Origin of the sequence: Streptomyces sp. NPDC005863 (assembly GCF_042871345.1) — a bacterium.
Taxonomy (GTDB): Bacteria; Actinomycetota; Actinomycetes; order Streptomycetales; family Streptomycetaceae; genus Streptomyces.
In genome coordinates this window covers 1-55641 of record NZ_JBIAII010000013.1, presented here as the reverse complement: position 1 = coordinate 55641, position 55641 = coordinate 1, and the positions used below count along the sequence as shown (strand labels likewise).

Here is a 55641-nt window from a genome sequence, read left to right as displayed (position 1 = left end):
TTGAGCTTGCCGATCGCGCCGTTGAGGAGGTCGTACCGCTCCTCGTGGAACTGCCCCGGCGTGCAGTTGTCGACCATGTGGAGCACCGCGTCGGGCTCCAGGATCACCGTGGCGTGCCGGTCGCCGATGCCCTTGGCCACCTGGTCGACGAAGGCGCGGTAGGCGTTGCCGTCGGCCGCGCCGCCGCCCGAGTACTGGCCGCAGTCGCGGTGCGGGATGTTGTAGAGGACCAACAGGGCGTCCCGGTCGGCCTGTTCGGCGGCCTCGGTGAAGCCGCGCGCCTGGTCCTCGGCGTTCTCCGGGAGCAGCCACTCGGCGACGGGCTGTTCGGCGATCTTCCGGACCTGGGCGGCCTCGTCCTTCTTGCCGTCCCCGGCGTACGAGTCGGCCTGCTTGGCCGCCTTGCCGTCCGGGTTCACCCAGAACGGGTCCTTGTCCTTGGGCTGTTGCTTCACCGGAGGGCTCGACGCGCCGTCGTCCCCGTCACCGGAGGAACAGCCGGCCAGCAGCAGCGCCGCCCCGGCGAGTGCCGCTCCCGCCCGCACCCCCCTGGCCGCGAAACCCTGTCCGCGGCCGGTGTCCTTGCGGTACATCCACTCCCCCTCGGGTGCACAGTCCGATCTCAATCCTGACATACGTATCCCCTGCCCACGAGGGCCGTCGGCGCCGCACGAAGACCTGTAGGGGAGCTGTTACAGCGGCGCCGACGGGGTGCGTCACCCGGTGCCGCAAAGGTGGTCGCGGCGCTTCCCGGTGACTCGATCGCCCCCTAGGCCCGGACGCCCGTTCGTTCTACAGTCGGTCGTAGGCCCGAGCCCCCGGCCTGCCGACGCCGTTCCGCATGCCCGGAATGGCCCCGGACCTCCCGCGCCGACGCCGGGCTACTCCCGCAGCCCGTGCGCGCGCGGTCGAGGACCGGTCCGGTCGACGGCTCCGGGGGGAGCGGGCCGCCGGCCGGACCAGGTGCCGCAAAAGAGGCTCGTGCTCGCGGCTCACTGCCGTACGCCCGTGAGGTACGCCGAGACGATCACGTTCGCCGTGTAGGTGTGGGCGGCCTTGTCGAAGGTGCCGCCGCAGGTGATCAGGCGCAGCTCCGCGCGGCCCGCCTCGTGGTGCCCGTACGCCTTCTTCGCGTCGAAGCGGGCGCGGGTGACGACCCGGACGTCGTCCACCGTGAACTCCGCGACGGTGCCGTCGTCGCGAGTCACCTCGACCTTCTCGCCGGGGCGCAGCGCGCTGAGGTCGTAGAAGACGGCGGGCTCGGTCTCGGTGTCGACGTGGCCGACGACCAGGGCCACGCCCGGGGCGCCGGGGCGGGTGCCGCCGCCGTACCAGCCGACCGAGTCGGCCTCGGAGAAGGGGGGCGGGTCGATCGCTCCCTCGCCGTCCAGGCCGCGGGCCGACACCGGGGCCCGCACCTTCAGCGACGGCACGTCGACGCGCAGCGGACGCGCGGGCGGCAACGGCCGGTGCGCGGAGGGGAGTTCGACGTCGAGCGGGCGGCCGACCGCGGCCACGTCGCCGGTGGCGGGTCCGGAGAGCCCGCCGGGCAGATCGGTGATGCCGCTCCCCCAGAGCGACAACCCGACCAGAAGGACGGCCCACGCCACACCGGTCAGCAGCCGTCCCGAGCCGACCGTGCGTTCACCGCTGGACACCTCGGCACCCGGCCCGTCACTCGGAGCGGCGCTTGCGGACGCTGCGGAGCGCGACGGCCACGGCCGCGACCCCGGCGAGGACCAGGCCGACCACGGCATGCCGGGTGCCCGGCCCCGCCTCCTGGGCGTCGGCGGACGTGGCGGTGTGGACCCGCTCCGCGGCGCCGCCGCCCCCGGCGCGCACCGGCGAGACCGGCTCCTGGTGGTGCCCGCCGTTCTCGTGGCCGCCGCTCTGGTGGCCCCCGCTCTCGTGGCCGCCGTTCTCGTGGCCCCCGGTCACCCGGACCGTGCCGACGCCCTGGTGCGGGTGGCCGTCGCAGGTGACAGTGACGTCGTACGTGCCGGAGACGCCGTGCCGGAGGGTGGCGGTGCCGCTCAGCGCGTACCTGCCGCCGTCGCGGCCGGTGAGTCCGGCGTCCCCCTCGAAGGCCCCCGACCCGGCCGACCCCGTCGTGCCGCCACAGCCCGTGACGCTCACCTCCACGGTGGCGCCGGGCGCGCTGCTCGACGGTATGACGGTGGCCCGTACGGCGCCGTCGTCGTGGGCCAGGGCCGCTCCGGCGGGCAGGGCGGCCGCCAGAGCGAGGGACACCCCGGCCCCACGGACAGCAAGGGAACATATACGCATCGTGAACCTCCTGATACGAGGTTCACGCGCGAGGGACGCCTTCGCATCTCGAAACCGGCCGCCGGGGGCGGCCCCGAGGGCTCAGCCGCAGGTCAGATGCGGTCCACGAGGTCCGCGATGGAGTTCACGACGGTGGACGGGCGGAAGGGGTACTTGTCGATGTCGGCCCGGGTGGTGAGCCCGGTGAGCACCAGGAACGTCTCCATCCCGGCCTCCAGACCGGCCAGGACGTCGGTGTCCATGCGGTCGCCGATCATCGCGCTGGTCTCCGAGTGCGCCCCGATGGCGTTCAGCCCGGTCCGCATCATCAGCGGGTTGGGCTTGCCGGCGAAGTACGGGGTCTTGCCGGTCGCCTTGGTGATCAGCGCGGCGACGGCGCCGGTGGCGGGCAGCGGGCCCTCGGTGGAGGGGCCGGTCTCGTCGGGGTTGGTGCAGATGAAGCGGGCGCCCGCGTTGATGAGCCGGACGGCCTTGGTCATGGCCTCGAAGGAGTACGTGCGGGTCTCGCCGAGCACCACGTAGTCCGGGGCGTGGTCGGTGAGGACGTACCCGATGTCGTGCAGGGCGGTGGTGAGGCCGGCCTCGCCGATGACGTACGCGGTGCCGCCGGGGCGCTGGTCGTCGAGGAACTTGGCGGTGGCGAGCGCGGAGGTCCAGATGTTCTCCACGGGCACGTCGAGGCCCATGCGGGCGAGGCGGGCCTGGAGGTCGCGCGCGGTGTAGATGGAGTTGTTCGTCAGGACGAGGAAGGGCTTGCCGGACTCGCGGAGCTTCTTGACGAAGGCGTCGGCGCCGGGGATCGGCACCCCCTCGTGGATGAGCACGCCGTCCATGTCGGTGAGCCACGATTCGATGGGCTTGCGCTCTGCCATGGGGTGCTCCTGCGTTCTGCGTCGATACGGGGTAACCAAGGGGCGCCGGGACAGCGCTGTGCCGACGCCCCTCACCCTAATCAGGAAGCCGCGTTCCCGGCCCGGGTCAGGAGGGCGTGATCTGTACGCCGTCGACGGTCCAGTACCAGTTGTTGCCGCCGGTGTAGCGGAAGCGGACCCGCGCCGTGCGGGCGCCGGCCGGGACGCGCAGGGTCAGGCGCTCGACGACGGAGGGGGTGTCGGCCGTGTAGGTCCTGACCGCGACGGGGGCGCCACCGTCGTAGGAGACGAGCACCTCGCCCTTCTGCGGGGCCTCCTGGCGGTAGTACGTGGTGTACGTGAGCGTCGCGGCGGCGCCGCCCGTGACGTCGTACGGCGGGCTGACGAGGGTCGAGTCGAAGGTGCCGGTGAAGGCCTTGTCAGCCCATTCGTCGCCGTCGGCGACCGCGAAGACGCCGCGGGCGCGGACGTTGTTCTCGCGCTGCTGGTCGCGTGCGGCCTTCGTCCAGAACTCGTCCGTCGTGAAGGACCAGCCGCGCCACTCGGTGATGCCGCCGGTGCCCATCCTGCTGTTGTCGACGCTCCAGCCGTCCGGCGGGGTGTGCGTGAAGCCGAGGACGCCGGAGCCGACGCCGCTCTCGTCGACCGGTCCGGTCAGCCGGGCACGCAGGGCGTCGAAGGCGTCGGGGCGCGGCTGCTGGAGCGGGCGGCCGTCCAGCTCCCATGCCGGGTCGAGGGCGATGCCGAGGTGGGCGAGGGCGGAGGCGGCGACGTCGGGCATCCGGACGTCGTGGCGGACCGAGCCCGGGGTGATCGTGGGGCCGGTGGCGATCAGGAAGGTCTGCCGTTCGGGCCAGCTGGAGCCGCCGTGGCCGCCCGCGTCGGTGTGCCCGTGGTCGGCGGTGACCATGATGAGCCAGTCCTCGGTCCCGTACGTGGGGCGGGACTTCACGGCCGAGAGGATCCGGCCGACCTGGGTGTCGACGCCGTGCAGCGCGTCGAGGTAGGCCTGGCTCGCGGCGCCGCTGCTGTGGCCCGCGTGGTCGACGTTGTCGAGCTGGACGAAGACCGCTGCGGGGTCGCCGTCCCCGACCTCGGCGACGGCGCGGGCGGTGGTGCCGGTGTCGTACTCGGCGGCCGGTGTGGAGATGCGCGCGTCGACCTTCGCGGAGAAGACGATGTCGGTGATGGGGGTCCAGGAGGCGACGGCGTACGTCCGCAGGCCGGGCCGCGCCGCCTCGATCCGGGTCATGAAGTCCGGGTACCTCGCCAGCTGGTGGCCGGTGAAGTCGTTGTTCACGACGCGGTGCTTGTCGGGCCAGACGCCGGTGATGAGCGTCGACCAGCCGGGGCCCGACGAGGTGGGCGCGAGAGGGGCGCAGTAGAGGGCGCTGGGGGCGGTGAGGCCCGCGCTCATCAGGCCCTTCAGGGTGGGGGTCTCAGCGTCCTTGATTCTGTTGAGCAGGGCTCCGTCGAGGCCTATGACCAGGACCTTCGGGGTCCTGGCCGCGGCGTGGGCGATGGTGGCGAGGGGGCTCGCCGAGGCCGCGAGGGCGGCGGCGGAGACGAGCAGGGAGCGGCGGGAGATGCCTGACGACACGTGATCCTCCGGAGTCGGGGTGGGGAGGGCGGCGCGCACCAACGCCCCTGGAGAACCAGGGGATTTGGGTCCATACCCGTTATCTTTTCGCCACCTGACCTCTGGGGCCAGGGGTTCGGCGGTGAACTCTCAGCTGCCGGTCGCCGACTTCCAGTCCGCCACGTACGACGGCAGGTTCTCGGCGACGTCCCGCCAGTCCGGCTGGAAAATCTCCACACCGTCGACGATCTTGTCCAGGGCGACGGCGTCGGCGTCGGTCGGCTTGACGTCCCGGCGGGCCGGGAAGCCGCCGCCGATCTCGCTGACCTGGCGCTGCGCCTGCCGTCCGAGCAGGAAGTCGAGGAACTTCTTGGCGTTGGCGTCGTGCGGGGCCTTGGAGAGGAGTCCGGCCGCGTAGGGCAGCGCGAAGGTCGTGGGCTTGTCGGGGTGCTTCGCGGTGGCGGGGAACCAGATGCCGAGGTTCGGCATGTCCTTGGACTGCGCGTAGTTCATCTGGACGTCGCCGTTGGCGGCGAGGAGCTCGCCCTTGTCGACCTTGGGCGCGAGCTTGCCGGTGGACGCGGACGGGCCGACGTTGTTGGTCTGCAGCTTCTCCAGGTACTCCATCGCCGGCTTCTTGCCGCCGAAGTCGTGCATGGCCTTGATGAGCACGGCGGTGCCGTCGCCCGCGACGCCGGGCGTGGAGTACTGCACCTTGTTCTCGTACGTGCCGTCGGTGAGGTCCTCCCAGGTCCTGGGCGCCTTGCCGCCGGGGAGCTCCTTCTTGTTGTAGATGAAGCCGAAGTAGTTTTTCACCACGGAGGTCCAGGTGCCGTCGGCGGCCTTGTCGGCGGCCCCGACCTCCTCCGACCCCTTGGGCTCGTACTTCTTCAACAGGCCCTTCTCACCTGCCTGTTGGATGAACGGCGGCAGCGTGATCAGGACGTCGGCCTGGGTGTTGGACCTCTCGCGGACGGCACGCTGCACCATCTCGCCGGAGCCGCCCTCGACGTAGTTGACCTTGATGCCGGTCTTCTTCTCGAAGTCCGCGAAGACGCGGTCGTACCAACCGTCGCCGTTCTCGCCCTTGAGGCCGTCGGCGCTGTAGACGGTGACGGCCTTGTCGTCGGAGGCGGCGGAGTTGCCGCCGCACGCGGTGAGGGATCCTGCGAGGACGAGGGCGCCGGTGACGGCGGCGGCCGTGCGGGCGGGGTGGACGCGGGTGGGGCGGAACATGACGCCTTGTACTCCTTGGTGACGTGAAGGGCCGTGCGGGGGCGGGCGGTTCAGCGGTAGGAGGCGCGGGTGCGGATACGGGAGACGGCGAGGAGCACGAGCAGGGTGGCGGCCATGAGGACCACCGCGACGGCGGCGCCGGTGAAGGTGGAGCCGCGGTCGGTGGCCGCGTAGATCTGAACGGGCAGCGGCATCCAGTCGGGCGGGTAGAGCATCATCGTGGCGCTCAACTCGCCCATGGAGAGCGCGAAGCAGAGCCCGGCGGCCGCGGTCAGGGACGGCAGGAGCAGCGGCAGCTTCACCTTCCACAGGACGTACGAGGGACGGGCGCCCAGCGACGCCGCGGCCTGCTCGTACGCCGGGTCGAGCCGCACGAGGGCGGCGGCGACGGACTGGTGGGCGAAGGCCGTGACGAGCAGAGCGTGCGCGAGGACGACGATCCACCGGGTGCCGTTGAGGAGCATCGGCGGCTCGGAGAACGCGACGAGGACCGCGAGGCCGACGACCACCGACGGCACCGCGACGGGCAGCATGAACAGCGCGTCGATGAACCGCTTGCCGCCCTTCTTCAGCGAGGCGGCGGCGAGCGCGGCCCACGCGCCGACGGCCAGCGCGAGCAGGCTGGCGCTCACCGCGGTGACCAGGCTGGTGGTGAGGGCCCGGAGGGACTCCCCGCGGGTGGCCGAGGCGTAGTGCTCCCCGGTGAGGCCGGACGGGAACGCCCCCGACCAGTGCTCCGCGAGCGACGCCGTGACGATCACGAGCAGCGGCAGCGCGAAGAGCGGCAGGAAGAGGACGGCGAAGAGCGCCCAGGTGGCCCACCTCGCCTTGCGGCTATGCACCAGCACGACGGCTCACCACCCGGTAGAGGCCGTAAAGGCCCACGGAAATCGCGATGTTGACGACGGCGACGACACACGCCGCCGGATAGTCGGACTCGAGGATGGCCTTGCCGTAGACGAGCATCGGCAGGGTCGTGACCCCTTTCGCCCCCGTGAAGAGCACGATCCCGAACTCGTTCAGGCACATGACGAGGACGAGGCTGCCGCCGGCGGCGAGCGCGGGCAGCGCCTCGGGCAGGATCACCCGGCGCACGATCCGCGCGGGCCGCGCCCCGAGACTGGACGCCACCTCCAGCTGGGCCGTGTCGAGCTGCGAGAACGCGGCGAGCAGGGGCCGCATCACGAACGGCGTGAAGTACGTGATCTCGGCGAGCAGCACGCCCCACGGGGTGGTCAGGAACTGGAAGGGCCCCTCGGCGGCACCGGTCGCGTCCGTCCACACCCCGTTCGCCATGCCCTTCGTCCCGTAGACGAACAGCAGGGCGAGGGTGATCAGGAAGGACGGGAAGGAGAGGAAGACGTCGATGAACCGGGAGACGGCCTTACCGCCGGGGAACGGCACGAAGGCGATGACCAGCGCGAGGGCGAACCCGAGCACGAGACATCCCACGGTCGCCCCGACGGCCAGCCACACGGTGGTCCCGAGCGCCTCCCGGAACGCCTCCGAGGCGAAGACGTCCGCGTACGGCTGAAGGGAGGTCCCCCCGGCATCGGGCCGCACGGACTGCCGGCCGACGAGGAAGAGGGGGTAGAGGAAGAAGACGCCGAGGAGGGCGACGGGGGGCAGGGCCCAGAGAAAGGCGGGCACCTTGCGGGCCCGTATCCCGGCAGGTAGGGCCTCCACCGCTGTGGGCATGCGTTCCGCCGGGGCGGAACGGGTGGGCACAGCCCCCGTCGCCGGTCCACTCGATGCAAGACGCTCAGCAGGACTACCCATCGGTCACCCCTGCGGAGAGCAGCACCGCGTCCTCGGGCGCGAAGTGCAGGGTCACCGTCTCACCGAGGGCCGGCGGGGTCCGCAGTTCCCGGACGTCCGCCTTCACCCGCTCCCCCGCGACATCGACGTACAACCGGTGGGTGGCGCCCCGCCACTGCACCTCGACCACCTCGCCCCGCAGGGGATTCGGTCCTTCGCCGAGCCCCACGAGATGCGGCCGCACGCACAGCGTGGCCGTCACCCCGGCGGCCACCCCGCCCGTGTCGACCTTGAGCTCGGCCCCGCCGAAGGAGACACCCCCCGACCCCACCGTCACCGCGAGGAGATTCGCGTTGCCCACGAAGGACGCCGTGAACTCCGTCCGAGGCGCCCGGTACAACTCCTGCGGCGTCCCGCAGTCCCGCAGCCGCGCCCGGTCCATGACGGCGATCCGGTCGGCCAGGGTGAGCGCCTCCACCTGGTCGTGGGTGACGTACAGGATGGAGACGTGTGGCAACTCCCGGTGCAGCCGGGCCAGTTCAGCCAGCATGCCCGAGCGCAGCTGTGCGTCGAGCGCGGACAGCGGCTCGTCGAGGAGCAGCACGCCGGGCCGGACGGCGAGCGCCCGCGCGATGGCGACCCGCTGCTGCTGCCCGCCGGACAGCTCGCGCGGATACCGCTTCGCGTACGCCGCCATCCCGGTCATCTCCAGCGCCTCGGCGACCCGCCCGGCGATCTCGGACCTGTCGACCTTCCGCGCCTTCATGCCGAAGGCGACATTGTCCGCGACCCGCATGTGCGGGAAGAGCGCGTAACTCTGGACGACCATGCCGATGCCGCGTCGGTGCGGCGGCAGCGCGGTGACGTCGCGGTCCCCGAGGAACACCCGCCCCGACGCGGGTCGCACGAACCCGGCGACGGTGCGCAGCGCGGTGGTCTTGCCGGACCCGGAGGGCCCGAGCAGGGCCATGACCTCGCCGGGCTCCACGGTCAGGTCGAGCGAGTCGAGGACGGTGGCGGCGCCGTAGGCGACACTGACCCGGTCGAAGCGGATGCCGCCGCCCATCAGGCGACTCCGCGCAGGACGGCGGGGAGTTCGGCGACGGAGCCGAGCACGTGGGTGGCGCCTGCCTCGCGGAGCACGGCGTCGCCGTGCGCTCCGGTCAGCACCCCGGCGACGACCGAGGCACCCGCCCGTACGCCGCTGCGCATGTCGTACGCCGTGTCGCCCGCGACCGCCACGTCCTGGACGCCGTCCGCGGCGCCGGTGCGCAGGAACGCGCTGAGCACCATGTCCGGGTAGGGACGGCCGCGGCCGCCCGCGTCGGCGGGGCACAGGGTCAGTCCGACCAGGTCCCGCCAGCCCAGCGCGTCGAGGATGGCGTCCTGGGTGACGCGGGCGAATCCGGTGGTCAGGACGACGGTCCGGCCGTCCTGCGTGAGCTCCTCCATGGCCTCGCGCGCCCCGGGCAGGGGAGCTATGCGGCCGCCGGCGACGAGCGTCCCGTACGCCTTCTCGAAGGCCCGGTTGGCCTGTTGGGCCAGCGCCTCCTCGCCGAACAGGTGCCGGAAGACGGAGATCTTGGACTCGCCCATGGTGGCGCGCACGTACTCCAGCTTCGCGGCGTGGTCCGCGGAGTCCGGCTCGACGCCGAGCTCGCGTGCGGCCGCGGCGAAGGCCTGCTCGACGAGGCCTCCGTCGGCGACGGTGGTCCCGGCCATGTCGAGGACGACAAGGCGGATGCGGCCGTTGCGGTTCGTGGTCAACTCGTTCACCATCCCAGCTCGTTCGCGGTCTTCTCGGCGATGGCGGGCGAGCAGGTCATGCCGCGCCCGCCGGGCCCGGTCACCAGCCACACGCCCTCGCGCACCTGCTGCCGGTGCACGACCCGGCTCGTGTCGACGCACTGCGCGTACACCCCGGCCCAGCGGCGCCGGATTTTCGGCAGCGGGCGCCCGAGGAAGCCCTCGACGACCTCGGTGAGGTGGTCGTACGGGGCCTCGTCGGTGTCGAAGGCGAAGGGGTGCTCGTACTCGTGGGTGTCGCCGACGGTCAGGCCGCCGTCCGCGCGCTGCACCATGAGCAGCTGCATCTTGTGCGCCGCGGCGGTGGGGGTCTGCGGCTGGTGCGCGGTGAGCTCGTCGAGCGCCGGTGAGCGGTACGCGGGGTAGTAGCGGAAGCTGTCGGCGTCGGCGACGGAGGTGGTGAGCGGCTCGCCGAGCGGTTCGGTCTGCATCATCTGCAGCCGGACGCGGCGCACCGGCAGGCCGGGCCCGGCCAGTTCGCGGACGAGGCCGCCGAGCCAGGCGCCGGTGGCGAGGACGACGGCGTCGCCGGTGTGCACGTCGCCGTGGTCGTCGCGGACACCGCGCTCCCCGACGACCTCACGGACCTCGCGGCCCGGCAGGAACGTGTAGCGCGGCGACGCCAACAGCGCTTCCCGCAGCCGGAGTTGGGCGGTGCGCGGCTCCACCGCCGCGTCCCGCTCGCACCACAGGCCCGCGACGAAGTCGCCGCGCAGGGCCGGGTTGAGGGCGCGGGCCTCGTCGGCGCCGAGCAGCCGGTAGCCGCGGGCGGCCGCGTCGGGCCTGGCCAGCGCGGCCTCGGCGACGGCGCGCTCGCGTTCGTCGCGTACGAGGGTCAGAGAGCCGTTGGCCCGGAAGCCGAGGCCGGGGACGCGCTCGCCGATGTCCTCCCACAGTTCGCGGGCGCGCAGGGCGGTGTCGAGCTCCTCGCCGCCCGCCCGGCCGCTCACCCAAATCTGTCCGAAGTTGCGCAGCGACGCCCCGCGGGCCTCGCTCTCGCGCTCGATCTGTACGACCTCGTGGCCGCGCTCCAGTGCGTGCCAGGCGTGCATGGTTCCCACCACGCCGGCTCCTACGACGATGACTCTCACGACGGCAACGCTGCGGGGGTGGGGTGACCCGCGCGGGACCGGCGGACGACGGGACGGTGAACGGGCACCCAAACTTGGCCTAGACCCGTTATCTATTCGTGATGTCGAGGGAGGGGTGTGGGTGGGGGTGCTTGGACGCCTCAGCCCCCGAGGTGGGTGGTGAAGGAGAACCGGTCCCCGCGGTAGAGGGTGCGTACGCGTTCGAGCGGACGGCCGTCCGCGTCCCGGGAGAGCCGGTGGATCAGGAGCATGGGGAGCGCGGGCGGGGTCCCGATGAGGAGGGCCTCGCGGGGCGTGGCGAGGACCGTCTCGATCCGCTCGTCGGCGTCACCGAACGCGATGCCGAGGCGGTCGCGGAGGTAGGAGTAGAAGGAGGAGTCGGGCTCGAAGTCGGCGTCGAGCCGCGGCACGCGGTCGACGCAGACGTAGGTGCTCTCCAGGCCGACCCGCTCGTCGTCGGCGAGCAGGACGCGCTCCATGTGCCAGACGTCCTCGCCCACGTCGGCGCCGATCTCGGCGGCGAGCGCGGCGGGGCACGGGAAGCGGTTCAGGGAGATGAGGTTGCGGCCGGGGGTACGGCCCTGGCGCCGCACGCCCTCCGTGTAACTGGCCAGCGACAGCGGCTGCTCCAGCTTGGGCCCGGCGACGACGGTGCCGCGCCCCTGCCGGCGCAGCCGCCCCTCCAGCAGCAGCTCGCGCAACGCGAGCCGCACGGTCTCGCGCGCCACCTCGTACCGCTCGGCGAGATCCCGCTCGGTGGGCAGCGGCTGCCCCTCCCCCAACTCCTCGACGAGCGCGGCGATCCGCGCCTTCACGGCGTAGTACTTGGGGATCCGCCCGTGCTCGGGAATCCCGGACCGAATGGGCGCGCCGGGCGCCTGATCGAGCAGATGGGCGGGGGCCCGGGGGGTCCGAGGGGCGGGCGTGGGGGCGGGGTTCGGGTTGTCCACCCCGGGATGTTCGCAGATGGATGTGAACTCGGGGGTGGGGGTGGGGTGGTGGGGGGTCCAGCGCCCTAGGGGGGCGGGCCCGGAGGGGGGCGGCCCGGAGGGAGGCGGGCCGGGGGATCAGTTGCGGTTCGTGCGCATGCGGCGGGTGGTCATGACGATCGCTCCTACGCCCAGCAGGACCGCGCCCGCGGCGATGCCCAGGGCGAGCGGGGTGCCCGGGCCCGTCTGCGCGAGTTGTTCGGCGGTCGGGGTCGCGGGACCGTCGGGCTCGACGTCGAACGTGTACGCGTTGGACTCGCCGACCCAGTCGCCGTCGTCCTCCCTGCGCTGCACCAGCGCCGCCGTGGCCTCGACGTGGTCGGCCTCCGTGTCGGAGGTGAAGGAGAGCCGTACCTTGACGCCGACGGTCCGGCCCGGTGCGACCGTGAACCCCGGGAAGCCGTCGTCGAAGACGCCGATGTTCTCGCCCTGCCCGGTCCGCTCGAAGCGCACGGGCCGCCTGCGCGTCCCGTCGTGGAACTCCAGCTGCACCTGCTCCGGCTTCAGCTTCCGCGTACGGTCGACGAGGACGAGGATCGGGTGGATGTTGCCGCAGGACTCGTCGGTGGTGTTGGTGAGGTCGACCGTCCAGTCCCGGTACCCCTCGCCCGGCCGGTACGTGCCGGGCCCTCGGTGGATGCGGGTGTCGATGGGGAAGTCGGCGCTGTCGTCGGACGAGCAGGTGGGCCGGTTCGCGGCGTCGGGGATGGTGGCGGAGTCCCCCCGGGCAGCGGGATCCCCTCGGACGGCGGAGTCGCGGCGGACTGAGGAATCCCCTCGGACGACGGAGTCCCCTCGGGCGGCGGGGTCGGCTTCCCGCGGGGCCGCGGCGCGGAGGCCGCCGGCGACGCAGGGCGAGCCCGCCACGGCCACCGACCCCACCGTACGCACCGCCGCGCAGACCTGACCGCCCCGTACGCCACCGCCACCCCCCTCGACCTCGGCCGCACCGGACACCCCGGCCGCCACCGGCACGAGGGCGACGGCCGCGGCGGCGACACCGAGGACGGACGAGCTGCGGAAGCACATGGAGGACCAGAACCTTTGCTGAGCCGGACGCCGACGGAACGCCGGGACCTCCGAGACCCTTCCACGCACGCGCCGCCTCGCCTCCCCGCCACCGCCCGATAGGCCCGATCGGCCCGCCCCACTCCCCCGATCAGGTCACTCGGTCACTCGGTCACTCCGCGTGGAGCGCTACCACGGCACGGGCTCCCCGTGCCGGTCCAGGAACCGCAGACCGGGCGCGCCCGCGCCCGCCTCCGCCCCCGCTTCTGCCTCCGCCTCCAGTACGTCGATGACGGCCGGCACACTCTCGCGCGGGTCGAGCGGCGCGCCGGGACCGCCGAGCCGGGTGCGGTTGTGGCCGGGGTCGATGAGCAGCTTGGTCAGCCCGTCGTCGGCGTAACGGGTCGCGTAGCTGCGCATCAGCTGGTTGAGCGCGGCCTTGCTGGCCTTGTACAGCTCGTAACCGCCCTCCGTGTTGAGGGAGATGCTGCCCTGGTCGGAGGACATGACCGCGACGGTCCCGCCGGGGACGACCAGCTCGCGCAGGGCCTCCAGGGTGCGCAGTGGGCTCAGCGCGTTGGTGACCATCACCTCGGTGAACATCTCCGTCGGCACCTCGCTGATCGGCAGGTCGCCCCGGTCGATGGCGGCGTTGACGAAGAGCAGGTCGAGCCGGGTGCCGGCCAGCCGCTCGCGCAGCGCGGCGAGTTCGTCGGCGCTGGTCATCTCCAGGGTCTCCAGGGTGAGCCGCCCTTCCCGGGCGTCGGCGAGTACGCGCAGGTCGCCCCGGGTCTCGCGGGCGGTGGCCACGACGTGCCAGCCGCGCCGGGTGAGCTCGTCGACGAGGACGAGTCCTAACCCCCGGGAGGCCCCGACGACGAGGGCCCGCCGCGGGGACGAGCCGGTGGAGGTGGGGGTAGGGGTGGAGGGAGCAGGGGTGGTGGACATGGGTACTCCTTGCTGGGGGCGGGAGTTGGGGTGAGGGCGCCGGGCAGCCGAACCGGGTCTTGCCTGGACGCAACGTCCAGACTAGACACAACGTAGCGTCCACACAATGGCCGTTGCCGGCCGCCAGGTGCCGCCGGGTACGCCGGGTATCGTGTCCGCATGCCCGCCCCCACCTCCGGCCCCCGCAGGCCGCACTCCGGCAGCCGGCGCGACGAGGCCGCGCGGCTGGCCGTCCTGCACGCCGCGGACGACCTGCTCGTCGAGCACGGCTTCGGCGCCCTGACCATCGAGGCGATCGCGCGCCGCGCGGGCGTCGCGAAGCAGACGATCTACCGGTGGTGGCCGTCGAAGGTGGAGATCCTCCTCGACACGTTGATCGAGGACAGCGCCAAGCGGCTGCCGGTGCCGACGGAGCGGCCCACGGCGGAGAGCATCCGCGCTTACCTGCGCCGGTTCGCGCGGTTCCTCACGCGGGATCCGGCCGGCAAGGTCCTGCTCGCGCTCGTCGCCGAGGCGCAGCATCAGCCGGAGACGGCCAAGAGCTTCCACGAGCGTTATCTCGGGCCGCGGCGGGCGCGGGAGAGCGAGATGCTTGCGCGGGCGGTGGAGGCGGGGGAGATCGAGCCCCGCCTCTCGCCCGACGCGACGGTCGACGCGCTGACGGGGCCGTTGGTCTACCGCGCCCTGACCGGGGCGGGTATTCCTCGCGGCCTGGTGGACGCACTGGTGGACGGCCTCCTTCGGCCCAGGGGGGCCTAGGGGGCCTAGGGGGCCTAGGGGGGCCTACGGGGGATGTTTGTGCAGTTTCCCGCGCCCCTGGGTAAGACTCCGACCCTCACCTGGTAAGCCCCCTGAGAGGGGTGGCCGCGTATTACCGTGCGGGCCGCCTGTGGCTTGTCGCGCAGTTCCCCGCGCCCCTAGGGAAGACCCCCGACCCCCACCCAGAAAGCCCCCCGGCAGGGCTGACCGCGTATCACCGTGCGGACCGTCCGGGGCTTGTCGCACAGTTCCCCGCGCCCCTAGGGAAGACCCCCGACCCCCGCCCAGAAAGCCCCCGAGCGGGCTCAGAGTCACCAGCGAGGCGGGGAGCTGCCCGCCCGCCCCACACACCTGCACAACACGAACGCGCTCAGCCACATCAGGGGCGCGGGGAACGGCGCAACCAACCACCGACGACCCGCACCACAAGACCGGGCCCAGGCCCCCCAGGGGCGCGAGGAACTGCGCGCCAAGCCCCACCAACCGGCACCACGAGAACACGCTCAGGCTCCCCAGGGGCGCGGGAAACTGCGCGAACAACCCCCACCCACCCGCGCCACAAGAACAAGCTCAAGCCCAAGCCGGTCAGGGGCGCGGGGAACTGCGCAAAGCACCCCCCACCCACCCGCACCACAAAAAAACAACCCCCGCCGCCCCCTACCCCCTCACCCCACACCCCCCACATCCGCCCGCCCAAACACCGGCGCCAAGACCAGCTGTGCCGCCCCCTCCGCAACTCCCCTCTCCCCGCCGGGCGCCAGCCCAACAAACACCCTCGTACCCCCACCCTCACCCCCGCTCCCGCCCCCACCCCGCCCAACCCGCTCAGCCACAACCGCCCCCACCCCCCGCACAAACACATCCCCCTCCGCGAAAACCGTCCGCCCCCCGAGCAGCACGCGGTCGACGTCGAGGAGGGCGACCAAGTTGCCGGCCGCCGTGCCCAGCACCCGCGCCGCCTCCTCCACGTCACCCTCCGCGACCGCCGCCAGGCAGAGCGCCTCCACGCACCCCCGGTCCCCGCACCCGCACCTGGGCCCGTCCAACTGCAGTACCTGGTGGCCGAATTCACCCGCCCCCGTACGCGCACCGCGATACAGCGCCCCGTCGAGCACCAGCCCCGCCCCGAGCCCGGTCCCCAAATGCAGATACGCGAAGGAGTCCGCGTCCCCCGCGAGCGCCAGGCCGAGCGCCGCGGCGTTCGTGTCCTTGTCCACGACGACCGGCAGCCCCAGCCGCGCCCCGAGCGCGTCCCGCAGCGCGAACCCGTCCCACTCGGGGAACCCCGTGACCCGGCGCAGCACCCCCTCGGCATGGTCGAGGGGCCCGGGCAGCGCGACCCCCACCCCGGACACCAATCCGGACACCGCCCCAGGCACCGCCCCGGACACCCCCCGCCCGGCGCCCAGCAGCTCCTCCACCTCCCCCGCGGCCGTCTCGACCACCGCCTCCGCGCCCGCGCCGAAGGCCAGCGGAGCGCGGCGTTCGGCGACCACCGACCCCGTGAGGTCGACGAGGACCGCCGTCAGCTCGTCGCGGTCGAGGTGCAGGCCCACCGCGTGCCCCGCGCCGGGCACGAGCCGCAGCACCGTACGCGGCTTGCCGCCCGTCGACGCGCGGCGACCCGCCTCCGCCGCGAAGCCCTCCGCCCGGAGCCTCGCCGTGATCTTGCTGACCGCCTGCGGGGTGAGCCCCGTGCGCTCGGCGAGCTCCAGGCGGCTGATGCCCGCCTCGCCCGCCGCGCGCAGCAGATCGAGCACGAGCGCGGCGTTGTGCCCGCGCAGCGCCGTCAGGTTCACTCCGGGGTTCATCCTGTTCACGTACGACATCACCCCGCCATTGTCCCGCCCGCTTGCACTTTGGCAACACCGTTGCTTAAGTGGAGTGCATGACTGGCACAGGTACTGGCACGGACACTGGCGACACCGGCCCGCACACCGGCACGGGCACGGGCACGGGCACCGCCTCCGCATCACGCTCTCCCCTCCGCGTCGGCCTCGTCGGATACGGCCTCGCGGGCTCCGTCTTCCACGCCCCGCTGATCGCCGCCACCGAGGGCCTCGTCCTCGACACGGTCGTCACGTCGAACCCCGAGCGGCAGGCGCAGGCCCGCGCCGAGTTCGGTGCCGACCTGCGCTGCGCGGCCTCCGCCGACGAGCTGTGGGAGCGGGCCGACGAGCTCGACCTGATCGTCGTCGCGTCCCCGAACAAGACGCACGTCGCGCTCGCCACCGCCGCCCTCAAGGCGGGCCTGCCGGTCGTCGTGGACAAGCCGATCGCGGGCACCGCGGCCGAGGCGCGCGAGCTCGCCGCCCTCGCCGACGACCGCGGGCTCCTGCTGTCCGTCTTCCAGAACCGCCGCTGGGACAACGACTTCCGCACGCTGCGCCAGCTCCTGGCCGACGGCGAGCTCGGCGACGTATGGCGCTTCGAGTCACGCTTCGAACGGTGGCGGCCGCAGCCCAAGGGCGGCTGGCGCGAGTCCGGCGACCCCGAGGAGATCGGCGGCCTCCTGTACGACCTGGGCAGCCACGTCGTCGACCAGGCCCTGGTCCTGTTCGGCCCGGCGGTCCGCGTGTACGCGGAGTCGGACGTACGGCGTCCGGGCGCGGAGGCGGACGACGACACGTTCATCGCGATCACGCACGCGAGCGGGGTCCGCTCGCACCTCTACGTATCGGCCACCACCGCCCAACTCGGCCCGCGCTTCCGCGTGCTCGGCTCGCAGGCCGGCTACGTGAAGTACGGCCTCGACCCGCAGGAGGCAGCGCTGCGCGACGGCAAGCGGCCGACGCCGCAGGACCCGTGGGGCGTCGAGCCCGAGTCGATGTGGGGCCGGGTCGGCTCCGGCGAGTCCCCGCTGACGGGCGGCGGCCGCCCGCTGCGCACCCTGCCGGGCGACTACCCCGCGTACTACGCGGCGGTGGCCGACGCGCTGCGCGGCACCGGCGAGAACCCCGTCACCGCGCACCAGGCCGCCGCGGCCCTCGACGTCCTGGAGGCGGCCCGCCGCTCGGCCCGCGACGGTGTGGCGGTGACGCTGTGAGCACCCCTGCCGCAGGCGGCCGCCCGTCCGCCCCCGCGAGGGCGCCCTCCCTCGACGAACTGCGGGACCAGGAGCGCCGGTTGGTCCTGCCCCACTTCACGTACGACGACGCGTGGGCGCTCGGCACGCTCCTGGTGGAGCTGGCCCGCGAGCGCGGCGCCCCGGTGGCCGTCGACATCCGGCGCGGCGGCCAGCAGCTCTTCCACGCGGCGCTGCCCGGCTCGACGCCCGACAACGACGCCTGGATCGACCGCAAGCGCCGCGTCGTGGAGCGCTACCAGTGCTCGTCCCTCCAGGTCGGCACCCGCTTCCGCGCCAAGGGCACGACCTTCGAGGACTCCTCGCGCCTCGACCCCGACACCTACGCGGCCCACGGCGGCGCGTTCCCGCTCGCGGTGGAGGGGGCGGGGGTGGTCGGCACGGTGGTGGTGTCGGGCCTGCCCCAGATCGAGGATCACGCGCTGGTGGTCGCGGCGTTGGAGCGGTTCATCGCAGCCTGAGGAGGGGCCCCGACCGCGCGGCGCTCTTCCCTCTGAGTGAGGATCTCGCGGCGCGAACGCGACGCCGCGACGGGCGAGGGATCGCTTCTCGCCGTCTCATGAGTGCCGGTGGTAAGCCTTGTTGGCGATGCGCCAACCGTCGCCGACGCGGACCAGCAGGAAGATGTCGGTGAAGGTGTCCACGCCGTGCCGGAGCGTCATGGTCGCGGTCGCGATGGTGCCGTGCACGTCGACGGTGTCGATCCGGCGGGTGCGGCTCGGTTCGTCCGGCACCGAGTGGCCGTGAAAGAGAGCGCAGTACTCGTCCAGAGGCCATGAGACGAAAGCGCCGCCCCGGATTCCCTCGATGTGGGCAGTGGGCAGGAACGCGTCGCGGAAGTGGGCGGGCTCGCCGGTGGCATGCCCCCGAATGTAGGCGCGGAGCGGTTCGAGAACGGCGTCCGACACAGCGGGGACCGTGGCGGCAGTGGCGATGTCGGCCTCAGGGGCGGCAGACGTTTCGGCCAGCCCGACGGCGCTGCGCAGAGGCGTGGCCGAGGCGTCGGCCAGCAGAGTCATGTCCTTGACCAGCGCACCGATCGTGAAGTCCGCGGTGCCGACGGGCGACGCACCGTCAAGGAAGGGGCGTTTACGGGCCACCAGCCCACCGAGGCCGCCGAGTTCGAGGACGTCCAGCGCCTGGGCGCGCCGCAGCCCGAGGGCATCGGCTTGCCGCAGGGAGTCGCGCAGTGCGAGGACGGCGCCGGCGAGGCTGTTGTTGGCGATCAGCTTGAGCGCGGCGGCGGTGGCGGCGTCGTCGACGCGCCGCACGGTGCCGAGCGTTTCCAGCACCGGTCGGGCTCGATCGAGCGCATCCTGGTCGGCGGCGGCGAGAATCTGCAGGGCGCCCGCGGCGGCGGCCGGCACGGAGCCGAGCACGGGCGCGTGGACGTAGGACGGGCCGAACTGCCGGGCGAGACACGACGCTTCGGCAGGGGCGATGGTGCTGGTGTTCAGCACCGTCGTCTCCGGTCGCAGCGAGTGACGGACGTCGTCGAGGACCTGCCGGCAGGCCGGGCCGTCGAACAACGCCAGGAGCACGAAGTCGGCCTTTGCCACTGCCTCGTTCGGGTCACCGGTCGTCTTGACGGCGCCTGCGGCGCGCCCTGAGCGTGTCCAGCCCATGACGTCCCGGCCCTGGGCAGTGAGTCGAGTCGCGATCGCGCCACCCATGCGCCCCAGGCCGAGGACGGCGATCGTGTGCGGTGTGGTCATGCCCGCCAGAGTGGCGGACCGGAGAGACTGCGACCAGCGCATAGTGCGCAGGCCGGCCATGCGGGAGACGCATACCGACCGGCATACTGCCGCCATGGAACTGACGGTGTGGCGGACGTTCGTGGTCGTGTGCCGACTCGGGTCACTGTCGGCGGCGGCCACCGAGCTCCATCACACGCAATCGGCCGTCTCCCGGCAGATCGCCGGGCTGGAGCGGCAACTCGGCGTGCCGCTGGTGGAACGCCATGCGCGTGGTGTACGTCCGACACCTGCCGGCGAGGTGTTCCGGCACCACGCCGTGGCCACGCTCAACGAGGCGGAGCGCGCCGTTCGTGCCGTACGGGACGTTCGTGAAGGGACGTTCAGTCGACCGCTGGCCGTGGGCGCGACACCCTCTCTGGCCGCGGGGATCGTTCCCGAGGCCGTGCGGGGGCTGCTGGAGCAGGTCGGGTCCATCCGGTGGAACCTGCTGCCGGGCCTGAGCGCGCAGCTGCACAACCGCGTGATCGCCGGCGATCTCGACATCGCCGTGGTCACCGACGCACCGCCGGGGCTGCCCCATGACTCCCGGGTCGAACGCCGGTTCCTCGGGCTGGACGACATGGTCGTCGCACTGCCTGTCGGCCATCCGCAGGCCGGGCGCGGGCCGGTGCCCATGCAGACGCTGGCCGACCAGACCTGGGTCGAGGACAACGACGGCTCGGCGGCGCTGCTGCGCCAACACGCCGCCCGCGCCGGGGTAAGCGCCCGCATCGACCTCGCCGCAGCCGATCTGGTCGGCAAGCTGGCCCTGGTCGCAACCGGTCACGCCATCGCCCTGATACCCGGCGTGCTGACGGGGGCGCTGCGGGCCGACGTCACCACCTTGCCGCTCGTCGATCCGCCGACCCGCGGCATCTACGCGATCACGCCACGCCGTGACCTCCACCCCTCCGCAGCGCCCCTGCTCGACCAGCTCGCCACAGCCTTCGCCCCGGCCCGTCCTGCTTAGGCGCCCGCGCCGGCGCCTCGGCGGGTCGGGAACGCCGGGGGCACCCTCCGCACGCGGACAGCGCCACCCGCCCCTCCCGCGCGGAGAGCGCTACGCGTCCTTCAGCTCCTGCCGCTGCCGGCCGAGCCCCTCGACCTCCAGCTCCACCACGTCGCCCGCCCGCAGATACGGCTTCGGCTCCGGCTGGCCCATCGCCACGCCCGCCGGCGTCCCCGTGTTGATCACGTCACCGGGGTAGAGCGTCATGAACTGGCTTACGTAGCGCACCACTTCGGCGACCGGGAAGATCTGCTGGGCGGTCGTGCCGTCCTGCTTCAGCTCGCCGTTGACCCAGAGCTTCAGGGAGAGTGCCTGCGGGTCAGCGACCTCGTCGGCGGTGACCAGCCACGGGCCCAGCGGGTTGAACGTCTCGCAGTTCTTGCCCTTGTCCCAGGTGCCGCCCCGCTCTATCTGGAACTCGCGCTCCGAGACGTCGTGGGACACCGCGTACCCGGCGACGTGCGCCAGCGCCTCCTCGTGCGACTCCAGGTAGCGCGCCGTACGTCCGATGACCACGGCGAGCTCGACCTCCCAGTCCGTCTTCACCGAGCGGCGCGGCACCAGGACGGTGTCGTCGGGGCCGACCACCGTGTCCGCCGCCTTGAAGAAGACGACGGGCTCGGCGGGCGGCTCGGCACCCGTCTCGCGGGCGTGGTCGTGGTAGTTGAGCCCGATGCAGACGACCTTGCCGATCCGTGCGAGCGGCGGCCCCACGCGCAGCCCGTCGGCCGCGAGAACCGGCAGGTCACCGGCGTCGGCGGCGGCCCGGATCCGGCCCATCGCGGCGGCGTCGGCGAGCACCGTGCCGTCGATGTCGGCGACGATGCCCGACAGGTCACGGAGGGCGCCTTCGGCGTCGAGGAGCGCGGGACGCTCCGATCCTGCGGTACCGACTCGCAGCAGCTTCATGGTCAGACTCCATTCCTTCGGTAGCCCGGCCGATGGGATGCGGCCATCGGAGGTTTGGTCGATCGTCCAAGGTCGCCGTCCGGTCCGCAATACCCCGTTCACGTACTGGACCCTTACCGGGCGGTAGCCGCCGTCACCGTTCCACCGCCGCCGCCCTCACACGGCGGCGGTCAGGGCCCCCGCGCTGCCCGGCATGTCCCGGTACAGCACCGCGCGCTCGACCGCGCTCCACGTCGTGCTGGTCACCACGTACAGCGCGGCGGCCAGCGGCACCACGGCCACGGTGAACAGAGTCATGAACGACATCAACGGCATGAACTTCGTGATCGCGCCCATCCCGGGCACCTGCTGGTCGCCGGAGCCGGCCTGCGGCAGCGGGTTGGCCGCCATCTGCCGCTTGGTGCGCCGGTAGTTGAAGGTGGCGACCACCGCGACGAGGGCGAACAGCGCCAGATAGACGAGGCCCTGCGCGCCGAAGACGCCGCCGTGGCCCAGCGCGTCCGCCCACCGGCCGCCGAGCGGCGCGGCGAAGAGCGTGTGACCGAGCAGCGCGTTGGCCTCGCCGCCGATGCTGGAGTTGGAGAACAGGTGGTAGAGCAGGAAGAAGGCCGGCAGCTGGAAGAGGCTCGGCAGGCAGCCGGAGAGCGGCGACACCCGCTCCTCACGGTGCAGCTCCAGGACGGCCTTCTGCAGCTTCTCCGGGTTCTTGGCGTGCTTCTTGCGCAACTCCGCGATCCGCGGCGACAGCTTGGCGCGGGCCCGCTGGCCCCGGGCCGAGGCCCGCGACAGGGGGTGGACGAGGAGCCGTACGCAGGCGGTGAACAGCACGATCGCGGCGGCGGTCGCCGAGGCGTGGAAGAGCGGGTCGAGCAGGTCGGCGAGGTGCTCGACCAGGCCGGCGAACACGGACATGAAAGCGGACAGGAAATCGGACATGGAGGAGCCCTCCGGGGGTCTCGTCATTGCCGGGGCGGGAGCGGCGACGGGTGAGGTCGCGTCGGCGTGACGGGGCGCACGAAGGGCTCGGGAGTGATCCGGGCGATCCGAGGTGATCTGGACTGATCAGCAGGGATCAGCAGGGATCAGCCGGGTGCGGGCATCGCGCCCGTGTCCCTACGCGGCCGTCAGGAAGGGACGGCCGGGTGCTCGGGGCCGGGTGCGGCCCCTGGCGTCGGGGTCGCGTTGCGGCAGGAAGGCGGTGCGCCGCTCGCGGTCGCGGATGGCGGTGCGCACGCGGGTGCGGGGCACGGCGGGCGCGCAGCGCGCGGCGAGCAGGGAGGAGACGGCGAGCGCGGAGGACGCCGCGGCGGTCGCGGCGAGCGCGACGGCGGCGGTGAGGCTGCCGGTGTCGACGAGGACGACCTCGACGAGCAGGAACAGGAGCAGCAGGGAGGGGCGCGCGGCCGCCCTCGCGGCACGGATCATGTCCCGCACGGCTGCCTCCTCTCCCTGTCCGACGGCTCACATCGACCGTACTCGTACCTGCCGTTATACAGGATCGGCCGCGGAGCCGACCTTGCGGCCGTCCCCCTGGCCCTCCCCGTCCTCCTCGTCGAGGGGATCGCTCGCGAGGACCTCGTCGTCCGGACGCCCGTCCGCGCGGTCGGCGGGCCCCGCGTACGTCACGGCGAGCGCGACGGCGAGGTTGAGCGCGAGCGCGAGGATCCCGGCGTTGACCCCGAGGACGGGATCGTGGTCGCTGAAGACGAGCGCGCACACGACGCCGACGCCCACGACCAGCCCGCTCAGCGCCCCGGCGAGGGTCAGCCTCCGCCACACGAGCCCCAGCAGCAGCATCGGTACGAGCTGGGCCATCCCCTCGTACGAGATGAGGGAGAGGCGTACGAGGGTGTTGGGCGCCCCGTACGTGAGGGCGAGCGCGAGGCCGCCCGCGACGACGACCACGCCCTGCGAGGCGAGCTTCTGCCGCTGCGGGGTGCGCCAGCGCGGCAGCAGCGAGAGCACGCTGCTGCCCCACATGGTCCCGATGACCAGCATGAACACGGCCATCGGCACGATGGACGAGAGCGCGGCCGCGACCCCGATGACGCCGACGGCCCACGCGGGCAGCGAGTCCACCACCAGCTTGAAGAGCGCGAGATTGGACTCGGCGCCGACGAGCCCCGGCACGACGAAGAGCGCGGCCATGCCGAGGAGCATGGGCACGAAGAGGAGGACGTTGTAGGCGGGCAGCCAGATGGCGTTGCGGCGCAGCGCGTCGGCGCTGCGGGCGCCGAGGTACCCGGCGACGGTGGTCGGGAAGATGACGACGGTCAGCGCGTTGAGGAGCGAGGTCGTGGCGAACCACGCCTGCCCGTACGCGCTGCCGCCGCTGCCCGGAAGCGTGAGCCAGTCGCTCTTCTCGCGCACGATCCGGTGGAGGAAGTCCCCGTATCCGTCGAAGTAGTGCAGGGGTACGTAGACGGCGAGGAAGGCGAGGGTCCCGACGACGAGGACGTCCTTCAGGACGGAGACCCAGGCGCTGCCGCGCAGTCCGCTCACCACCACGAACCCGGTGGTGACGGCGAAGCCGATGAAATAGGCCCAGTTGAGGCTGACGGCGCCGTACGAGATCGTCGAGACGACGACGCCCATGCCGGTGATCTGCAACTGGATGTACGGCAGCAGGAAGACGGTGGCGAGGACGGCGACGCCCGCGCCGAGCCAGGGCCGGCCGAAGCGGTGGGCGACCATGTCCGAGATGCTGACCAGCCCGTGGCGCCGGGCGTAGGCCCAGAGCATGGGCCCGACCACGTAACCGACGGCGTACCCGCAGGACATGTAGGCGACGACGTACAGCACGGGGGCGCCGTAGTTGTAGCCCCAGCCCGCGGCGCCCAGATAACTGAAGCTGGTGTAGCCCTCGCCCGCCATCAGCACCCAGATGAACACGGCGCCGAGGCTGCGCCCGCCCACGGACCACTCGGCAATCCCGCCCTGCCGGCCGCGCCCGCGGACGGCGGCGAGGCCGAGGGCGACGGTGGCGGCCATGAAGACGCCGAAGACGGCGGTGGCGACGGCTGCGTTGCTCATGCGCGGCGCCCCTTCCGGTCCCCGCGCGTCCGGTCCGCGCGCCTGCGGTCGCCGCGCTTGCGGTCGCCGCGGTGGGTGAGCCATACGCAGACCGGCGTGAGGAGGGTCGCGCAGAGCAGCCAGAAGAAGAGGAACGGCAGCCCGAGCACGACGGGCCGCACGCGGTTGGCGAAGGGCAGGACCCCGAGGTACAGCACGAAGGGGCCGAGCAGCCAGAGGAGGTGGGGGCGGCGGCGAGCGATCACGAGCCACGACCCTATCGGGGCGGGGCGGATTGAGGACGCGGGCCGTACTCGCTCGGTGCGCTAACGCGGCCGCATCGCGCGCAGCTGGCCCCACACCACGAGCCGGTACTTGGAGGTGTACTCGGGGGTGCAGGTGGTGAGGGTGAGGTAGTACCCGGGCTGCCGGTACCCGTACCCCGCGCGGACGTCGCTGCGCGGCACGTCGCGGATGACGCCCCCGTCGCGGGCGGAGGTCCGGGCGAGGGTCTTGTCGACGACGTACGTGTAGGTGGCGTGCGCGGTCTCGACGGTGACCTCGTCCCCGCGCCGCAGCCGGTTGATGTGGCGGAACGGCTCCCCGTGGGTGTTGCGGTGCCCGGCGAGAGCGAAGTTCCCGGCCTGGCCGGGCTGGGCGGTGCGGGGGTAGTGCCCGGCGTACCCGTGATTGAGCACGGCCGCCTTGCTCACGCCCTCGGCGACGGGGACGCGGATGCCGATGCGGGGGATGCGGAGGATGGCGTAGGCCTGATCCCAGCGGGGGGTGGGGGTACCCGTACGGGAGGTCCCGGACGGGGCGGAGGATCCGCCGCCGCGCGCCTCCCCGCCGCCCGACCCCTTACGGGGACCGTGACCGTGACCGTGACCGGACGAGCCTCCCGAAGGCGGGCGCGGCCCGCTCCCCGTACCCGAGCCCCCGTCCCCGCTCCCTCCCCTGCCCCACTCCTCCTCAAGGGCGTGGACCTTCCGCTCGGCGGCGGCGCGGGCCTGCCGGTTGGTCCACCAGAGCTGGTGCGCGACGAGCAGGAGGAGGACGAGGCCGAGGGTGACGGCGACTTCGGCGGCGTTCCAGAGGGTGCGTACGGCGGGTGAGCGGCGGGGGGTCCGGCCACCCTGCACCACCACCGGAACGACGGGGGCTCGTTCGCGCACGGGGCCTCCTCAGCGCCGGGGCCGCGGTCCGGCCGCCGGGAGAATAGGCGCCGGCCCCGCAACAATCCATGGCACGGCAGGCGGCGAAGCTCATGGCGGGCTCTGTCAGCCGAACCACCCCTCACCCCTCACCCCTCCTGCTGGGACCCCTCCCGGCAGTACCGTGTCCCGTATGCGCCCCGAGAAGCCTGCTGCTGCCGACCACGTCGACGTCGACCACATCGCCGAAGCCGCGCGCCTGGAACGCACGGCCGGCCTGTACCCGGAGGACGCCGAACAGCTCCTCCTCCAGGCCGCGGCCCACCTCGAACTGGCCGGCGCGCGCGATCGCGCGACGACGCTCTACGACCGCCTGCTGTCCGCGGACGCACCGCACCCCGCGGGCTCCCCTCTCCTCGTCCGCGCGCTGAAGGCCTCGAACCTCTGGGAGTACGACCACGAGGCGGAGGCGCGGGCCATCATCGCCGGCGTCCGCGCGGCGGCACCGCTGGACCCGGCGCCGTGGGTGATCGTGGCGGAGGCGCTGGAGCAGCACGACGAGCTGGAGCAGGCGCACGAGACGTTCACGGAGGCGGTGTCGCGGGTCGTCCCGTCCGCCGCCGCGGAACCCCCCTACGCCGCGCACCCGCTCCTCTTCGGCCGCCACCGTGTACGCCGGCTGCTCGGCGCCGAGCACGACGAGTGGGACACGCTGGCCGACCGCGTCTCGACGGCGCCGATCTCCCTGGACGAGCTGCACGACCCGAAGCGGGTGTGGTCCCTGGGCTCGGAGAACCCGGCGGAACTGCGCGCGGAAATCGCCCGTATCCAGGCGGAGTTGGGCTCGTACCGCGAGGCCTTGTCCCGCCCGTTCCCGGTGGCGGTCCTGCACTGGCCGGCGACGGAACTGACGGAACTCCTGACGGCGTACCCGGCCCTGACCTCGGAGTACCCCTCCCACGAGGAGCACCTGTCGACGATAGAGGCGTCACTACGCGAACTCGCCGCCTCCGGCACCCCGAACCTCGGCATCGTGACAGGCACGGTCCCCTCCTACGAGGCCTTCGCAGCCTCAGAGGCCACACCCCCGGAGGACCCGTCCCTACTCCCCCAGTACGCGACGACCCTGGCAGCCCGGGGCCGAGCGGTGCCGTGGCCTCCGGAGGGCGACGGGGGTTGCTGGTGCGGGTCGGGGCGGGGGTATGGGGAGTGCCACGGCATCGATTGACAGTCGGGCCCCGAATTGTCACCCTCCCAAAACCTCCGAAGTCCGACCCGGAACCAGGTCACTTCCAAACCACCACCCGATCACCAGAAACGAGCGGGACTCCAAGACCACATGCCAGGAACGAACGAGCCGCGCCCCCTCCCTGCCCCGGATAGCAAGGAGCTGCGGGAACTGGTCCCCGATGCCGAGACGCGCGCCGTATACCAGGTGCTCTACCGGTCACAGGAAGAGCCATTGGCTATGCCTGCCATCAGGGAGCGTGTCAGCCTCGTTACCGGCAAGGCCAACTTGCAGATGGACCGGCGGCTTCGCTCACTGCGTACGCACTTCGACGTGCCCGCACAACGCATAGCAGGGGAGAGCAACGTTTTCGTCTACCCCCTGCTTGGCTGGAACTCTCAGTTCGGCAAGCGAACGGCACGCAAGAGCATCCCGGGATCAATACGGGCTTTGGTCCATCACACCTACGGCAACCGCTGCGCCGCTTGCGGCCGCACTCCTAAAGACGACCAAGTGAAACTGGTCATCGATCACATGGTCCCGCTTGACCTAGGGGGGACCAACGAACAGGAAAACCTACAGCTGCTATGCGAGGAGGACAACCACAACAAGCAGTCTCTCTTCGCCGACCATCAAGAGAACGCCGTCGCTCTGCGAAGATCACTGACACTCCCCGAAGTCCATCTGCGAATCGGCGAGCTACTGAAGGCGATGGCAGGTGAGGACGTCCCAAAGGAACTTATTGTTCTCGTTGCCCGCGAGGAAAATCATGGCGACCCCACCAAGCGGATGCGTGAGCTCCGGTCCCTCGGCTGGCTTATCGAGAACTCCCAGCGCAAGAAGGGGCGACGCGTACTCTCGTTTTACCGGCTGGAACACTGGGAGCCTTGGCCCCCGGAAGGCCCTCAGGCCGCTGTCGCCAAGATTGAGCGGGCGCGCAGAAGAGCGAAGCGCTCGGAAGGCTCAGCCGGAAATAGCTCACAGGAGTGAGACAGTGAGTGATTCGCAGCCATGGTCTCCGCCCGAAGGCTCATGGGCCTCGTCTGCCGCGAGGCGACGTAACATGCAGGCCATCCGGAGTCGGGACACCAAACCTGAACGGCTGATCAGACGGCTCGTGCACGCCAACGGCCTGCGATATCGCGTGTCGACGCGTCCACTGCCAGGACTTCGCCGGACGGCAGACATGGTCTTCCGTCCAGCGAAGGTAGCTGTTTTCATCGATGGGTGCTACTGGCACGGATGCCCCGAACATTACGTGTCACCAAAGACCAACCCGGGCTACTGGTCTGAAAAGGTGAAACGAAATATGGAACGGGACAGGGATACCGACCAGCAGCTAAGCGAAGCTGGCTGGCTTGTCCTACGCTTCTGGGAGCACACGCCTGCCGAAGAGTCAGCGGCTGAGATCATCCGGCTGGTCTCGGACCGGCGACCTCTGCGTCAGATGAGGGTGTCGCGACCCGATTCGTAAGTCGTTCCGTCCAGCTCGAGGTCCCCAACGGGCGCCTCCAGCAAATCTCCAGTTCGCTCCAATGCGTCCTTAATAGCCAAACCGACAGCTTCGGCAACAGGCGGAGGAAAGGCGTTACCCACCTGTCGGTAACGGGCCGTCTTACGTCCCGCAAAGCGCCAGTCCACAGGGAACCCCTGGATAATCGCCGCCTGTTCAACAGTCAGCATGGGGCCAACACGCTTCACATCTGGACCACTGATCGCCAGATCCATGTTCCCCAGGTCTCTTTCGAGGTTGGGTTCACGCTCGTCGTTAGCGACGCCCATCCCGTTCACGCCCAGGTTGCCCCAAGCCTTCTTCGCTCGGGTCGGTCCCAGGTCAGCCCCGCCGTGCTTCTTGGAGCCACCCACGAGGGTAGGGGCGACCGTTCCTGCCTCAGTGGCCTTTTTGAGCCACTTCTCATACCCCTCAGGCCTGCCTGCGTCAGCGAAACGGCGCTCCATCGTCTCCTTAAGCGCCTGCGCCACTGTTGTCATCTCAGCCTTGGGCTTAGGCCAATCAAACCCGCGGTAGCAATCTCTCCGAATGGCCACCAGGATCGCACGAGGACGCAGCTGAGGAACCCCGAAGTCGGCTGCTTCAAGGAGGCGCCATCCGCACACGACATAATTCATTCTGCGGAGCTCCCGCTTAATATCCTCTCGATATCTCACAAATTTATCGAAAGGCTTCACGAGACCGGCGACGTTTTCGATCATCACCGCGCGAGGGTTCAATTCGTCCACTAGCCTAAGCATCTCCGGAAAGAGATCCCGCTCGTCATCTTGCCCGAGCTGCTTGCCCGCGACGGAGAAAGGAGGGCACGGAACTCCGCCAGCCAGGAGGTCAATATGTTCAATTGTAGGCTTGAAATCCCTGACGTCCATGGAGAAGATTTGGCAGTTGGCCGCCTCCTCCTCCCCCCATACCTTGCGTTCCACCACGTTGAGCTCTAGCGTCTCGGCCGCGTGCTTATCGATCTCGACGAGTGCACGGTGACGGAACCCCGCCCCATGGAGGCCAACTGCCTGGCCTCCAGCTCCCGCGCAGATCTCAATCGAGGTCAGCGGCTGGTCGCTGGAACTCATCGAACGCCTCCCGTTGGTGTAGCTGCAGACACGCAAGTGTCGCATCCACAGACACTGGAACCGGCCCGCGTTGCAGCTTTCGCGGGATTCGTCAGCTCTTGAGCAGGTCCTCCAGGTCCCGCCTGACTTCATCCCGCAACTCCGCTGGCAGCTGCCGGTACATCCCCCAGGCACGTTCAGCCCCGCTCAGCGGTCGCGCATCGGCCGCCATCCACACCAGCAAGTCCTTCTTGAACCGCACTGGCAGCTCCCTGACCCGGTCCCACACCTGCTCACGCGACATCTGCGTACCGGTCAGGTGCCGCACAGTCTCGTTGCAGCGAGCACACTCGGTGATCAAGTCCTCGGCGTTCGCCCCAGCACCTGACTTGTGCGGGTTCACATGCCCCAATGTCAAGCGAGCGTGGGAGCCAGGCTCACCTGGATACTCCTCAGCCGCGGCTACACCGCAACGACGGCACATATGGCCGTCCCTCTCGAAGACGAACCGCCGAGTCTTCGCGCTGATCTGCCTCAGTCCTGCCGCACGGTGTTCCCTCTCCCAGACAGGGAGGCCGATCCTCTCAAGATAGAGCTCGTCTGATTGCAGGCTCGGCTTGTCGCGGTAGGTCTTGATGTCCCAGCCCGCCGGCCTCAGATCTCTCATACGCCGGTCCACCTGCTCGGAGCCAGGGACAGCGGCCCGCAGGGCTTGCTTCTTGAACGTCTGCCCTTCCCCGACCTCATCCCGAAGCCACAAAGCCACCCTCACACGGGTGCCGAGCGCCTCATCACGCCAGTCAGGTCCGGTCTGCACAAGAACCTCCAAGTCGAACGCCTGGCCGCACCATCCCTCTTTTGCGGGCAAAACATAGCTTGCCGACACTTGCCGCGGCAAGTGTCGGCAAGGTGACGTAGACCCTTTAATCTTTCCCGCCGAAGGACTCTCTTCCATGGCGTACCAGCCGAATCAAGCCGCCGACAGCTACTCCTGCCTCGAACTCTGCGCCGGCGCGGGAGGCCAGGCTCTAGGTCTGGAGCAGGCAGGCTTTCGTCACGAAGCGCTGGTGGAGCTTGACGCGGACGCGTGCCGCACTCTGCGCACCAACCGACCAGGCTGGAATGTCGCAGAGGCAGACATCCGGAGCCTGGACACGGATTTCATCGCTGGCTTACAGCCCGTCGCTCTTCTTGCAGCGGGAGTACCCTGCCCGCCGTTCTCACTTGCCGGCCATCAGTTGGGGGCTGAAGACGAGCGCGACCTCTTCCCGTCCGTGCTGTCACTGATCCCTGCAATCAGACCGCGAGCCGTCCTCATCGAGAACGTAAAGGGACTTCTGCAGAAAAAGTTCTCCGATTACCGCCTCGGGATCGTCCAGGCCCTCTCAGAGCTTGGGTACACCGCGGAGTGGCGACTGTTGTACGCGCGAGATTTTGGAGTACCTCAGCTGCGTCCACGTGCCGTCCTCGTAGCCCTGGAGCCTCACGAGTTCGGTCATTTCCAATGGCCGGACGTGAGCTCTCGTGAGTTCGGCCCATCGCACGTGGGGAGTGTTCTGCGTGAGTCAATGGCATCCCAAGGATGGGAACTGGCAGATCTCTGGGCCCAGCAGGCCCAGAAGATCGCCCCCACCCTGTGCGGCGGCTCAAAGAAGCATGGCGGCCCAGATCTCGGTCCTGCACGCGCGCGGAAGGCATGGGCGGAGATCGGGGTCAATGGATCCGGCGTCGCTGACGCTCCACCCGCCCCAGGTGATGTACTTCCGGTGAAGCTGACCATCGGACAGATGGCGCTCTTGCAGGGCTTCCCGCCAACCTGGAAATTTTCAGGTGGCAAGACATCGTCATACCGTCAAGTCGGCAATGCTTTTCCGCCGCCGGTGGCTCAAGCGGTCGGCCACGAGGTCGCGAACGCCCTGAATCACGCGGACCGCGCAGTCGAGAGCGGCGTCCACTTCCACAGCAGCGTGAAGGGCGCATCGCTGCCCTAACTAGCAGCATGTGACTCCAGGTGTCGAAGCAGCGCCCGAACATCGGTCATGTCCATGCCTGCCGCAAGCGATGGCTCTTCCTGCAAATCCGCGAGCTGCTGCACGGACGGATCGTCGAGGATCTGTCCCATGAATTCGAGCTTGTCCTCCAGCCGCAAAGCTACTACTTCGTCGATAGTCCCCTCGGCGGCCAGGACCGTAACTCGTGTATCAGTGCCGGGTTCGAGCCCCAGCCGGTGGATGCGGTCAAGGCTCTGCAGGAATCTGCCAGCCATGAAGTCGCGGTCGACATAAACGGCGTCATGGCAGACCTGGTGAAGACTGATGCCCTCCCCCAGGGTCGCGGGGTTAGAAAGCAGCACGTGACAGTCAGGATCCTCCCTGAAACGCTTGAGCTGCTCCTCACGGTCAGGGGTTCCGCCGTGCACCACGGCCGGCTGATAGGAGGAGAAGAGCCGCTCCATCGTGGTGAGGCTGCGCACGAACGTCGTCCACACCAGTGTCTTCCGACCCTGGGCAGCGTTCTCTGCGACGATGCTCAGCGCTTCCTTGTACTTCGGAGAGAACTCATAGTCGGGCAGTTGCTTGAGCAGGGCGTAGAGAGAGTCCGTCTGCGGTACCTCCAAGGGCGGAACTCGATAGTCGAGGGGGGCATACCGGCTCTCTCCCTCCATGAGCAGGGCGGGACTTGTAGCAGCCATGAGGAGCCGCAACATTGCCTTGCCCAGAGCGTCGAAGTCTTCCCGGCCGGCCTCAGCGCGAGCCGTGTACCGGCCAACGAGCGCGTCATAAACCTCCCGGTGCAGCGAAGGCAACTCGACGTAGCGGATACGTGTCTCGAACGGGGGCAAACCGAGTTCGTTCTTGGTGGTGCGGGTGAAAAGCGGCCGCAACACGGTGCTCGCATGGCCCAGATCGCCACCGGCTACGGCGTTGGTCACAACGCGACGTCCATGCCCGGGCCAGACGAAGGACAGCAGGTTCTCCAGGTCGCGCGCGCCGTTAGGGGCCGGCGTTCCGGTAAGGATGAGGCGCCGACGGGCCAGCGGACCAAGTGCCATGCAGGCGCTGCCGTAGATACCGCGCGCCCCGAGCTTCATTCGGTGCGCCTCATCGAGAATGAGCATCGAAGGTGCACCGCGCAGCCAAGTCGCGAGAGCAGGTAGAGAACGGTCGAGGCGCTCGTAGTTCACGATCAGGACATCTGTTCCCGGCATGGGGGTGCCCTTCATAACCCGGGTGGTGAGGGGTTCCTTGAAGCACACCGCGCTCTCGTAACCCCACGCTTCGTACGCCGACTTAGGACTGACGACAAGTAGCCTCCGTACACTCCCCTGCTCCCGCATCGCGGCGAATACGGCCAAACCGACACGCGTCTTACCGGCCCCTGGAACGGAGAAGTTCGCACCGTGCTGCAAAGACAGAAGACGAGCAATGTCGCGGCGCTGGAAGTCAGTCAGGTCAGCGCGCCACTCCGGACCGAGCCGGTCCAGGACTGCGTCCGGCGATACGGTGTCGGCCGCTCCAGAGTCCTCCAGCCACCGCTCGGCACGCTCGGCATCGTCAAGCACGCCGCCGACGAGGGTTGCCAGCTCATCGTCCCACTCGACGTCCGGGAACGGCCAAACGGCCAGGGCCTCAAGCCCCGTGAGGAAGTCATCGAGGTCGACCTCAACAGACAACAGCGTGCGCTGCCCGGCAGCGGGGAATCGTGCCGCCAGCTTCGCGAAGTCTCCTTCACGTCCCTGAGCCGCTCGTAGAACAGCACGCGTCCGGGTGACATCGGAAGAGATGCGCAGAGACGGCTCGGCAGAGGTGGTCACACTCCCCCCTGCCTGACCGATTCTCGGAGCCAGGAGACACCGTCACCTGGAGCCTTGATGCTGCGCTGGGTCGCTACCGCAAGTTTCGTCAGGGTCTCGCGGAGACTCAGGACCGCCTCATCGAAGGCCTCCTCGTCGAGGCTTCCGGAAGCCTTGGCTAGCGTGAGATCGGTGATGCACTGCTCGATGTCCTGGCAGGCGTCGGTGATGCGGTCCTGTGCCGCCTGCTTACGCTTACGCACGCGAGCATCCTTGCCTGCCGGTTCCAGTGCTTCCTCAACGGCCTTGCGTGCCGCGGCGAACGTTGCCGTTGCCGTCCTACTTCGTTCGGTGAGAAGACCGTCCTCTTCGGCCTCGACCGCCTTCGCTTTCAGAATGGTGTCCGTCAGAGCCTTAGCCTGGGCAATCTGCGGAGCGGCCGGCTTCATAGTCCGGTTAAGCCCGGGGATGGCCACTGCGGTCGGAGCAGCGGCCTGCGTCTTCATCCCATCCGGCAATCTCCTGTCCAAGTACCGTCCCCTGAAGTCCGGTTCGATCAGCCGCACGTCGGTCTTTGAGAACCCCAGGACGATTGCCGTGAGCCGGGTCTCTTTCAGGACCTCTGCATTCTCCTTGTTTGCCGCAGATTCCTTGGCGTACCGGCGGTACAGCTCCCGGAGCTTCTCCTGGTGCTGCTCGAAATCCAGCAGCCGCAGCTGAGCACCTCCGTCACTTGACCGCTCGATGAGGTCGCGCAGGCAGGAGAGAATCCACAGGTCTTGCTCACATGTGCTAGCACGGATACGGAACTCCCTTGCCACATCAGCCAGTGGTCGGCCCAGAAGTTGCTGCTCCTCCATGGCCAGCAATCGGTTGATGTAGGAGTAGTCCCGGCGCTGGTCCGGTCGGAGCTGGAGCGAGAGCTCCACGGCGTTGATGTCATCCCAAGTGCACGACTCCGGGAGTACACCCACCCGGATGTTCGTGACACCCAGCTCCTTGAGGGCCGCACGACGGGTGTTGCCGTTGACCAGAATGCCGTCCCGCGTGATGAGACCTGGTTCGTTCTGACGGTAGGAGCGGAGACTTTCCATCAGATCGTCGAAGTCGGGGTCCTTCTTCGAAGGGTCCGCCGGCAGCATTTGCAACAGATAGTGCAAGTAGTCCTGGCTTTCTGGCGCCCAGGGCCTCTGCTCAAGAAGTTTGTCGCGGTCAGGCTCGTGGTCCCGCTGGGCGCGGATACGGTGTGTTCCCGGGTTGTAGTAGAGCTCCTCCACCGGCATGTCGATGACCTCGACGGAGAGCGGTTGCGTCCGCCACTCGATGGTGAGCGTCTCCCTCACGGCGTTCCCGCCCGCGATTTCCTTCAACCTCTTTTCGACCCGTGCCTTGTTCTCATCCGCCAGCGGCGGTCGGCCAAAGTCCTTGCGCACCAGATCTCCTCACAAGCGTCAGATTCACTACTGTTACCGCGAGGCCGCCTCCCTCCCGGGGGAAGGAGGCGTGACCCCGCGGGCCATCATGGGTTTGTGGCCCCTACTCAGCCCTCGACTTCAGGGCATCGCGAACCTTCGCCCTCGACTCTTCCGGAAGCGTCCGGTAGTCGGCCCAGAATGCCTCCGCCGGACTGAACTCACGCTGGTCGCGGTCCATCCAGCCCGAGAGCACCCTGCGTTCCAAGCTGCTCAAGCCCTCGGCGCGCCTCAGCATCTCCCCCAGATCCGTCACAGCACCGCGGCCGCCTACCCGGCAGCGATTGCACTCAGCGACGAGCTCCGTCGTCTCAGCGCCGTTCGCCTGTCGCACCGTCCGGCGAGCAATGTCGATCTGTGCGGACTCGTAGGTGCCGGCATAGATCTCACCCGGCGCGATGCCGCATGACCGGCAGAAGTGCCCGTCCCGGGCGAGGACTTCGCGCCGTCGGGTCTGAGTGATCGCAGTGCCGGGGCGCGTGCCCTTGCCCGGCTGCCACACAGGCTCGCCCTGCTTCACGAAACGCTGCTCGTGCTGGCCGAGGGAGGCGTCCTCACGGTTGGTATTGATCTGCCAGCCGTGGTCCCTCAGGTCACGTACTCGGCGATCAGCCTGACTGACCCCTGGGAAGGCGGCCTTCACTTCTTCCTTGGTGAAGATGTTCCCTTCGCCCACCACAGTCACCAGCCACAAGCCGGCGCGCTTCATGGTGCCGAGCTTCGGGTCAGTCCATGACGGCATGTTCACCTCGTACCCCTCATCCTTGTGCTGGGTCCACCTGGGCCGCGAGCAGCAGGGAGTTCCGCCGGTCTGCGACACCAGAAGCCTTGCTCAGACAGGGGCGAGAAAGCCAGCGATGCCAAGGAATTGCACTGACGCCATATATTGCACGTCCGCAATGGCCGAAACGCCTACTCAAGATGCCACTTGCTCCAGGAGTATGGAGGGTCCACTCAGACGCCCACGCCATACGGAAGGCTGGCTCATATATGGCGACGAGATCTGCGGGGAGCCTTCCCCAGCAGGATGGCGCTGTTCTCCTGCCCTTACCCAGCGAGGTGTTCCTGGAGGCCCTGCGCGGCGTACTGACCGCCGTGGGCCTCACTCAGGACACAATCGCCAAGCGGGCAGGCGTCAGTCAGTCCAGCCTGTCCTGTTACAGCACCGGCAGACGGGTGCCGGACGTGGGGAAACTGGAGAGGATCTACAAGGTCCTCGAAGACGAGGCTCAGCGGACTTCGGCACAGGCATTGCCGCACACGCTCCCCTACCTGCTCCAGCTCCGCGACGCCGCTCGCGCTCAGCGCATCGCTCCCTCAGCCGCGAACGCCGCTATCGCGGCTACGGCAACACGGCCCACGCAACAGCCGGCCTACTCAGCCTTTCGCAAGCGACGCCGCATGAAGCGGCTTCGGCTCGCCCACCGCAAACTTGCGACCCCGACGACACAGACAGATGTGCCGGTCCCCCCGCACGAGGGGGACCGGCACCCTGCCGACAACACTCACGCCGCCGACATCGCGGCCTACCTCAGCCACGTAGCGGCGGGCAGGTTCCGGGACGCGCAATTCATCGTCTGGGCGAAGGGCAACAGTCTCGCCTCGCGAGAGTTCCCTCACGCCATAGCGTCATATCGGGACGCCGGAGCGGACGACGGGGCGGAGGCCATGCTTAACGCCGCCGCGAATCGTGCGGACATCCAGGCTTCCGTCAACATCACCGCCGCGCTGATCGATGAAGGTCAAGTAGCCGACGCGCAAGCCATACTGACGGCCATCCGCACGGACCAGTAGACCGTTGCCACCAGTGCCGGCGAGCCACCTACGCCACGGCGTCGGCCTCCGCTGCAAAGTGCATCTGTGCCCGTTCGAGTGCCTCTTCCGGATCGCCCCCTTGCGCTGCCAGCCAGTGGAGCAGGTCGGCGATCATGTCCGTGACTGACCCCTCGAGAACGGCGGACGTCGGCACGGAGGACGAGCTTCCACTGGTAAAGCGCCGATACTCTTCGAGGATCAGTTGAGCGCGCCGTACGCGCATGCAGTGCCGTGCCGGCTCAAGAGAGAGCTCACACCACACGGCCTTGCCACCGGCGGTAAGTCGGGTGCCCCACTCCTCACACATCGAGGCCAGCAGGTGGAGGCCGCGTCCGCACTCAGCTTCCGTGCACGCCACGCGCAGCGTCGGCACATCGCGACTCTCGTCGTGCACCTCCACTCGGAGACGGTCGCCTCTCGCCTCAAGGACCAGGATGGCCGCCACCCCTTCTCCCACGTGCTTGATGACGTTCGTCGCCAGCTCAGTGGCGACCAGTCCGGCCTCACCCGCGACGCTTGATGCTCCCCATCGCTCCAAATTGCGCTTCACCTCCTCGCGAAGCAGGTAGAGCTCCGTGGGCACCGCGTCAAATGGCACGACGCAGCTCAGTCGCCGTTCGCCCTCTTCGTACATGCTCATGGAGAGGTTCCCTCCTAGGCCACACAGCGCTGCGCCCGCCGTATCCGTACGGCTACGCCATGTAGCGAACTGCTACGAGCATGGCACGGAGAAGTCTCACTGTGTAACTTCTCACGAGAATCCATCGAGTGAATCCTCAGCAGGTCAACTCGGCCTCCACATAGCCTGATTGCGCCTTCAGGACCGACCGCCGGGCCTCAGGGGAGGAGCTGCATGTCCGTACGGACCACCACACGTCGACGCCAGTTGGGCGCCATGTTGCGCAAGCTGCGCGCTCGCAAGGGCCTGACTCTTGAGGAAGCCGGCACTCTCGTTGGGGTGTCCAAGGCGACGGTCAGCCGGTACGAGACGCAAGCCGGCCCGGTCAAGTGGCTCGTGGTTGACGCCCTATGTCGTGAGTACTCGGCAACGGAAGCCGAGCAACGGGCGGTTGTCGCCCTTGCCAGAGATGCAAAACAGCAGGGGTGGTGGCGGTCCTTCACCGACTCCATTCCCGAAAGCATGAATCTGCTGCTCACCCTGGAGAACGAGGCTGTACGAGAGGAGCACTTCTCCTGCGTCTACGTTCCTGGGCTGCTGCAGACACGCGCTTACACGACCGCGGTCCAGCAGGCCAACGAGATGCGCCTCGACCCGACGGAGATGGAACGTCTCGTGGACATCCGCATGAAGCGTCAGGAGATCTTGAACCGGCCGAGTCCTCCTGGGCTGTGGGCGATCCTCGACGAGTCCGTCATCCGCCGCGTCGTGGGCTCGCCCGCTGTCATGAAAGAGCAGCTCGGGCGACTGCTCGAAGCGAACGAGGCTCCAGGCATCACACTTCAGGTCCTGCCCTTCTCTAAAGGGGCTCACTCCGCCGCGCTCGGCAGCTTCGTGATCATCGGCGGCACCGAACCTGCTCTGGACGTCGTCTACGTCGACCTCCACACCGGATCACTTTTCCTGGAGAAGGAGGAGGAACTGGAGCGTTACCGACTTGCGTTCGATTACCTCCGCGCACAAGCGTTGGACGTGGAAGCCTCTTCCTCCATGATCCGACGCGTTCGCAAGGAGCTGTAATGCCTGCTGTAGTGCCTCCGTCCGACGCTGCGCTCCCGTGGTTCAAGTCCTCCTACAGCGGGGGCAACACCACTGAGTGTGTAGAGGCGGCCTTCCTTCCCCGAGGTGTCCTCATACGTGACTCCAAGCGGGCTGACGGACCCCGCCTCTCCGTCTCCTCGCTGCCCTGGACGCAATTTGTCGCGAGCACCGCCGACCGCCTCTGACTTCCGGTCGTGGCGGTGACGCGGTTCGCGGCCCTCGTGCAGCACCGTTATGCATGGGATGGGCGCAGCCGTGCACCAGGTACCCATGGGACACACACGGCGCCATGTATGAGGAGGAGACCCCTTGCCTTACGCCCCCGAGCATGATTACGACCGGCAGTTCCTCGACCAAGCCGTCGCCGCCTCCCGCCGCTCCCTCGACGACGGGAGTGTCAAGAAGCCCTTTGGTGCTCTCGTCGTGCTGGGCGGGGAAGTTGTGGGGTTTGGGGTCAATTCCGTTGTCGAGGCTTGTGATCCCACCGCTCATGCCGAAGTCATGGCTCTGCGGGATGCCGGGCGGCGGCTCGGGGGCTATCTCATCGAGGGGGCCACGCTCTACTCCAGTTGTGAGCCCTGTCCCATGTGTCTCACCGCCTGCTACTGGGCCGGGATCTCGCGGCTCGTGTACGCCGCCGATCGGTACGATGCCGCCCGTCATGGCCACCCTGACCTGCAGTTTTACCGTGAGCTTGCGTTGCCCAACGCCGAGCGGCGGTTGGTGGACGAGGTCGCCGTCGAAGGGGCGGCTCGCTCGGACGCCGTCGGCGTGCTCGCCGCGTGGGCCAACCGCCAGCCCGGGCCGACCGAGTCGAAGCTCTGAACCCGCCTCCCTGCGGCTCCTCGCTCCGCGTTAGCCTCACCCCATAGACAACATGGACGTATCACCGAGAGGCGGACCAATCATGGCGAAGATTCCGGCAGCAGCGGTGGCCGCGGGCGGGCTCATCGGGGGGTACACCACCGCCCGTATCACCAAGAAGCGGCCCCTCGGCGGAGTCGTGCTCGCCGCGGCCGGGACCGTGGCCGCACGGCAGTGGCGCGAGGCCGCCGGCGGGAAGACCGCCGCCGCGCTCTCCGCCGCCTACGTCGCCGGGTTCGCCGGATCGCATCCGCTCGCCAAGAAGGTCGGCGCCTGGCCCGCCGTCTTCGGGGTGGCCGCCGGCGTCGCCGCCGCCTCCTGGGCCCTCGCCGACCGTCGCGCCTGACGTCTGACGTCTGACGGGCCTGACGGGCCTGACGGGGGGAGGCTGGAGCCGGTTCCGGGCGGGAGGTCTGTACGGGGGCCAACCCCGTCAGCCCCCCAACGTCAGCTCCGACCGCGGGGCCGCCACCAGTGCGAGGGCCACCTCACCCCCTCCCATCGACCTCGCCCCGCCCACCCCTGAACGTCCCCCGATACGTCGCCGGCGGCACCCCCACCCCCGCCACGAAGTGCTGCCTCAGCGATGACGCCGTGCCGAAGCCCGTTTCCGTCGCCACGCGGTCCACCGTGTGGTCCGTCGCTTCGAGGAGTTCGCGGGCCCGGTCCACCCGGCGCTGGGTCAGCCACTGCATCGGGGTCAGGCCCGTCTCCTCGCGGAAGCGGCGGTTGAACGTCCGTACGCTCATCGAGACGCGCGCGGCCAGCTCGCCCAGCGTCAGCGGCTCGTGCAGGTGCTCCACGGCCCACGCGCGCGCCGCCGCCGTCGACGTCAACTTCTCCTGTGTCACCGGGCGTTGGATGTACTGCGCCTGGCCGCCCTCCCGGTGCGGCGGCACCACCGTGCGGCGTGCCACGTCCGCCGCCACCGCCGCGCCGTGGTCCTCGCGGATCATGTGCAGGCACAGGTCCACGCCCGCCGCCTCCCCCGCCGAGGTGAGGATCCGGCCCTCGTCGACGTACAGGACGTCGGGATCCACCGTCACCGCCGGGAACGTACGGGCGAACAGGTCCGTCGACAGCCAGTGCGTCGTCGCCCTGCGGCCGTCCAGCAGGCCCGCGGCCGCCAGGACGAACGCCCCCGTGCAGATCGACGCCAGCCGCACCCCGCCGCCGCCCAGGGAGTCGAGCGCCCGCGCGAGCTGGGCCGGCAGGGTTCCGGGGGCCAGGGACTCGTCCTCCTCGTGCGACGCCGGGACGATCACCGTCTGCGCCCACCGCAGCGCCTCCGCCCCGTGCGGGGCACCGATCGGGAAGTCCGCGTCCGTACGGATCTCGCGCGGACCGTCCACCGCACACGTCCGCACCTCGTACAGCCGCTCCCCCGGCGCCCGCTCCCCTGCCTGGCCCTCCCCCGACGGGCCACGCGCCCCGCCGAACAGCTGGTGCACCAGCCCCAGTTCCATCGGCAGCACGCCGTCCCGCACCAGCACCGCCACCCGGTGGCCACCACGACCACCACGACCACCGCGCCCCGTACGCCCCGTACTCACGTCGTACGCGACGACGGCTCCGATGCCGTCGACAGCGGCGCCGCGATGTCCTCCAGCGACCGCCGCTCCGCCTTCACCGCGAACGCCGCCGCCACAAGACCCGCCGCGCACATCAGGCCCGCGCCGATCTGGAAGGCGAGGACCGTGTCGCCGACCACGCCCGACTCGGTCAGGTCGGCGAAGATCAGCGGGCCGCTGATGCCGCCGGCCGCCGTGCCGATCGCGTAGAAGAAGGCGATCGCCATGGCGCGGGTCTCCATCGGGAAGATCTCGGAGACGGTCAGGTACGCGCTGCTCGCGCCCGCCGACGCGAAGAACAGCACCACGCACCAACAGGCCGTCATCGTCTCCGCGTTCAGCGAACCGCGGTCGAAGAGGTAGGCCGTGCCGAAGAGCAGGACACCGGAGAGCAGATACGTCGACGAGATCATGATGCGGCGGCCCACCGTGTCGAAGAGCTTGCCGAGGAAGAGCGGGCCCAGGAAGTTGCCGGCCGCGATCACCGCGAAGTAGTAACCCGTCCTGCCCGACGGGACGTCGAAGAACTTGGTGAGGATCGCGCCGAAGCCGAACGTGATCGCGTTGTACAGGAACGCCTGGCCGATGAAGAGCGACAGGCCGAGGATCGCCCGCTTCGGGTAGTCGCGGAAGACCGTCTTGGCGATCAGCCCGAAGCCGATGCTCTTGCGCTGGTGGATGGTGATCTCGTGCTCCGGCGGCGGCAGCCGCTCGCCCTTCTCCTCCTCGATCTCCCGCTCCACCGACGAGACCAGGCCCTCCGCCTCCTCGCCGCGCCCGTGGATGAACTGCCACCGCGGGCTCTCCGGCACGTGCCGGCGTACGAGCAGGATCACCAGGCCGAGGACGACGCCGAGGGCGAAGGTGAGCCGCCAGCCGAGGTCCTTGGGGAAGATGTCCGTGTTGAGCATGAGGACGGAGAGCAGCGAGCCGCCGATCGCGCCCAGCCAGTAGCTGCCGTTGATGATCAGGTCGACGCGGCCGCGGTACTTGGACGGGATGAGCTCGTCGATGGCCGAGTTGATGGCCGCGTACTCGCCTCCGATGCCGAAGCCGGTCAGGAAGCGGAAGAGGAAGAACCACCAGGCGTCGAAGGAGAGCGCGGTCATGGCGGTCGCGCACAGGTAGACCGCGAGGGTGACCATGAAGAGCTTCTTGCGGCCGAACTTGTCGGTGAGCCAGCCGAAGAACAGCGCGCCGACGCAGGCGCCCGCCACGTAGAGGGCCGCCGCGACGCCGGTGATCTGGGCGGAGCTGATCGCCAGGCCGCTGCCGTCCTCGGAGAGCCGGCTCGCGATGTTGCCGACGGTGGTGACCTCGAGGCCGTCCAGGATCCAGACGGTGCCGAGGCCGATGACGATCATCCAGTGCCAGCGGGACCAGGGCAGCCGGTCCAGGCGGGCGGGCACGGCCGTGGTGACGGTCGACGTGTCGTGGGCTGCGGTCATGGCACCTCCCGGGAGCCCCGTGGCGCTTCCCCAGGGGCTCCTCCAGAGTGCCCGGCAATCGCGGTCTCACGCGCGGCGGGAGGGCCGTACAGCCGTCGTACGGGTCCCGCGCGGCGGTCGTACGGGTCCCGCGCGGCGGTCGTACGGGTCCCGCGCGGCGGTCGTACGTCCCGGGCGGGAATCCCGGGCCCGCCGCCGTACGGGAGGCGCGCCCGGCCCCCCGCGCGCCTCCCACCGCCCCCGTACGCCCGCTACGCCCCCAGCAGCCGCGACACCGTGTAGATCGCCAGCCCGGCCAGGGAGCCGACCACCGTGCCGTTGATGCGGATGAACTGCAGGTCACGGCCGATGTGCGCCTCGATCTTCTTCGAGGTGTGCTCCGCGTCCCAGCCCGCCACCGTGTCCGTGATGAGCGAGGTGATCTCGGTGCGGTACGTCGTGACCACGTACACCGCCGCGCCCTCCACCCAGCCGTCGACCTTCCGCTGCAGCCTGCCGTCCGTCGCCATCCGCGCGCCCAGCGACAGGAGCGAGGCCCGCACGCGCAGCCGCAGCTCGCTGCGCTCGTCCTCGGCGGCGGCCACGATCATCGCGCGCACCGACGACCAGGCCGACGCGATCAGGTCCTGCACCTCGCCGCGCGCCAGGATCTCCCGCTTGAGGCGCTCCACGCGCGCGCGGGTGTCCGAGTCGGACTGCAGGTCCGCCGCGAAGTCGGCGAGGAAGCGGTCGACGGCGCCGCGCGCCGGGTGGCCCGGCATGTCCCGCATCTCGGTGACGAAGCGGAGCAGCTCCTTGTAGACGCGCTCGCCGACCCGTTTGTCGACGAACCGCGGGGTCCAGCCGGGCGCGCCGCCCTGCACCGCGTCCATCACCGAGTCGCCGTGCTCGACCAGCCAGTCGTGGGCGCGGACGCAGACCAGGTCGACGACCCGCTTGTGGCCGCCGTCCGCGACGACCTTCTCCAGCATCTTGCCCATGCCGGGGGCGATCTCCTGGGCGTCGGCGCGGCGCGTGATGGCCTCGCCGACGACGGCCTGCACGTCGGAGTCGCGCAGCACGGTGAGGGCGCCGCGCAGCGCCGTGGCGAGTTCGGCGGTGACCCGGTCGGCGTGCGCGGGGTCGGCGAGCCAGGTGCCGAGGCGGCCACCGATGCCCACCGCGTGCAGACGGCCCCGTACGACGTCGGCGGAGAGGAAGTTCTCCCCCACGAAGTCGCCGAGCGAGGCTCCCAGTTGGTCCTTCTTGTGCGGGATGATCGCGGTGTGCGGGATGGGCAGGCCGAGCGGGTGGCGGAAGAGCGCCGTCACCGCGAACCAGTCGGCGAGCGCGCCGACCATGCCGGCCTCGGCGGCCGCCGCCACGTACCCCGCCCAGGCGCCCGCGCCGGAGTGCTGCGCCCATTTCGCCAGTACGTAGACGACGGCGACCAGGACGAGCAGTCCCGTCGCCGTGGCCTTCATGCGGCGCACGCCGCGCCGCTTCTCCTCGTCTGCGGGGCTGTAGGTGAGGCCGCCGGGGGTGGAGACAGGGGTGGAGGCGGGGGCAGGATCGGGGGACGGTGCGGCCGGGCCGCCGGCCGGGGGATCCGTTGCTCCGAACGGGTCATCGCTTGAGCGGCCGCCCGCGCGGGCATGCTCTCCCCCGGACCCCGCCGCCCGATCCGTCCGGGCAGCTCTCGCCGCCCTCTCGCCCGGTCCGCCCGCGTCCTCCCCGTCCGGTTCAGCAGGTTGCTCCGCGTCTGTGCGTCTCACTCACTCCACCTGGCCCGTTCGCGTCGTACCCGTCCGCGTGGTTTCCTCGCCGTGCCACCTCTCGTGTCCCGATTGTCCCCACGCCATGTGTTCTACGCCCCTTCCTGACCGACTCCTGGAACGGACGACAAGTTCCCGGCGTCTCACAGGACGGAGGGGGGCAGTGTCGGCCGCCTCACGGCCCATGCCGCATCATGGGGTGATCACACCGGAGCCTCGGGGCTCCCCCTGCCCGAGGAGAAAGAGCCCGCATGACCAAGCGACACGGTTATGCCCTTCTCGCCGCGGTCATCGCGGTCATAGTGGTGATTTCCGCCGCCATATACGTCGGCGTCGCCGGTACCGACGACGGCTCGCAGGACTCCATCAGCGCCGGTGGGCGCTCCCCCCGCAACTCCGCCGCGCCCGCCTCGTCCGGCGCCTGGGTCGGCTCCTGGTCCGCGTCCCCCGCCGGGGCCGAACCGGGCACGGAGCAGAAGGGGTTCGCCGGCCGCTCGATCCGCAACGTCGTGCACACCAGCGTCGGCGGCACCAGCGCCCGCATCACCCTGTCGAACCTGTACGGCACGACGCCGCTCAGCATCACGCACGCCTCGATCGCGCTCGCCTCCGCGTCGAACAACCCGGCCGCGGCTGCGGGCACGCTGCGCCGGCTGACCTTCGACGGCAACACCTCGGTGGTGATCCCGCCGGGGCAGCAGGTGCTGAGCGACGCGGCCCGGCTGCGCGTCCCGCACGACCAGGACCTGCTCGTCACCACGTACTCGCCGACCCCGTCGGGCCCGGTCACCTACCACCCGCACGCCCGCCAGATCAGTTACGTCGCCGACGGTGACCGCACCGAGGACCAGCTGGGCGACGCGTACACCGAGCAGAGCCCGTACTGGCGCTATCTGTCCGCGGTGGACGTGCTCAGCAACGAGACCGACGGCACGGTCGTCGTCTTCGGCGACTCCATCACCGACGGCATCTCCTCCACGATGGGCGCCAACCGCCGCTGGACCGACGTCCTCGCCGACCGGCTGCGCGACGAGCCGGGCGCGCCGCGCTACGGCGTCGTGAACCAGGGCATCAGCGGCAACCGCATCCTCTCCGACGGGCGCGGGAACCCCGCGGTCAACCCGAGCGGGCTCTCCCGCTTCGACCGGGACGTACTGAACCGCACGGGCGTCAAGGCGGTCGTGATCGCGCTCGGCGTCAACGACATCCTGCGCAACCCGCACCAGAACGATCCCGACCGCATCGTCGAGGGGCTCCAGGAGCTGACGCGGCAGGCGCATACGCGCGGGCTGCGGGTCGTCGGGGCGACGCTCATGCCGTTCGGCGGGCACCGTGGGTACGAGCCCGCCCTGGAGGGCGTGCGGCAGGCGGTGAACGAGCGGATCCGCTCCGGGCGGGTCTTCGACGAGTTCGTGGACTTCGACCGGGCGTTGCGGGATCCGTACGACTTGCGGCGTCTTCGGGGGCAGTTCGACTCGGGGGATCATCTGCATCCGTCCGATGCGGGGTTCCGGCGGATGGCTGAGGCGTTCAATCTTTCTCAGCTCAAGGGGTCGGCGGCCGCCCAGCTTTGACCTTGCCGGGGGGCGGGGTGCTTTGTCTGCGGGGGTGTGGGGGCTTGTCGCGCAGTTCCCCGCGCCCCTTCAGGTCAGACTCCGGCTCGCCGCTCGTGCACCACACGTCACCCGTGGCTCGGTTTTTTGCGCAGTTCCCCGCGCCCCTAAAAGCCTTTCCCGCGCCGCCACCCGTGGCTCGGTTTGCGCAGTTCCCCGCGCCCCTACAAGCCTTCGCCGCGCCCCTGAGACATCTCCCCCGGCGCCTTGAAGGCTGGCCCGCTCAGGTCAGTTTTTTGCGGAGGCGGTCCGCTCTGCGGCGTTTTCTGTCCACGCCTACTCCGCCCATCAGGGCGAAGCCCTTGACCACCACGCGTGGGGAGCCCGGTGTGCCCTCGCCCGTGGCCTTGTCGTCGAAGCCGCCCATCAGGCCGAAGCCCTTGACCACCACCGTCATGTCCGGCGGGACCGTCACATGCAGGCCACCCATGATCGTGAAGCAGCGGATCTCGACGTCCCGCTCCGCGAACCGCGCCTCGCGCAGGTCGATCTCGCCGCCGCCCCACAGCGCGAAACCGGTGAACTGCCGGCCCACCACCCAGCCGCCCTTGCGGTTGAAGCCGCTCCACACGGCGACGCCGAACGTGGACGAGGGCTCGCCGGTCACCAGCCGTTCGTTCCAGTCGATGGCGGCGGGGTCGTCGCTGGCCCCGCTCTTCACCACCGACACCTTGGCGCCGTGCGCGGGCAGGTCGCGGGTGAGCGGGGCCAGCTCCCCGTACGTACGGGCCTTGTACGTCGCGTCGAGGCGTTCCTCGAACTCCGACATGTCGAGGCGGCCCTCGGCCAGCGCGTCACGCAGTTGTTCGGCGACCCGCTCGCGGTCGGCGTCCGAGGCCCGCAGGTCGGGGAGTTCGTCACTCATACCGGCAGCCTACGAGGTCGGCTTCTCCGCGTACATCTTCGCGATGACCGCCTCGATGTCGGGCTCCCTGACCGAGAGGTCGGCCAGCGGGTAGCGGGCCGCGACCCGCGCGACGAGCGGAGCCGCCGAGTCCGCGGCGGGGAAGGCGAGCCACTGGCGCGGCCCCTCCACCTTCACCACCCGCGCCGACTCGATCTCGATGGGCGGGAGTTCACGTTCCAGGTCGACGACGAGGGTGCGCTCGCTCTCGCCCACCTCGTGCAGGCCCGCCAGCGGACCGTCGTACATCAGCCGCCCGTGGTCGATGACCATCACCCGCTCGCAGAGCTGCTCGATGTCGGTCAGGTCGTGCGTGGTGAGCAGGACCGTCGTGCCGGACTCCGCGTTCAGGTCGCGCAGGAACCCGCGCACCTTCGCCTTGCTGATCACGTCGAGGCCGATCGTCGGCTCGTCCAGGTAGAGCACCTCCGGATCGTGCAGGAGCGCCGCCGCGATGTCGCCGCGCATCCGCTGGCCGAGCGAGAGCTGACGTACCGGCACGTCCAACAGGGCGCCCAGTTCGAGGAGTTCGACGCACCGGTCGAGGTTCTCGGCGTACCGGGCGTCGGGGATCCGGTACATCCGGTGCATCAGGCGGTACGAGTCGATCAGCGGCAGGTCCCACCAGAGCGTGGTGCGCTGGCCGAAGACGACGCCGATGCGCCGGGCGAGACGGCCGCGCTCGCGGGAGGGGTCGATGCCGGCGACCCGCAGCCGGCCGCCGCTGGGCGTGAGGATGCCCGTCAGCATCTTGATCGTCGTCGACTTGCCCGCGCCGTTGGGCCCGATGTAGCCGACCATCTCCCCGCGCGGCACGGTGAAGGAGATCCCGTCGACGGCCCGCACCTGGTGCCGCTCGCGCCGCAGGAAGCCGGTCTTCCTGCGTACGTCGAAGACCTTCTCCACGCCGTCGAGTTCGATGAGGGGGGTGTCGTCCACGACTGTTCAGCTCCCGGTGCTGCGGTACGAGCGGAGGCCGGCGCGCCAGGCGAGTCCGGCGAGGGCGAGACATCCGGCGGCCACCGGCGGCGGCGCGAACGCCACCCAGACCGGCAGGTCGAGCGGGTAGGGCCGGCCCAGCACGTACAGCGCGGGCAGCCAGTTGACGAAGGCGAGCGGCAGGACGAAGGTGACGCCGCGCACCAGGTCCTTGGCGAAGACGGTCGGCGGATACTGCAACAGGGTGGTGCCGCCGTACGTGAAGGCGTTCTGCACCTCCGCCGCGTCCTGCGCCACGAACTGGAAGGCGCCGCCCATCACGAACACGGCGGCGAAGATCGCGGTGCCGCTCAGCAGCATCATCGGCACCATCAGGACCTTCAGCACGCTCCAGTCGACGTCCAGGACCACGAGCGCGTACGTGAGGACCGCCGCGCCCTGAGTGAGGCGGCCGACGCGGTGCAGGCCGAAGCGGTCGGCGGCGACCTGGGCGATGACCGGGGCGGGCCGCACCAGGAGCGTGTCGAGCGTGCCGTCGCGCACCCGCCGGCCCAGCCGGTCCATGGATCCCATGGAGAGGTCGGCGAGCCCGAAAGCGGTGCACGAGACGCCGTACAGGAAGGCGATCTCGGACAGTCCGTAGCCGCCGAGCCGGTCGACCTGGGAGAACATCAGCAGGATCGCCACGAAGTCGAACGCGGTCACCGCGAAGTTGCCGAACGCGGTCAGCGCGAAGGAGACCCGGTAGGCCATGAGGGAGCGGATCCACATGGCGGAGATCAGCCGGTAGGCGCGCAGCCCCTCGTGCACCTGTCGCAGGTCAGCCACCCTGCACCACCACCCGGCGGGTGGCCGCGGCCTGCACCAGACGACCGGCCGCGAGCAGCACCGCCGCCCAGCCGAGCTGGAAGGCGTACGTGCCGAGGAGCCCCGTACCGGTGGTGTGGCCGAGGAACACGTCGGCGGGCCGCTGCAGCAGCGCCGACCAGGGCAGCGCGCGGGCGATCTCGCCGAGCGCGCCGGGGAAGACGTTCAGCGGCAGCAGCATCCCGGAGAAGAAGGTGCCCGCGAGCATCGACACCTGCAGGGTGCCCGCCCCGTCCATGAGCCAGAACGCGGAGAGCGCCACCAGATAGCGGATCGCGAAGCCGACCAGCGCGCCGAGCGCGACGGCCAGCAGGAACGCCAGCCAGCGCAGCACGTCCGACGGCGCGGTCAGATCGAAGACGAGGGCGCCGAAGGCCATCGGCACCGCACCGCGTCCGAGCAGTTGGAAGCCGCCGCGGCCCAGGTCGGCGGCGAGCCACCACAGCTGCAGGTCGGCGGGCCGGTACAGGTCGACGGCGATGTCCCCGGTGCGGATCCGCTCGATCAGCTCGCCCTCGAAGCCGCCGCCCATCAGCGCCATCGCCGTGAGCAGGCCCTGGCCGAGCCAGACGTAGGTGAGCGCCTGGGACTGGTCGTAGCCGCCGAGCCCCGGACGCTCGTCCCACAGGGCCACATAGGTGTAGGCGAGAATGAGGCCGAAGACGGAGTTGGTGAAGACGCCGGCGGCGGTCGCGACCCGATACGTGGAGTAGCGGCGGAACCCACCCCCGGCGACGGCCGCGTACAAACGGAACCGTCCTGCGCGCACGTGCATCCCTTTCACCGGGGGCTTCGTCCCGAACCGGGCCAAAGCGCTGGAGCCTAGTGCGATCGGGGCGCCCGTGCCACGCGTTTTCGGCACGGGGGCGCGTGCCTGGTCACGAACGTCTGTGACTGGGTGTGCAATGGGTGGGCACGGGGGGCCATGGGGCGCCATGGGGTGTACGAGGCGTACTGGACGTACGAAGCAGACCGGGAGTTCCGCACAACATGAGCGACGAGCCGCAGCAGCAGAGTCCTGCCGGGCGCCAGGGCTGGGCGCCCAGGGAGCCGCAGGACACGCCCGCCGGGGCGCCGCCGGACACACCCGGGGGCACGGCGGCCGCAGACGGCGGTGCCGGCGCCGCGGGGGACAAGGCCGGTGACGGGGGCGCGGGCACGGGCGGCGGCAGCGGTGACGGTGGCGACGGGGCCGGTCACGGCGCGGAGGGCGCCGACGGCGCCGAGCCCGGCAAGGGCAAGGACAAGAAGCCGAAGCGGCCCAAGCGCAAGGGCTGGCGGCGGATCTTCCCGACCTGGCGCATGGTCCTCGGCGGCTTCATCCTGCTGATCCTGCTGGTCGTGGGCGCCTTCATGGCGGGCTACATGCTGGTCGACATCCCGCCGGCCAACAAGGCGGCCACCAAGCAGAGCAACGTCTACCTCTACTCCGACGGCAGCCAGATCGCCCGCGACGGCGAGGTCAACCGCGAGAAGGTGCCGCTCAAGCAGATCCCGCTCACCGTGCAGCACGCCGTGCTCGCCGCCGAGGACCGCGACTTCTACGGCGAGTCCGCGGTCGACCCGAAGGCGATGATCCGCGCGGCCTGGAACACCGTCACCGGCAAGGGCAAGCAGTCCGGCTCCACGATCACCCAGCAGTACGTGAAGAACTACTACCTGGGCCAGGAGCAGACGGTCAGCCGCAAGGTGAAGGAGTTCTTCATCTCCATCAAGCTGGACCGCGAGGTGAGCAAGGACGACATCCTGGAGGGCTACCTCAACACCAGCTACTTCGGCCGCAACGCGTACGGCATCCAGGCCGCCGCGCAGGCCTACTTCGGCGAGAACGTCCAGGACCTCTCCACCGCCGAGGGCGCCTACCTCGCCACCCTCCTCAACTCCCCCAACGCCTACGACGTCGCCACCCACCCGGAGAACAAGCCGCGTGCGGCGGGCCGCTGGAACTACGTCCTGGACGGCATGGTCAAGGAGGACTGGCTCAGCAAGGGCGAGCGGGCCAAGGCGAAGTTCCCCAAGCCGGACGCGGCCAAGGGCGCGGCGGGCCTCTCCGGCCAGCGCGGCTATGTCGTCAAGGCCGTCGAGGACTACCTCACCGGCAACGACATCATCGACGAGGACACCCTCGCCAAGGGCGGCTACCGCATCACCACGACCCTGGAGAAGGACCGCCAGGACGCCTTCAAGAAGGCCGTCGACGAGCAGGTGATGGACAAGGTCGACAAGGACGCCCGCAAGGCCGACCGCAACGTCCGCGCGGGCGGCGCCTCCATCGACCCGGCGACCGGCAAGGTCGTCGCGATGTACGGCGGCATCGACTACACCAAGCAGTACGTCAACAACGCCACGCGCCGCGACTACCAGGTCGGCTCCACGTTCAAGCCGTTCGTCTTCACCTCCGCCGTGCAGAACGGCTCGGTCACCCAGGACGGCCGCCCCATCACCCCGAACACGGTGTACGACGGCACCAACAAGCGCCCCGTGCAGGGCTGGAGCGGCGGCTCGTACGCCCCCGAGAACGAGGACAACGTCGACTACGGCGACATCAGCGTCCGCACCGCCACCGACAAGTCCGTGAACTCGGTGTACGCGCAGATGGCCGTCGACGTCGGCTCCGACAAGGTCAAGGACACCGCGATCGACCTCGGCGTCCCGAAGGACACCCCCGACCTCAACGCCTCCCCCTCGATCGCGCTCGGCCCCTCCACCGCGAGCGTCCTCGACATGACCGAGGCGTACGCGACGCTGGCCAACCACGGCAAGCACGGCACGTACACCCTCGTCGAGAAGATCACCCGGGACGGCAGGGAGATCGAGCTGCCGGAGCAGAAGACCGAGCAGGCGGTGACCCGCGAGGCCGCCGACACCACCACCTCGATCCTGCAGAGCGTCGTCCAGGGCGGCACCGGCACGGCGGCGCAGGGCGCGGGCCGCCCCGCCGCGGGCAAGACCGGCACCGCCGAGAACGACACGGCGGCCTGGTTCGCCGGCTACACCCCCGAGCTCGCGACGGTGGTCTCGGTGATGGGCCAGAACCCGGAGACCGGGGCCCACACCCCGCTGTACGGGGCGCTCGGCGAGCAGCGCATCAACGGCGGCGCCTACCCGGCGCGCGTCTGGGCGCAGTTCACCAAGGCCGCCCTGGAGGGCAAGCCGGTCAAGGACTTCGACCTGGAGGTGGAGCAGGGCTCCGACGAGTCGGTGCCGCCGACCGACCCGGGCACGGGCGACACCGGCGATCAGGAGACCGGCGGCACCACGGACGGCGGCACCGACAGCGGCGGCGGCCCGGACACCGGCGGCACCACGACGACCGGCGGCCCGGACACCGGCGGCACCGCCGACGGCGGCCAGCAGAACGGCGGCCAGGACGGCGGCCGGACGGGCGGCCAGACAGGTGGCCCCGACGGCGGCGCGAACAACGGCGGCCCCACCACGGACGGCGGCACCGTCGACGGCGGCCCGACCGACGGAGGCGTCCAGGGCGGCCCCACGGACGGCGGCACCGACACCGGGGGCTCCCCTGACGGCGGCACGGACGACGGGGGCGCGCTGGGCGGCATCACGGACGGGTAAGTGGGGGCAGCTGGACGCTGCCGTGCTGCGAGGGCCGCTGGACGCTGCCGTACCGTCCACGACTGGCAGATATATTTCGTAGCTCGATATATGCTCGGGCCATGACCAAACAGAATCCGCCCTTGACGGAGCCGCAGTACTTCATCCTCGCTGCGCTCCTGGACGGCCCGTTGCACGGTTACGGCATCATCAAGGCCGCCGAGCAGGCCACCGACGGGCGGCTCCGGATCGCTGTCGGCACTCTCTACGGCGCGCTGGAGCGGTTGGAGCGGGCCGGTCTTGTGGCCCCCGGCGGCGAAGAGATCGTGGAGGGGCGGGCGCGGCGCTACTACCGCCTCACCGAGGCCGGCACCGAGGCGCTCGGCAAGGAGGCGCTGCGGATGCAGCGGGCGGCGGCCGTCGTCATCGGACGCGCGCGGAATGCCGGAGCGGCCCCGGCATGAAGCGCCTGCTGCTCGCGGCCTATCCCGAGCCCTACCGTTCCCGGCACGGGGAGGAGGTGCTGGCCTGCCTGGCCGATGCGTATCCCGGCCGCTCCTGGCCCCCGCCGCGGGAAGTCGCCGCCCTGATGCGCGCCGGGGTGCAGGCCCGCGCCCGTGCCACCGCCGATGACACCACGCGGCCGTGGTGGCTGGACGGCATCCACATGGCCGCCCTCGTTCTCGCCGCGCTGGCGCTGGTCCCCTACCTGCAGGACGTGTGGCACTGGGCGCTGCACATCGACCCCGGACAGCACGCCATCGCCTTCCGCTTCTCCGGCTGGTACCCGTGGGCCGAAGGTCCCACGCGGATCCGGCTGCTGCCCTACGGGCTGCTCCCGCTGGTCTGCCTGATCGCCCTGCTGCGGGGCAGAGCGTGGATCGCGCTGCCGGCCGCGGCGGCCATGATCTGGGCCGGCGCCACGTCCCAGGGCCGCATCCTCTTCGGCGACGAGGGCAAGGCGGGCCTGGGCTACTACGGTCTCGGCACCCCGATCACGGCCCGTGACCTGGCGCTCTCGGGGGCACTGTGCGCCGCGTGCGCCGTGCTGGCGCTCTGCCGTCCCGGCCGTCTGCGACGCCGCTCGTACCGCTGGCTGGCCCCTCTCGTGCTCGCCCTGTTCGTCGCCGGGAGCCTGCACGTCATCTCCGTCAGTCCGACCTTCCAGCGCGGCCTGTTCGCCCTTGAAGTCGCCGCGCTGATCGCGGCATGGGTGGCGACGGACGCCACCGGCGACCACCGGTGGCTGATCCCCGTCGCAGCGGTCGCGATCATCCGCACGCAGGCGATCGTCGTCCGGCCGGACGCCTTCATGCAGTCCTTCCCGGAACTGGTCGTCCTCATCCTGCTGACCGCACCCCTCCCCGCCCTGGCGTTCACTGCCCAGCGCCGGCAGGGACTGGCACGCACCGAATAGGAGAGCGATGACTCAGCACGATGCTTTGTCCCTGCCCGCACACCGCCCGGGGGCCTCGAAGCAGGCGCCCGAGGCCCCCGCCGACACCGGCCCGTCGCGCACGACACGGCCGTGGACGCCGGCCCTGCTGTACTCCCTGGGGTTCCTGACGGTCTACCTGCTCGCCGTCTGCACCCCGTGGGGGCAACGAGCCGAGAACGCCGTGTTCGGTCTCGGCATACAGGGGGGCGAAGCAGCATGGATCTATCCCCTGTCGGGATCGGCCTACGGCTCGACGCCCCTGCCGCCGCTGGAATTGAGCGCCCAGCCCACCGTGCTGGTGGGCCTGGCCGTCATCGTGGTCCTCACCCTGGTGCGGCGGTGCTGGCGGCAGGGGTGCGCGGCGCTGGGGGTCGCCCTTCTCGCGATCGGAGGCAAGGAGGTGTTCAAATCGACCGTGCCCCGCCCCGATCTGGTGGGCGCGCCCGAGAATCTCCTTGATCAGGGTTTTCCCAGCGGGCACACGGTCATCCCCGCCGCGCTGACCCTCGCCGCCGTCCTCGTGGTCTCCCCCCGCATCCGCCCCTACGTCGCCACGGCCGGTGTGCTGTGGCTCGCCTGCATCGCCGCCGCCACCGCGACCATGGGCGGCCACCGGCCCAGCGAAGTGCTGGGAGCCACCTTGCTCGCCTGTGCCTGCTACGGCCTCGCGACCTGGCTGCTGCCGCCGGCCGCCGCGCCGGGTGCCATGCGGAGCCCTCGTACGCTGCATGTCGTCGCCCTGGCGTCGGCACTGATCGTCGCCGTCGTGTCCGGCACACGGCCCGACACCCTCACCAGGTCCCTGGTCTCCGCGGCGACAGCCTTCCTCTGTGCGGGCCTGGTCTGGTACGCCGCAGTCGGGTGGCCCGCACACGCCGCACGCCGCACACGTCCCGCACGGGACTGACCACACGGCAGGCCTCCCGGCAGGCCTCCCGTGGTCCGGTCACACGGCGCGGGTCAGTCCGTGGTGAAGCTGTGCAGTAGCGCAGCGGGGTAGCGGCTCCCTGCCGAGCCGTGGGGAAGTATCTCGGTGATGCGGGCCAGATCGGCGGCGGAGAGCCGGACATCGAGGGCGTCGGCGTTCTCCTTGAGGCGCTTGGCGCTGCGGGTGCCGGGAATGGGTGCGACGTTCTCGCCCTGGGCGAGCAGCCAGGCCAGCGAGAGTTGGGCGGTGGTGACGCCCAAGGCGTCGGCCAGACTCTTGAGCTGTTCGACGGCGTGCACGTTGTACGTGTGGTTCTCGCCCTGCCAGCGCTCGTCCCAGTTGCGCATGTCATCCGCCGCGTATGCGCCGGCGGGCTTGATCTGGCCCGCGAGGAAACCGCGGCCGAGCGGGGAGTAGGGCACCAGGCCGATGCCGAGTTCCCGCAGCACGGGAAGGATCTTCTCCTCCACCTCCCGCTCGAAGAGCGAGTACTCGTACTGGAGCACGGAGACCGGGGTGACGGCGTGGGCCCGGCGGATGTAGTGGGGGCCGACGTTGCTCAGGCCGAAGTACTTCACCTTGCCCTCGGCGATCAGTTCACCGACCACGCCGGCGACCTCCTCGACCGGGACGGCGGGGTCGGAGATGTGCTGGTAGAAGAGGTCGATGTGGTCGCTCCGCAGGTGACGCAGGCTGTTCTCGGCGACCTTGCGGATGTTCTCCGGGCGGCTGTCGAAGCCGGAGCCCAGCGGCTCGGCCGTCATGTCGAAGCCGAACTTGGTGGCGAGGACCACCTCGTCGCGGAACTCCTCGACCGCCTCGCCCAGGAGGATCTCGTTGCTGCCGGCACCGGAGCCGTACAGCTCGGCGGTGTCGAAGAAGTCGATCCCGAGTTCGTGGGCGCGGCGGATGGTCGCGATGCTCTCGTCCTTGTCCGAGGCGCCGTAGGCCATGGACATGCCCATGATGCCCAGGCCGAGCGCCGAGACGCGCAGACCCTGAGAGCCCAGATTGCGGTGCTGCATGAGTTCACTCCCTCAGTGTGCCGCCGGTTGCGGAGGTCAAACCGAACCGTTCTGTTTGACCATACGGGTCAACCGCCCGCGATGCCAAACCGAACGGTTCGGTGTTTTATTCTTGGAGCCATGTCCCCGTCCCGCGACTCCGGCCAGACCGCAGCGCCCGCAGCCTCCGCCGGTGGCGACACCCGCGAGCGCATCCTTGCCGCCGCCATGGAGGAGTTCGCCCGCCACGGCATCGCCGGCGCCCGCGTGGACCGCGTCGCCAAGCTCGCCAGGACCAGCAAAGAACGCGTCTACGCCTACTTCCGCGGCAAAGAGGCGCTCTATGCCGCCGTGGCCGCACGGGAGTACGTCGTCATCGCCGACGCCACCCAGCTGGACCCGTCCGACCTCCCCGGCTACGCGGGCCGCCTGTTCGACTACTTCGTCGCCCGCCCGGACCACCACCGCCTGATCACCTGGGGCCGCCTCGAACTGCCGGGCACCGCGGCCGTCGCCGACGATCCCACCCAGGCAGCGATCGCCCGCAAGATCGGCCAGCTCCGCGAGGTGCAGCAGGCCGGGCAGCTCGACCCCGCCTGGGACCCGGCCGATGTCCTCGCCCTGGTCAATCAGATCGCCATGACCTGGGCGGCCCAGCCCGAACTCCGCATGGCCGCCGCCGCACACGCCGCGGACCCCACCACCGCCGCCCGCCGCGCAGCGGTGGTGACCGCGGTCGAGCGGCTCTTCCCCCGAGCGCGCTGAGGTCCCCGGGCCGGCGTCCTCAGCCGACGGCACACCCGGACCGACGCCCGCTTGCTCCGAACGCAGTGGCCTAGGGCCTGTCCGGCGGATCTTGTCGCGGGCGCGGGGCCTGCCACGCCGACCTGCGGCGTTGTCGTCGGTTGCCAACGCTCCGCGTTGTCGCC

55 protein-coding genes (1 of these 55 only partly in view) are annotated in these 55641 nt (G+C 70.3%); 19 read left to right on the top strand and 36 right to left on the bottom strand.

The genetic code is table 11. The features are described 5' to 3' along the window. The 14 genes from ACFYO9_RS33170 to ACFYO9_RS33105 form a co-directional block, all read right to left on the bottom strand. Window positions 1-593: the 5' portion of a glycoside hydrolase family 6 protein gene (locus ACFYO9_RS33170; protein ID WP_355816522.1), read on the bottom strand. 436 nt of this gene lie to the left of the window's left edge; the window shows 593 of its 1029 coding nt (coding positions 1-593); the start codon lies at window positions 591-593; its stop codon lies beyond the left edge, outside the window. A gap of 399 nt (window positions 594-992) precedes the next feature. Further along, window positions 993-1658, bottom strand: a complete 666-nt coding sequence (locus ACFYO9_RS33165; protein ID WP_355816519.1) for a class F sortase — start codon at window positions 1656-1658, stop codon at window positions 993-995. A gap of 16 nt (window positions 1659-1674) precedes the next feature. Further along, complete coding sequence (locus ACFYO9_RS33160; protein ID WP_355816517.1) at window positions 1675-2250, bottom strand: hypothetical protein; 576 nt, start codon at window positions 2248-2250, stop codon at window positions 1675-1677. 128 nt (window positions 2251-2378) lie between these two features. Further along, a complete protein-coding gene (locus tag ACFYO9_RS33155; protein WP_355816515.1) occupies window positions 2379-3158 on the bottom strand; it encodes an HAD-IIA family hydrolase in 780 nt (259 codons plus the stop codon). Window positions 3159-3264: 106 nt separating this feature from the next. Beyond that, the gene (locus tag ACFYO9_RS33150; protein ID WP_358778599.1) at window positions 3265-4758 is read right to left on the bottom strand and encodes an alkaline phosphatase family protein; all 1494 of its coding nucleotides are present in this window, start codon (window positions 4756-4758) and stop codon (window positions 3265-3267) included. 129 nt (window positions 4759-4887) lie between these two features. Then, entirely contained in the window at window positions 4888-5973 is a 1086-nt protein-coding gene (locus ACFYO9_RS33145) for a 2-aminoethylphosphonate ABC transporter substrate-binding protein (protein WP_358778598.1), read from the bottom strand. 50 nt (window positions 5974-6023) lie between these two features. Next, window positions 6024-6821, bottom strand: coding sequence for an ABC transporter permease subunit (locus ACFYO9_RS33140; RefSeq protein WP_358778597.1), 798 nt, complete (start codon window positions 6819-6821; stop codon window positions 6024-6026). Continuing rightward, window positions 6808-7671, bottom strand: coding sequence for a 2-aminoethylphosphonate ABC transporter permease subunit (locus tag ACFYO9_RS33135; protein WP_358778596.1), 864 nt, complete (start codon window positions 7669-7671; stop codon window positions 6808-6810). Before ACFYO9_RS33135 ends, ACFYO9_RS33140 begins: the two co-directional genes overlap by 14 nt. A 73-nt stretch (window positions 7672-7744) precedes the next feature. After that, window positions 7745-8797 (bottom strand): ABC transporter ATP-binding protein, encoded by a 1053-nt coding sequence (locus ACFYO9_RS33130; RefSeq protein ID WP_358778595.1) that lies wholly within the window; start codon window positions 8795-8797, stop codon window positions 7745-7747. After that, the gene (locus ACFYO9_RS33125; RefSeq protein WP_358778594.1) at window positions 8797-9510 is read right to left on the bottom strand and encodes an HAD family hydrolase; all 714 of its coding nucleotides are present in this window, start codon (window positions 9508-9510) and stop codon (window positions 8797-8799) included. Before ACFYO9_RS33125 ends, ACFYO9_RS33130 begins: the two co-directional genes overlap by 1 nt. Beyond that, entirely contained in the window at window positions 9504-10628 is a 1125-nt protein-coding gene (locus tag ACFYO9_RS33120) for a TIGR03364 family FAD-dependent oxidoreductase (RefSeq protein WP_358778593.1), read from the bottom strand. The genes ACFYO9_RS33125 and ACFYO9_RS33120 overlap by 7 nt, the downstream gene beginning before the upstream one ends. 140 nt (window positions 10629-10768) lie before the next feature. Continuing rightward, window positions 10769-11518 (bottom strand): GntR family transcriptional regulator, encoded by a 750-nt coding sequence (locus tag ACFYO9_RS33115; RefSeq protein WP_358778614.1) that lies wholly within the window; start codon window positions 11516-11518, stop codon window positions 10769-10771. A 177-nt stretch (window positions 11519-11695) separates the two neighbouring features. Next, window positions 11696-12646, bottom strand: a complete 951-nt coding sequence (locus ACFYO9_RS33110) for a hypothetical protein (protein ID WP_358778592.1) — start codon at window positions 12644-12646, stop codon at window positions 11696-11698. 168 nt (window positions 12647-12814) lie between these two features. After that, a complete protein-coding gene (locus tag ACFYO9_RS33105) occupies window positions 12815-13573 on the bottom strand; it encodes an SDR family NAD(P)-dependent oxidoreductase (protein WP_358778591.1) in 759 nt (252 codons plus the stop codon). Window positions 13574-13732: 159 nt separating this feature from the next. Between ACFYO9_RS33105 and ACFYO9_RS33100 the strand changes: the two genes are divergently transcribed. Further along, window positions 13733-14332 (top strand): TetR/AcrR family transcriptional regulator, encoded by a 600-nt coding sequence (locus ACFYO9_RS33100; RefSeq protein WP_355816490.1) that lies wholly within the window; start codon window positions 13733-13735, stop codon window positions 14330-14332. Window positions 14333-14997: 665 nt separating this feature from the next. Here the strand turns inward: ACFYO9_RS33100 and ACFYO9_RS33095 are convergent. Beyond that, window positions 14998-16161, bottom strand: a complete 1164-nt coding sequence (locus ACFYO9_RS33095; protein ID WP_358778613.1) for an ROK family transcriptional regulator — start codon at window positions 16159-16161, stop codon at window positions 14998-15000. Between the two features lie 59 nt (window positions 16162-16220). On the opposite strand from ACFYO9_RS33095, the gene ACFYO9_RS33090 reads away from it, so the two are divergent. Together ACFYO9_RS33090 and ACFYO9_RS33085 are read left to right on the top strand one after the other, a co-directional pair. Further along, complete coding sequence (locus ACFYO9_RS33090) at window positions 16221-17378, top strand: Gfo/Idh/MocA family oxidoreductase (RefSeq protein ID WP_358778590.1); 1158 nt, start codon at window positions 16221-16223, stop codon at window positions 17376-17378. Continuing rightward, window positions 17375-17878 (top strand): heme-degrading domain-containing protein, encoded by a 504-nt coding sequence (locus ACFYO9_RS33085; RefSeq protein ID WP_358778589.1) that lies wholly within the window; start codon window positions 17375-17377, stop codon window positions 17876-17878. Before ACFYO9_RS33090 ends, ACFYO9_RS33085 begins: the two co-directional genes overlap by 4 nt. Before the next feature lie 96 nt (window positions 17879-17974). Here ACFYO9_RS33085 and ACFYO9_RS33080 read toward each other — a convergent pair whose 3' ends face one another. Continuing rightward, entirely contained in the window at window positions 17975-19192 is a 1218-nt protein-coding gene (locus ACFYO9_RS33080; protein ID WP_388666803.1) for a nuclear transport factor 2 family protein, read from the bottom strand. A gap of 34 nt (window positions 19193-19226) precedes the next feature. On the opposite strand from ACFYO9_RS33080, the gene ACFYO9_RS33075 reads away from it, so the two are divergent. Then, the gene (locus ACFYO9_RS33075; RefSeq protein ID WP_358778588.1) at window positions 19227-20123 is read left to right on the top strand and encodes a LysR family transcriptional regulator; all 897 of its coding nucleotides are present in this window, start codon (window positions 19227-19229) and stop codon (window positions 20121-20123) included. 90 nt (window positions 20124-20213) lie between these two features. Here ACFYO9_RS33075 and ACFYO9_RS33070 read toward each other — a convergent pair whose 3' ends face one another. The 6 genes from ACFYO9_RS33070 to ACFYO9_RS33045 all read right to left on the bottom strand — a co-directional run bounded on the left by ACFYO9_RS33070 (window position 20214) and on the right by ACFYO9_RS33045 (window position 25258). Next, window positions 20214-21071: a fumarylacetoacetate hydrolase family protein gene (locus ACFYO9_RS33070; RefSeq protein ID WP_358705541.1), complete on the bottom strand. Its 858-nt coding sequence runs from the start codon at window positions 21069-21071 to the stop codon at window positions 20214-20216. 156 nt (window positions 21072-21227) lie between these two features. Further along, complete coding sequence (locus ACFYO9_RS33065) at window positions 21228-21995, bottom strand: YidC/Oxa1 family membrane protein insertase (protein ID WP_358778611.1); 768 nt, start codon at window positions 21993-21995, stop codon at window positions 21228-21230. Window positions 21996-22184: 189 nt separating this feature from the next. Then, complete coding sequence (locus ACFYO9_RS33060) at window positions 22185-22496, bottom strand: DUF6412 domain-containing protein (RefSeq protein WP_358705806.1); 312 nt, start codon at window positions 22494-22496, stop codon at window positions 22185-22187. Window positions 22497-22559: 63 nt separating this feature from the next. Continuing rightward, window positions 22560-24104, bottom strand: a complete 1545-nt coding sequence (locus ACFYO9_RS33055) for a sodium:solute symporter family protein (RefSeq protein ID WP_358778587.1) — start codon at window positions 24102-24104, stop codon at window positions 22560-22562. Next, a complete protein-coding gene (locus ACFYO9_RS33050; RefSeq protein ID WP_358778586.1) occupies window positions 24101-24349 on the bottom strand; it encodes a DUF3311 domain-containing protein in 249 nt (82 codons plus the stop codon). Before ACFYO9_RS33050 ends, ACFYO9_RS33055 begins: the two co-directional genes overlap by 4 nt. A gap of 60 nt (window positions 24350-24409) precedes the next feature. Beyond that, a complete protein-coding gene (locus tag ACFYO9_RS33045) occupies window positions 24410-25258 on the bottom strand; it encodes a class E sortase (RefSeq protein ID WP_388666801.1) in 849 nt (282 codons plus the stop codon). Window positions 25259-25430: 172 nt separating this feature from the next. On the opposite strand from ACFYO9_RS33045, the gene ACFYO9_RS33040 reads away from it, so the two are divergent. The 3 genes from ACFYO9_RS33040 (at window position 25431) to ACFYO9_RS33030 (ending at window position 27939) form a co-directional block, all read left to right on the top strand. After that, on the top strand, window positions 25431-26465 hold the full coding sequence (locus ACFYO9_RS33040) for an SEC-C metal-binding domain-containing protein (protein ID WP_358778585.1): 1035 nt from the start codon (window positions 25431-25433) through the stop codon (window positions 26463-26465). Between the two features lie 111 nt (window positions 26466-26576). Then, window positions 26577-27455, top strand: a complete 879-nt coding sequence (locus ACFYO9_RS33035) for an HNH endonuclease (protein ID WP_355816464.1) — start codon at window positions 26577-26579, stop codon at window positions 27453-27455. Further along, window positions 27439-27939 (top strand): very short patch repair endonuclease, encoded by a 501-nt coding sequence (locus ACFYO9_RS33030; protein ID WP_388666821.1) that lies wholly within the window; start codon window positions 27439-27441, stop codon window positions 27937-27939. The genes ACFYO9_RS33035 and ACFYO9_RS33030 overlap by 17 nt, the downstream gene beginning before the upstream one ends. On the opposite strand, the gene ACFYO9_RS33025 is transcribed toward ACFYO9_RS33030, so the two are convergent. Beyond that, window positions 27909-29048, bottom strand: coding sequence for a DNA (cytosine-5-)-methyltransferase (locus ACFYO9_RS33025; protein ID WP_358778584.1), 1140 nt, complete (start codon window positions 29046-29048; stop codon window positions 27909-27911). The genes ACFYO9_RS33030 and ACFYO9_RS33025 overlap by 31 nt on opposite strands. Before the next feature lie 91 nt (window positions 29049-29139). Next, entirely contained in the window at window positions 29140-29856 is a 717-nt protein-coding gene (locus tag ACFYO9_RS33020) for an HNH endonuclease (RefSeq protein WP_355816456.1), read from the bottom strand. Window positions 29857-29980: 124 nt separating this feature from the next. On the opposite strand from ACFYO9_RS33020, the gene ACFYO9_RS33015 reads away from it, so the two are divergent. Continuing rightward, complete coding sequence (locus ACFYO9_RS33015) at window positions 29981-31018, top strand: DNA (cytosine-5-)-methyltransferase (protein WP_358778583.1); 1038 nt, start codon at window positions 29981-29983, stop codon at window positions 31016-31018. Here the strand turns inward: ACFYO9_RS33015 and ACFYO9_RS33010 are convergent. The 3 genes from ACFYO9_RS33010 to ACFYO9_RS33000 all read right to left on the bottom strand — a co-directional run bounded on the left by ACFYO9_RS33010 (window position 31015) and on the right by ACFYO9_RS33000 (window position 35040). Continuing rightward, window positions 31015-32841 (bottom strand): DEAD/DEAH box helicase, encoded by a 1827-nt coding sequence (locus tag ACFYO9_RS33010; protein ID WP_358778582.1) that lies wholly within the window; start codon window positions 32839-32841, stop codon window positions 31015-31017. The genes ACFYO9_RS33015 and ACFYO9_RS33010 overlap by 4 nt on opposite strands. Next, entirely contained in the window at window positions 32838-34253 is a 1416-nt protein-coding gene (locus tag ACFYO9_RS33005) for a transcriptional regulator (RefSeq protein WP_358778581.1), read from the bottom strand. The genes ACFYO9_RS33010 and ACFYO9_RS33005 overlap by 4 nt, the downstream gene beginning before the upstream one ends. A gap of 103 nt (window positions 34254-34356) precedes the next feature. Continuing rightward, complete coding sequence (locus ACFYO9_RS33000) at window positions 34357-35040, bottom strand: hypothetical protein (RefSeq protein WP_358778580.1); 684 nt, start codon at window positions 35038-35040, stop codon at window positions 34357-34359. A gap of 311 nt (window positions 35041-35351) precedes the next feature. Between ACFYO9_RS33000 and ACFYO9_RS32995 the strand changes: the two genes are divergently transcribed. Continuing rightward, on the top strand, window positions 35352-36086 hold the full coding sequence (locus tag ACFYO9_RS32995) for a helix-turn-helix domain-containing protein (protein WP_388666798.1): 735 nt from the start codon (window positions 35352-35354) through the stop codon (window positions 36084-36086). Window positions 36087-36114: 28 nt separating this feature from the next. On the opposite strand, the gene ACFYO9_RS32990 is transcribed toward ACFYO9_RS32995, so the two are convergent. Continuing rightward, a complete protein-coding gene (locus tag ACFYO9_RS32990) occupies window positions 36115-36747 on the bottom strand; it encodes an ATP-binding protein (protein ID WP_358778578.1) in 633 nt (210 codons plus the stop codon). 213 nt (window positions 36748-36960) lie between these two features. Between ACFYO9_RS32990 and ACFYO9_RS32985 the strand changes: the two genes are divergently transcribed. The 4 genes from ACFYO9_RS32985 (at window position 36961) to ACFYO9_RS32970 (ending at window position 39037) form a co-directional block, all read left to right on the top strand. Continuing rightward, the gene (locus tag ACFYO9_RS32985; protein WP_355816436.1) at window positions 36961-37806 is read left to right on the top strand and encodes a helix-turn-helix transcriptional regulator; all 846 of its coding nucleotides are present in this window, start codon (window positions 36961-36963) and stop codon (window positions 37804-37806) included. Continuing rightward, window positions 37806-38012: a DUF397 domain-containing protein gene (locus tag ACFYO9_RS32980; protein WP_355816433.1), complete on the top strand. Its 207-nt coding sequence runs from the start codon at window positions 37806-37808 to the stop codon at window positions 38010-38012. Before ACFYO9_RS32985 ends, ACFYO9_RS32980 begins: the two co-directional genes overlap by 1 nt. A gap of 124 nt (window positions 38013-38136) precedes the next feature. Further along, window positions 38137-38652: a nucleoside deaminase gene (locus ACFYO9_RS32975; RefSeq protein WP_358778577.1), complete on the top strand. Its 516-nt coding sequence runs from the start codon at window positions 38137-38139 to the stop codon at window positions 38650-38652. Window positions 38653-38734: 82 nt separating this feature from the next. Then, complete coding sequence (locus ACFYO9_RS32970) at window positions 38735-39037, top strand: hypothetical protein (RefSeq protein WP_358705551.1); 303 nt, start codon at window positions 38735-38737, stop codon at window positions 39035-39037. A 142-nt stretch (window positions 39038-39179) separates the two neighbouring features. Here the strand turns inward: ACFYO9_RS32970 and ACFYO9_RS32965 are convergent, their stop codons facing one another. The 3 genes from ACFYO9_RS32965 to ACFYO9_RS32955 all read right to left on the bottom strand — a co-directional run bounded on the left by ACFYO9_RS32965 (window position 39180) and on the right by ACFYO9_RS32955 (window position 43464). Continuing rightward, window positions 39180-40157, bottom strand: a complete 978-nt coding sequence (locus ACFYO9_RS32965; RefSeq protein ID WP_358778609.1) for a helix-turn-helix domain-containing protein — start codon at window positions 40155-40157, stop codon at window positions 39180-39182. 83 nt (window positions 40158-40240) lie between these two features. Next, window positions 40241-41710, bottom strand: coding sequence for an MFS transporter (locus tag ACFYO9_RS32960; protein WP_355816426.1), 1470 nt, complete (start codon window positions 41708-41710; stop codon window positions 40241-40243). Between the two features lie 251 nt (window positions 41711-41961). Further along, a complete protein-coding gene (locus tag ACFYO9_RS32955) occupies window positions 41962-43464 on the bottom strand; it encodes a DUF445 domain-containing protein (RefSeq protein ID WP_358778576.1) in 1503 nt (500 codons plus the stop codon). A 251-nt stretch (window positions 43465-43715) separates the two neighbouring features. Here ACFYO9_RS32955 and ACFYO9_RS32950 point away from each other — a divergent pair, with 251 nt between their 5' ends. Continuing rightward, entirely contained in the window at window positions 43716-45038 is a 1323-nt protein-coding gene (locus tag ACFYO9_RS32950) for an SGNH/GDSL hydrolase family protein (RefSeq protein ID WP_358778575.1), read from the top strand. Between the two features lie 262 nt (window positions 45039-45300). Here the strand turns inward: ACFYO9_RS32950 and ACFYO9_RS32945 are convergent, their stop codons facing one another. Genes ACFYO9_RS32945 through ACFYO9_RS32930 form a run of 4 tightly spaced genes read right to left on the bottom strand, consistent with a single transcriptional unit; the run spans window position 45301 to window position 48562 of the window. Then, window positions 45301-45942, bottom strand: coding sequence for a DUF1707 domain-containing protein (locus tag ACFYO9_RS32945; protein ID WP_358705559.1), 642 nt, complete (start codon window positions 45940-45942; stop codon window positions 45301-45303). Between the two features lie 9 nt (window positions 45943-45951). Continuing rightward, window positions 45952-46920: an ABC transporter ATP-binding protein gene (locus ACFYO9_RS32940; protein WP_355816414.1), complete on the bottom strand. Its 969-nt coding sequence runs from the start codon at window positions 46918-46920 to the stop codon at window positions 45952-45954. A 6-nt stretch (window positions 46921-46926) separates the two neighbouring features. Further along, window positions 46927-47691 (bottom strand): ABC transporter permease, encoded by a 765-nt coding sequence (locus tag ACFYO9_RS32935; protein ID WP_388666818.1) that lies wholly within the window; start codon window positions 47689-47691, stop codon window positions 46927-46929. A gap of 49 nt (window positions 47692-47740) precedes the next feature. Then, entirely contained in the window at window positions 47741-48562 is an 822-nt protein-coding gene (locus ACFYO9_RS32930; protein WP_358778573.1) for an ABC-2 family transporter protein, read from the bottom strand. A 215-nt stretch (window positions 48563-48777) separates the two neighbouring features. Between ACFYO9_RS32930 and ACFYO9_RS32925 the strand changes: the two genes are divergently transcribed. The 4 genes from ACFYO9_RS32925 (at window position 48778) to ACFYO9_RS32910 (ending at window position 53687) form a co-directional block, all read left to right on the top strand. Beyond that, entirely contained in the window at window positions 48778-51363 is a 2586-nt protein-coding gene (locus ACFYO9_RS32925; protein ID WP_388666795.1) for a transglycosylase domain-containing protein, read from the top strand. Between the two features lie 101 nt (window positions 51364-51464). Further along, a complete protein-coding gene (locus ACFYO9_RS32920) occupies window positions 51465-51806 on the top strand; it encodes a helix-turn-helix transcriptional regulator (protein ID WP_355816409.1) in 342 nt (113 codons plus the stop codon). Then, window positions 51803-52759, top strand: a complete 957-nt coding sequence (locus ACFYO9_RS32915; protein WP_355816406.1) for a hypothetical protein — start codon at window positions 51803-51805, stop codon at window positions 52757-52759. Before ACFYO9_RS32920 ends, ACFYO9_RS32915 begins: the two co-directional genes overlap by 4 nt. Window positions 52760-52766: 7 nt before the next feature. After that, complete coding sequence (locus tag ACFYO9_RS32910) at window positions 52767-53687, top strand: phosphatase PAP2 family protein (protein ID WP_358778572.1); 921 nt, start codon at window positions 52767-52769, stop codon at window positions 53685-53687. A gap of 53 nt (window positions 53688-53740) precedes the next feature. Here ACFYO9_RS32910 and ACFYO9_RS32905 read toward each other — a convergent pair whose 3' ends face one another. Further along, a complete protein-coding gene (locus tag ACFYO9_RS32905) occupies window positions 53741-54733 on the bottom strand; it encodes an aldo/keto reductase (RefSeq protein ID WP_358778571.1) in 993 nt (330 codons plus the stop codon). A 120-nt stretch (window positions 54734-54853) separates the two neighbouring features. Between ACFYO9_RS32905 and ACFYO9_RS32900 the strand changes: the two genes are divergently transcribed. Further along, window positions 54854-55477 carry a TetR family transcriptional regulator gene (locus ACFYO9_RS32900; protein ID WP_358778570.1) on the top strand — a complete coding sequence of 208 codons (624 nt, stop codon included), beginning with the start codon at window positions 54854-54856 and terminating at the stop codon, window positions 55475-55477. Window positions 55478-55641 lie beyond the last annotated feature (164 nt).

What these genes read in the sequence shown, in the direction of transcription:
- ACFYO9_RS33155 (WP_355816515.1), bottom strand. Translation starts at nt 3,158, where the DNA reads ATGGCAGAGCGCAAGCCCATCGAATCGTGGCTCACCGACATGGACGGC.
- ACFYO9_RS33145 (WP_358778598.1), bottom strand. Translation starts at nt 5,973, where the DNA reads ATGTTCCGCCCCACCCGCGTCCACCCCGCCCGCACGGCCGCCGCCGTC.
- ACFYO9_RS33135 (WP_358778596.1), bottom strand. Translation starts at nt 7,671, where the DNA reads ATGCCCACAGCGGTGGAGGCCCTACCTGCCGGGATACGGGCCCGCAAG.
- ACFYO9_RS33130 (WP_358778595.1), bottom strand. Translation starts at nt 8,797, where the DNA reads ATGGGCGGCGGCATCCGCTTCGACCGGGTCAGTGTCGCCTACGGCGCC.
- ACFYO9_RS33125 (WP_358778594.1), bottom strand. Translation starts at nt 9,510, where the DNA reads ATGGTGAACGAGTTGACCACGAACCGCAACGGCCGCATCCGCCTTGTC.
- ACFYO9_RS33110 (WP_358778592.1), bottom strand. Translation starts at nt 12,646, where the DNA reads ATGTGCTTCCGCAGCTCGTCCGTCCTCGGTGTCGCCGCCGCGGCCGTC.
- ACFYO9_RS33105 (WP_358778591.1), bottom strand. Translation starts at nt 13,573, where the DNA reads ATGTCCACCACCCCTGCTCCCTCCACCCCTACCCCCACCTCCACCGGC.
- ACFYO9_RS33100 (WP_355816490.1), top strand. Translation starts at nt 13,733, where the DNA reads ATGCCCGCCCCCACCTCCGGCCCCCGCAGGCCGCACTCCGGCAGCCGG.
- ACFYO9_RS33095 (WP_358778613.1), bottom strand. Translation starts at nt 16,161, where the DNA reads ATGTCGTACGTGAACAGGATGAACCCCGGAGTGAACCTGACGGCGCTG.
- ACFYO9_RS33090 (WP_358778590.1), top strand. Translation starts at nt 16,221, where the DNA reads ATGACTGGCACAGGTACTGGCACGGACACTGGCGACACCGGCCCGCAC.
- ACFYO9_RS33080 (WP_388666803.1), bottom strand. Translation starts at nt 19,192, where the DNA reads ATGGCCGGCCTGCGCACTATGCGCTGGTCGCAGTCTCTCCGGTCCGCC.
- ACFYO9_RS33075 (WP_358778588.1), top strand. Translation starts at nt 19,227, where the DNA reads ATGGAACTGACGGTGTGGCGGACGTTCGTGGTCGTGTGCCGACTCGGG.
- ACFYO9_RS33070 (WP_358705541.1), bottom strand. Translation starts at nt 21,071, where the DNA reads ATGAAGCTGCTGCGAGTCGGTACCGCAGGATCGGAGCGTCCCGCGCTC.
- ACFYO9_RS33060 (WP_358705806.1), bottom strand. Translation starts at nt 22,496, where the DNA reads ATGATCCGTGCCGCGAGGGCGGCCGCGCGCCCCTCCCTGCTGCTCCTG.
- ACFYO9_RS33055 (WP_358778587.1), bottom strand. Translation starts at nt 24,104, where the DNA reads ATGAGCAACGCAGCCGTCGCCACCGCCGTCTTCGGCGTCTTCATGGCC.
- ACFYO9_RS33040 (WP_358778585.1), top strand. Translation starts at nt 25,431, where the DNA reads ATGCGCCCCGAGAAGCCTGCTGCTGCCGACCACGTCGACGTCGACCAC.
- ACFYO9_RS33035 (WP_355816464.1), top strand. Translation starts at nt 26,577, where the DNA reads ATGCCAGGAACGAACGAGCCGCGCCCCCTCCCTGCCCCGGATAGCAAG.
- ACFYO9_RS33025 (WP_358778584.1), bottom strand. Translation starts at nt 29,048, where the DNA reads ATGAGTTCCAGCGACCAGCCGCTGACCTCGATTGAGATCTGCGCGGGA.
- ACFYO9_RS33015 (WP_358778583.1), top strand. Translation starts at nt 29,981, where the DNA reads ATGGCGTACCAGCCGAATCAAGCCGCCGACAGCTACTCCTGCCTCGAA.
- ACFYO9_RS32990 (WP_358778578.1), bottom strand. Translation starts at nt 36,747, where the DNA reads ATGAGCATGTACGAAGAGGGCGAACGGCGACTGAGCTGCGTCGTGCCA.
- ACFYO9_RS32985 (WP_355816436.1), top strand. Translation starts at nt 36,961, where the DNA reads ATGTCCGTACGGACCACCACACGTCGACGCCAGTTGGGCGCCATGTTG.
- ACFYO9_RS32980 (WP_355816433.1), top strand. Translation starts at nt 37,806, where the DNA reads ATGCCTGCTGTAGTGCCTCCGTCCGACGCTGCGCTCCCGTGGTTCAAG.
- ACFYO9_RS32970 (WP_358705551.1), top strand. Translation starts at nt 38,735, where the DNA reads ATGGCGAAGATTCCGGCAGCAGCGGTGGCCGCGGGCGGGCTCATCGGG.
- ACFYO9_RS32965 (WP_358778609.1), bottom strand. Translation starts at nt 40,157, where the DNA reads ATGGAACTGGGGCTGGTGCACCAGCTGTTCGGCGGGGCGCGTGGCCCG.
- ACFYO9_RS32960 (WP_355816426.1), bottom strand. Translation starts at nt 41,710, where the DNA reads ATGACCGCAGCCCACGACACGTCGACCGTCACCACGGCCGTGCCCGCC.
- ACFYO9_RS32950 (WP_358778575.1), top strand. Translation starts at nt 43,716, where the DNA reads ATGACCAAGCGACACGGTTATGCCCTTCTCGCCGCGGTCATCGCGGTC.
- ACFYO9_RS32945 (WP_358705559.1), bottom strand. Translation starts at nt 45,942, where the DNA reads ATGAGTGACGAACTCCCCGACCTGCGGGCCTCGGACGCCGACCGCGAG.
- ACFYO9_RS32935 (WP_388666818.1), bottom strand. Translation starts at nt 47,691, where the DNA reads ATGTGGATCCGCTCCCTCATGGCCTACCGGGTCTCCTTCGCGCTGACC.
- ACFYO9_RS32930 (WP_358778573.1), bottom strand. Translation starts at nt 48,562, where the DNA reads ATGCACGTGCGCGCAGGACGGTTCCGTTTGTACGCGGCCGTCGCCGGG.
- ACFYO9_RS32925 (WP_388666795.1), top strand. Translation starts at nt 48,778, where the DNA reads ATGAGCGACGAGCCGCAGCAGCAGAGTCCTGCCGGGCGCCAGGGCTGG.
- ACFYO9_RS32920 (WP_355816409.1), top strand. Translation starts at nt 51,465, where the DNA reads ATGACCAAACAGAATCCGCCCTTGACGGAGCCGCAGTACTTCATCCTC.
- ACFYO9_RS32915 (WP_355816406.1), top strand. Translation starts at nt 51,803, where the DNA reads ATGAAGCGCCTGCTGCTCGCGGCCTATCCCGAGCCCTACCGTTCCCGG.
- ACFYO9_RS32910 (WP_358778572.1), top strand. Translation starts at nt 52,767, where the DNA reads ATGACTCAGCACGATGCTTTGTCCCTGCCCGCACACCGCCCGGGGGCC.
- ACFYO9_RS32905 (WP_358778571.1), bottom strand. Translation starts at nt 54,733, where the DNA reads ATGCAGCACCGCAATCTGGGCTCTCAGGGTCTGCGCGTCTCGGCGCTC.
- ACFYO9_RS32900 (WP_358778570.1), top strand. Translation starts at nt 54,854, where the DNA reads ATGTCCCCGTCCCGCGACTCCGGCCAGACCGCAGCGCCCGCAGCCTCC.